Below are 56,482 nucleotides of genomic sequence, written 5' to 3' on the forward strand. Positions count from 1 at the left end.
GCCCTCACCATCGGCGTGGTCACGCGCCCGTTCACCTTCGAGGGACGGCGCCGCGCGAACCAGGCCGAGGACGGCATCGCCGAGCTCCGCGAAGAGGTCGACACCCTCATCGTCATCCCGAACGACCGGCTGCTGTCCATCTCGGACCGCCAGGTCTCGGTACTGGACGCCTTCAAGTCGGCCGACCAGGTCCTGCTCTCCGGTGTGCAGGGCATCACCGACCTCATCACCACCCCGGGCCTCATCAACCTCGACTTCGCCGACGTCAAGTCGGTCATGTCCGAGGCAGGCTCGGCACTGATGGGCATCGGCTCCGCCCGCGGCGACGACCGCGCGGTGGCCGCCGCCGAGATGGCGATCTCCTCGCCGCTGCTGGAGGCGTCCATCGACGGCGCCCGCGGTGTGCTGCTCTCCATCTCCGGTGGCTCGGACCTCGGTCTCTTCGAGATCAACGAGGCCGCCCAGCTGGTGAGCGAGGCCGCCCACCCCGAGGCCAACATCATCTTCGGCGCGGTGATCGACGACGCCCTCGGCGACGAGGTCCGGGTCACCGTGATCGCGGCCGGCTTCGACGGCGGCCAGCCCCCGGCCCGCCGGGAGAACGTGATCGGCTCGACCTCGGCCAAGCGCGAGGAGCCGGCCCCGGCACGGCAGACCGAGAGCCGCCCGTCCTTCGGTTCGCTCGGCAGCGTGACCCCGAAGGAGGACCCGGAGCCCGCTCCGGAACCGGTCAACGACATCCCGGTCGCCCCGCCGGTCCCGCCGGCGCCGCGGACCTACTCGGACAGCGCGGCCGAGGAACTGGACGTACCGGACTTCCTCAAGTGATCCTTCTGACGTGATAGGACAGCGCGAAAGCGTGAGCGGCGCCCACTTCGCCTTCACCGACCGGTGGGGCGGGGTGAGCGCCGCTCCGTATGAGGAGCTCAATCTCGGCGGAGCGGTCGGTGACGATCCGGACGCCGTACGCACCAACCGCGAGCTGGCCGCGAAGTCCCTGGGCGTCGAGCCGGACCGGGTGGTCTGGATGAACCAGGTGCACGGGGCCGACGTGGCGGTGGTGGACGGGCCGTGGGGATCTTCGCCCGAGATCCCGTCGGTCGACGCGATCGTCACGACGCGGCGGGGACTCGCCCTCGCCGTGCTCACCGCCGACTGCGTGCCGGTACTGCTCGCCGACCCCGTCGCCGGGATCGCCGCCGCGGCCCACGCGGGCCGGCCCGGCATGATCGCCGGAGTCGTCCCGGCCGCGCTACGCGCGATGACGGAGCTGGGCGCCGAGCCCTCCCGGATCGTCGCCCGCACCGGACCCACCGTCTGCGGCCGGTGTTACGAAGTGCCCGAGGCGATGCGCGCCGAGGTGTCCGCCATCGAGCCGGCGGCGTACGCCGAGACGAGTTGGGGCACTCCGGCGGTCGACGTGAGCGCCGGAGTGCACGCACAGCTGGAACGGCTCGGAGTGCGTGACCGGGCGCAATCGCCGGTGTGCACGCTGGAGTCGGACGATCACTTCTCGTACCGCCGCGACCGCACCACCGGTCGGCTCGCGGGCTATGTGTGGCTGGACTGATAAGGCATGACGGACCGTAAGGACGAACTCGCCGCGAATCTGGCGAAAGTGGAGCGGCGCATCGCCGACGCGTGCGCGGCCGCCGGTCGGGGGCGCGAAGAGGTGACCCTGATCGTGGTCACCAAGACCTACCCCGCGACCGATGTGCGGATCCTGGCGGAACTCGGCGTGCGGCACGTCGCCGAGAACCGTGATCAGGACGCGGCACCGAAGGCCGCCGCCTGTATGGATCTGCCCCTTACTTGGCATTTTGTCGGTCAACTCCAGACCAACAAAGTGCGATCCGTGGTCGGTTACGCGGACTTCGTGCAGTCCGTCGATCGTTCCAAGCTCGTCACAGCTCTGTCGAAGGAGGCTGTCCGCGCCGGACGGGAGCTGGGGTGTCTCATCCAGGTCGCACTCGACGCCGGTGAGAGCGAGCGGGGTGAGCGGGGAGGCGTCGCGCCCGCCGGAATCGAAGAGTTGGCCGACCTCGTCGCGCAGGCGCCGGGGCTGCGGCTCGGCGGACTGATGACCGTCGCGCCGCTGACCGGGGAGTACGCGGGACGCGAACAGGCGGCGTTCGGGCGGTTGATGGATTTGTCGACTGACCTGCGCCGGAGTCATCCGGCTGCCACCATGGTCTCGGCAGGGATGAGTGCGGACCTCGAACAGGCCGTGGCGGCCGGAGCGACACATGTGCGCGTCGGCAGCGCGGTACTCGGAGTCCGCCCCAGGCTCGGGTAACGTCGCCAGGAAGTCGGACCACAGCAGAAAATATGGTCATTGCCGCCGATAGGCGGATTCAAGGACCTCGTGGATCGCGGGCACTTGGCAGTCGTCAGCCGATCCACCACAGAGCGGAGGACTCAGAGCATGGCCGGCGCGATGCGCAAGATGGCGGTCTACCTCGGCCTCGTGGAGGACGATGGGTACGACGGCCGCGGATTCGACCCCGACGACGACTTCGAACCCGAACTGGACCCGGAGCCCGAGCGGGACCACCGACGGCACGAGCCGTCCCACCAGCCGCACGGCTCACATCAGCCCCAAAGGGACGAAGAGGTACGAGTCGTACAGCCGTCCGCACCTCGTGAACCGGCCGCCCGTTCCGCTTCGCTACCCGCGGAATCCGGCCGCCCGGCGCGCATCGCGCCCGTGGCATCCATCACACAAGAACGCGCAAGTCTGGAGAAGAACGCACCGGTGATCATGCCCAAGGTCGTGTCCGAACGAGAGCCTTACCGGATCACCACGCTCCACCCACGGACCTACAACGAGGCCCGTACCATCGGGGAACACTTCCGTGAAGGCACTCCGGTGATCATGAATCTGACTGAGATGGACGACACAGATGCGAAGCGACTTGTCGACTTTGCGGCCGGTTTGGTGTTTGGTCTTCACGGCAGTATCGAGCGGGTGACGCAGAAGGTGTTCCTGTTGTCGCCTGCTAACGTCGATGTCACGGCGGAGGACAAGGCCCGCATCGCAGAGGGCGGGTTCTTCAACCAGAGCTGAGACGTAACACCGGAAGCAGCAGTAACAGCAGGGCACAGGGGAGAGGGAAGCAACAGGTCATGAGCGTGGTTTTGGATGTCGTCTACATCGCGCTGATGTGCTTCCTCATCGTGCTCATCTTCCGGTTGGTCATGGACTACGTCTTCCAGTTCGCCCGCTCATGGCAACCAGGCAAGGCGATGGTGGTCGTTCTGGAGGCCACCTACACTGTCACGGATCCACCGCTCAAGCTTCTGCGGCGGTTCATTCCGCCGCTGCGTCTCGGGGGCGTGGCGCTCGACCTGTCCTTCTTCGTGCTGATGATCATCGTCTACATCCTGATCTCGATCGTGAGCCGGCTGTGAGCGATGTGAACTACGGTCTTGCCGAATGCCGACGACTACGTTGAGGTGAAGAGATGCCGTTGACCCCCGAGGACGTGCGGAACAAGCAGTTCACGACCGTCCGCCTCCGAGAAGGCTATGACGAGGACGAGGTCGATGCCTTCCTCGACGAGGTCGAAGCCGAACTGACCCGCCTGCTCCGCGAGAACGAGGACCTGCGCGCCAAACTGGCCGCGGCCACGCGCGCTGCTGCCCAGAACCAGCAGAACATGCGCAAGCCTCCGGAGCAGCAGGATCAGCAGCAACAGCAGCAGCAGGGCATGCGCGGTCCTGGTGGTCCCGTACCCGCCGGCATATCGGGCCCGCCGCAGCAGCAGATGGGTGGCCCCATGGGTGGTCCGCCCCAGCTGCCGAGCGGTGCCCCGCAGCTGCCCGCCGGTCCCGGCGGTCAGGGTGGTCCCCAGGGTCCTGGCGGTCCCGGCCCCATGGGCCAGGGTCCCGGTCCGATGGGTCAGCCCCCGATGCAGCAGCAGATGGGTGGTCCGATGGGCGGCCCCATGGGCGGTCCGATGGGCGGCCCCGGTCAAGGAGGCCCCGGTGGCGACAGCGCCGCCCGTGTCCTCTCGCTGGCCCAGCAGACCGCCGACCAGGCGATCGCCGAGGCCCGGTCCGAAGCCAACAAGATCGTCGGCGAGGCGCGTTCGCGTGCCGAGGGTCTGGAGCGTGACGCCCGTGCCAAGGCCGACGCCCTGGAGCGGGACGCGCAGGAGAAGCACCGCGTCGCGATGGGCTCCCTGGAGTCCGCCCGCGCGACGCTGGAGCGCAAGGTCGAGGACCTGCGCGGCTTCGAGCGCGAGTACCGCACGCGCCTGAAGTCGTACCTGGAGTCGCAGCTGCGTCAGCTGGAGACCCAGTCGGACGACTCGCTGGCCCCGCCGCGCACCCCGGCGACCGCGTCCCTCCCGCCGTCCCCGGCGCCTTCCATGGCACCGGCCGGCGCGAGCGCCCCGTCGTACGGCGGTGGCAACCAGACGATGGGCGGCGCTCCCTCGCCGTCCGGTCCGTCCTACGGCGGTCAGCAGCAGATGTCTCCGGCGATGACCCAGCCGATGGCGCCGGTGCGTCCGCAGGGCCCGTCGCCGATGGGTCAGGCGCCCTCGCCCATGCGGGGCTTCCTGATCGACGAGGATGACAACTGACGGCCTGATGGCCAGTAGTACGGCGTAGACGTCGGCAGCGTTCAGGGCGGGGCCCCGGGTTGAACCCGGGGCCCCGCCCTTTTGCCGCACGCGTCGGCCCTTTGCGACATCCGTTCGTGCGTACGCAACGCCGAAGGCCCGGACCCGCCAAGATCTTTGGCGGGTCCGGGCCTTCGGTCTGTGGCCTACGCCCTGTGGGTTACGCCTTGCGCAGGCGGAACGCCAGCGTCAGGGCCTCGTCCGTGAACGGGTTGCCGTAGCTGTCGTCCGCGTCGCCCTGCGCGAAGTCCGTCGCCAGGACCTCGTCGGCGATCAGGCCGGCGTGGTCGGTGAGGGCCGCGACCGTCGCCGGGTCCGTGGCGGTCCAGCGCAGTGCGATGCGGTCGGCCACGTCGAGGCCGCTGTTCTTGCGGGCCTCCTGGATCAGGCGGATCGCGTCACGGGCCAGCCCCGCACGGCGGAGCTCCTCCGTGATCTCCAGGTCCAGGGCGACCGTCGCGCCCGCGTCGGACGCCACCGACCAGCCCTCGCGCGGCGTCTCCGTGATGATCACCTCGTCGGGAGCCAGCGTGATGGTCTCGCCGTCGACCTCCACCGACGCCGTGCCCTCGCGCAGGGCCAGGGACAGCGCGGCCGCGTCCGCGTTCGCGACGGCCCTGGCCACGTCCTGGACCCGCTTGCCGAACCGCTTGCCGAGCGCGCGGAAGTTGGCCTTCGCGGTGGTGTCCACCAGGGAGCCGCCGACCTCGCTCAGCGTCGCGAGGGACTCGACGTTCAGCTCCTCGGTGATCTGCGCGCGCAGTTCCGAGTCCAGCGTGTCGAAGCCCGTCGCCGCGATCAGGGCGCGGGACAGCGGCTGACGGGTCTTGACGCCCGACTCCGCGCGCGTGGCACGGCCCAGCTCCACGAGCCGGCGCACCAGCACCATCTGCTTCGACAGCTCCGGGTCGATGGCGGTGAGGTCCGCCTCGGGCCAGGCCGACAGGTGGACCGACTCCGGGGCCCCCGGGGTGACCGGAACGATCAGGTCCTGCCACACCCGCTCGGTGATGAACGGGGTCAGCGGGGCCATCAGCTGTGTCACCGTCTGGACGACCTCGTGCAGCGTGCGCAGCGCCGCCTTGTCGCCCTGCCAGAAGCGGCGGCGGGAGCGGCGCACGTACCAGTTCGACAGGTCGTCGACGAACGCGGACAGCAGCTTGCCGGCGCGCTGGGTGTCGTAGGCGTCCAGCGCCTGGGTGACCTGGTCGGTGAGCGCGTGCAGTTCGGACAGCAGCCAGCGGTCCAGGACCGGGCGCTCGGCCGGCGCCGGGTCGGCCTCCGACGGGGCCCAGCCCGTCGTACGGGCGTACAGGGCCTGGAAGGCGACCGTGTTCCAGTACGTCAGCAGCGTCTTGCGGACGACCTCCTGGATCGTGCCGTGACCCACGCGGCGGGCCGCCCACGGGGAGCCGCCGGCCGCCATGAACCAGCGGACCGCGTCGGCGCCGTGCCGGTCCATGAGCGGGATCGGCTCCAGGGTGTTGCCCAGGTGCTTGGACATCTTGCGGCCGTCCTCGGCGAGGATGTGGCCGAGGCAGACCACGTTCTCGTACGACGACTTGTCGAAGACCAGCGTGCCGACCGCCATCAGCGTGTAGAACCAGCCGCGGGTCTGGTCGATGGCCTCGCAGATGAACTGCGCCGGGTAACGGGACTCGAAGATCTCCTTGTTCCTGTACGGGTAGCCCCACTGCGCGAACGGCATCGAACCCGAGTCGTACCAGGCGTCGATGACCTCGGGCACGCGCGTGGCCGTCTCGCCGCAGCCGTCCTGCGGGCAGGCGAAGGTGACCTCGTCGATGAACGGGCGGTGCGGGTCCAGGCCCGACTGGTCGGTGCCGGTCAGCTCGGTCAGCTCCGTGAGGGAGCCGACGCAGGTGAGGTGGTCGTCCTCGCAGCGCCAGATCGGCAGCGGGGTGCCCCAGTAGCGGTTGCGGGACAGCGCCCAGTCGATGTTGTTGTTCAGCCAGTCGCCGTACCGGCCGTTCTTGACCGTGTCCGGGAACCAGTTGGTGTTCTCGTTCTCCGCGAGGAGGCGGTCCTTGACCGCGGTGGTGCGGATGTACCAGGAGGGCTGCGCGTAGTAGAGAAGCGCGGTGTGGCAGCGCCAGCAGTGCGGGTAGCTGTGCTCGTACGGGATGTGCTTGAAGAGCAGGCCGCGCTGCTGGAGGTCCTCGGTGAGCTTTTCGTCCGCCTTCTTGAAGAAGACGCCGCCGACGAGGGGGACGCCCTCCTCGAACGTGCCGTCCGCGCGGACCGGGTTCACGACCGGCAGGCCGTACGCGCGGCAGACCTTCAGGTCGTCCTCACCGAAGGCGGGGGACTGGTGGACCAGACCCGTACCGTCCTCGGTCGTGACGTACTCGGCGTTCACGACGTAGTGCGTGCCGCCCTCGGTCTCCGGGAACTCGACGAGCTCGAACGGGCGCTGGTACGCCCAGCGCTCCATCTCGGCGCCCGTGAAGGTCCGGCCGGTGGTCTCCCAGCCCTCGCCGAGGGCCTTGGCGACGAGCGGCTCGGCGACGACCAGCTTCTCCTCGCCGTTTGTCGCCACGACGTAGGTCACCTCGGGGTGCGCGGCGACCGCGGTGTTGGAGACCAGGGTCCAGGGCGTGGTCGTCCACACCAGGAGCGCGGCCTCGCCGGCCAGCGGGCCGGAGGTCAGCGGGAAGCGGACGAAGACCGACGGGTCGACGACCGTCTCGTAACCCTGCGCCAGCTCGTGGTCCGACAGGCCCGTGCCGCAGCGGGGGCACCAGGGGGCGACGCGGTGGTCCTGGACCAGCAGGCCCTTGTTGAAGATCTCCTTGAGCGACCACCAGACCGACTCGATGTAGTCGGGGTCCATGGTGCGGTAGGGGGCGTTGAGGTCGGTCCAGAACCCCATGCGCCTCGTGAGTTCTTCGAAGGCGTCCGTGTGCCGGGTCACCGACTCGCGGCACTTCGCGTTGAACTCCGCGATGCCGTACGCCTCGATGTCCTGCTTGCCGGAGAAGCCGAGCTCCTTCTCCACGGTCAGCTCCACCGGGAGGCCGTGGCAGTCCCAGCCGGCCTTGCGGGCCACGTGGTAGCCGCGCATGGTGCGGAAGCGGGGGAAGACGTCCTTGAAGACGCGGGCCTCGATGTGGTGGGCACCGGGCATGCCGTTGGCGGTGGGCGGACCCTCGTAGTACACCCACTCCGGGCGGCCCTCGGACTGTTCCAGGCTCTTGGCGAAGATCTTCTGCTCGCGCCAGAAGTCGAGCACGGCGTGCTCGAGGGCGGGCAGGTCGACCTGGGCGGGCACCTGGCGGTACGTCGGCGATGTCATCAGCGGGCTTCCTCCGGCGGACTTGCTGCCTTCCGTCCGGAGGGACGAGAGCTACGTCTGTGCCTGCGCCGCCTTCGGCGCGCTCCCGCGGTACCACCCTCCTTGGCCCTCCGGCGCGGGGTGTGCGTCGGTGAGCCCCCTCATTGGGGTCGCGATGCCGGTTCTACTGGCCACTGCGCTCGGCGGCGGTTTTCTTCCGGCGGCTCCGGGGTGATCTTCACGTCGCGCTCGCCCCCGGGCTCCCACCGTCCCCGGGTCGCTCTGGGCTGCGTACGCCGCTACTCGTCCCCATCCACGCTTTTCGCTCCGCCCAGTGTACGGCGCCGCGCGGACAGCGGCCGACCGCTTTTCCGGGGCGGTCGGGGTCAGAGGGGCCTACGGGACGTCGGCAGAGGTGACGTATGGGTTTGATGACCCGAATGGCGAGGTATGGGTGTTCGGATCCTGGGACGTCCGGCTCGGCGGATTACCGGGCGGGGAGCTGGGCACAACGGATGCAGGTTCGCCGCGCGGGTGCGCGAGGCGGGCGAATCGGGCGGTGTGCCCCGTTGCCGCGGGACTCAAGTCGATTTATCGTCCCAGCACGATTCGCGAGCAAGATCACAATATGTGAAGGGGCCGCGGCCATGGTGGCGAAGAAGACCGCCGTACAGCAGCCGGCGTCCGGCAGGTCCGCGGAGGCCTCCGGCGGTGCGGCCAAGGACGTGGGCGGGAAGAAGACCACGCAGGGGGGCTCGGCGGGGCGGGCGGCGAAGGGGGCGGCCGGGAAGGCGACGGAGGGGACGAAGGCGGCTGTCAAGAAGACGAAGGCGGCCGTCGAGAAGGTGGCGGCCAAGACGGCTGTGGCCGAGGAAGCGGTGGCCAAGGCCGGGAAGGCTGTGACCAGGAAGGCCGCGCCGAAGAAGGCCGCGGCCAGGGCTCCGGCGGAGGGGGCGGCGGCCAGGGCTCCTGCGGAGGCGGCGGCCAAGAGCCCGGCGGCGAGGAAGACGGCAGCCGGGAAGGCGACGGCCGGGAAGACGACGGCCAGGACCGCGGCCGGGAATGCCCCGGCCAAGGAGGCGGTGGCAAAGGAGACGGCGGCCAAGGTCGCGGGCGAGAGGGCCCCGGCCAGGAAGGCGGCGGCCAAGGCCGCGGGTGAGAGGGCCCCGGCCAGGAAGGCCCCGACCACGAAGCCGTCGGCAAAGGAGGCGGCGGCCAAGAAGGCGGCGACCAGGAAAGCGGCGGCCGAGAAGGCGGCGGTCAAGAAGACGGCGGCCAAGGCCGCGGGGGAGAGGGCCCCGGCCAAGGAGGCGGCGGCCGAGAAGGCGGCGGTCAAGAAGACGGCGGCCAAGGCCGCGGGTGAAGGGGCCCCCGCCAAGGAGGCGGCGGCCAAGAAAGCGGCGGCCAAGGTCGCGGGCGAGAGGGCCTCGGCCGAGAGGGCCCCGGCCATGGAGACGGCGGCCAAGAAGGCGGCGACCAGGAAAGCGGCGGCAGAGAAGGCGGCGGTCAAGAAGGCGGCGGCCAAAGCCCCGGCCGAGAAGGCAGCGGCCCTGGAGACGGCGGCCGAGAAGACAGCGGCCATGGAGACGGCGGCCAAGGTCGCGGGCGAGAGGGCCTCGGCCGACGAGGCGGCGGCCAAGGAGACGGCGGCCAACAAGGCGGCGGCGAAGGAGACGGAAGCCAAGGTCGCGGGCGATAGGGCCCCGGCCACGGAAGCGGTGGCCAAAGAAGCTGCTGTCCAGGGGACGGCGGCAAAGAAGGCCGCGGTCAAGAGGGCGAAGGCCGCCAAGGCCGGGGCCGCTGGGAAGGCCGGCGTCGGGAAGAAGGGCGTCGAGGCCGAGGGCGTTCGCGCCGGAGGCGAGAGCACCACCACGAAGGGCGCTGTCGGGAAGGGCGCGGCCCGGACCGGCGCGGTCACACAGGACACGGCCGGGAGCAACACGGCCAAGAAGGCGGGTGCGGCCGAGGCCGCGCAGCAGACGGGAGCGACGACCGTGGGTGCGAAGAAGACTCCTGGTACGGCGACGGCGGCCAAGACCGCGGTTCCGAAGGCACGGGCGGCAGCGGCGGAGCCCGGTGAGCTCGCGGTTCGCCCGGGCGAGGACCCCTGGACGGAGGCGGAGGTCGAGGAGGCGCGTGCCGAGCTGACGTCCGAGGAGATCCGGCTGCGTGAGGAGATCACGTCGTCGGAGCGGTCGCTCGCCGGTCTGATGCGGGACTCCGGGGACGGCGCGGGCGACGACCAGGCGGACACCGGGACCAAGAACATCACCCGCGAGCACGAGCTGGCCCTGGCCGCCAACGCGCGCGAGATGCTCGTCCAGACCGAGCGCGCCCTGGAGCGCCTGCACGCGGGCACCTACGGCCTGTGCGAGAACTGCGGCAACCCCATCGGCAAGGCCCGCATGCAGGCCTTCCCGCGGGCCACCCTGTGCGTGGAGTGCAAGCAGAAGCAGGAACGCCGGTACTGACCGGCCGCCGAATGCCTCCTGAGCACGTGGGACGCCCGGGGTGTGCCGTACCCTCGTCCTCAGTCAGGCACCTAGGTTGAGGGACTCACGTGGCAGAGGCGGAGCGCATCATCGGTACGCCGGACACACCGGACGCGACCGGCAACGGCCGGGGGCGGCCCGGCGAGGACGCGGCGCCGGGCGGGCGCGCCGACTCCGAGGGCACCCAGGCCCCGGCCGGGCGGCCCCGGGGCAAGCGCCGGATCGCGGTCCTGTTCGCGGTCGCCACGTTCGCGTACGCCCTCGACCTGATCAGCAAGATGATCGTGGTGGCCAAGCTGGAGCACCACCCGCCCATCGAGATCATCGGGGACTGGCTGAAGTTCGAGGCGATCCGCAACGCGGGCGCCGCGTTCGGCTTCGGCGAGGCCTTCACGGTGATCTTCACCATGATCGCGGCGGCGGTGATCGTGGTGATCGCCCGGCTCGCCCGCAAGCTCTACAGCCTGCCCTGGGCGATCGCGCTCGGCCTGCTGCTCGGCGGTGCGCTGGGCAACCTCACCGACCGGATCTTCCGGGCGCCGGGCGTCTTCGAGGGCGCGGTCGTGGACTTCATCGCGCCCAAGCACTTCGCCGTGTTCAACCTGGCCGACTCGGCGATCGTGTGCGGCGGCATCCTGATCGTGCTGCTGTCGTTCAAGGGGCTCGACCCCGACGGGACCGTCCACAAGGACTGAGCCCGTCAAGGGCCCCGCGCGGAGTTGTCCACAGGCTCCGTACGGAGCTGTCGGACCCGTCCGGCATACTCGACGGGTGAGCACGATTCCCGAGATCCGTACCCTGCCCGTGCCCGACGGACTGGAGGGCGAGCGCGTCGACGCCGCCATCTCCCGCATGTTCGGCTTCTCCCGGACCAAGGCGGCCGAGCTCGCCGCCGCGGGGAAGGTCACGGTCGACGGATCGGTGGTCGGCAAGTCCGAGCGGGTGCACGGCGGCGCCTGGCTGGAGGTCGAGATGCCGCAGGCGCCCGCGCCGGTGCAGGTGGTGGCCGAGCCGGTCGAGGGCATGGAGATCGTGCATGACGACGATGACGTGGTCGTGATCGTCAAGCCGGTGGGCGTGGCCGCGCACCCGTCGCCGGGCTGGACCGGCCCGACCGTCATCGGGGGCCTGGCCGCCGCCGGGTACCGGATCTCGACCTCGGGGGCCGCGGAGCGCCAGGGCATCGTGCACCGGCTCGACGTCGGCACGTCCGGTCTGATGGTGGTCGCCAAGTCGGAGTACGCGTACACGTCCCTGAAGCGCCAGTTCAAGGAGCGCACGGTCGACAAGCGGTACCACACGCTCGTCCAGGGCCACCCCGACCCGACCAGCGGCACCATCGACGCGCCCATCGGCCGCCACCCGCAGCACGACTACAAGTGGGCCGTCACCGCCGAGGGCAAGCCGTCCGTCACGCACTACGACCTGATCGAGGCCTTCCGGGCGGCGTCCCTGCTGGACGTGAAGCTGGAGACCGGCCGCACGCACCAGATCCGCGTCCACATGGCCGCCCACCGGCACCCCTGCGTCGGCGACCTGACGTACGGCGCCGACCCGACGCTCGCCAAGCGGCTCGGTCTGACCCGCCAGTGGCTGCACGCGGTGCGGCTCGGCTTCGAGCACCCCGGGGACGGGCAGTGGGCGGAGTTCTCCTGCGAGTACCCGGAGGACCTCCAGAAGGCGCTGGACCAGGTCCGGGAGGAGACGTACGCATGAGCGGGACGCCGTCGCCGTCGCTGCCGTACGTGGTGCGGGTCGCCGAGGGCCCGGCCGACCGTGAGGCGTGCTTCGCGGTGCGCAAGGAGGTGTTCGTCGGCGAGCAGGGCGTGCCGGAGGACATCGAGTACGACGCGTACGACTCGGGGGCCGTCCATGTGCTGGCGGTCCGGGGGGACGGCGTGCCGCTCGGGACGGGGCGGCTGCTGCTCGGGGAGGCGGCCGTGGCACAGACGGGAGCCGACGCGTCCGTGGGCTCCCTCGGCCGGCTCGCCGTGGCCGCCCACGCGCGCGGACTCGGTGTCGGCGTCGCCCTGGTGCGGGCCATCGAGGACGCGGCACGCGCGCGTGGCCTCGCCGCCGTGGACCTGCACGCCCAGACCCACGCGCTGGGCTTCTACGAGCGGCTCGGCTACGAGGCCTACGGGCCGGAGTACTTGGAGGCGGGCATTCCGCACCAGGGGATGCGGCGTTCGCTTTAGCCCGTCATGAAGGGTGCCGAAACGGTTTGTCCCGGGAGTTGCGTGGCAGGCTTGAGGTCAGTCGTGTGAACGTCTGACCTACCGGAGCGCTGACCGTGGATCAGTTGGCCCTGCTTTTCGTGCTGCTGCTCGGGGCCGTGATCAGTGTCCCGGTCGGGGACCGGTTCAGCGTGCCCGCGCCGGTGCTGATGACGCTCCTGGGCATAGTGCTCGCGCTGCTCGACTTCGTACCGAACGTCGAGATCCCGCCGGACCTGATCCTGCCGCTGCTGTTGCCGCCGCTGCTGTACGCCGCCGTGCGCCGCACGTCCTGGCGGCAGTTCGCGGCGAACAAGAGACCGATCTTCCTGCTGGCCGTGGCGCTGGTGTTCGTCACCATGACCTGTGTGGCCGCCGCGGCCAACGCGATCGTGCCGGGGCTGCCGCTGGCCGCGGCGTTCGCACTCGGCGCGCTGGTCGCGCCGCCGGACCCGGTCGCGGCGACCGCCGTCGCCGGGCAACTGGGGCTGCCGCGCCGGCTGGTGTCGATCCTGGAGGGCGAGGGGCTGTTCAACGACGTGACGGCCATCGTCCTGTACCACGTGGCGATCGCCGCCGCCGTCAGCGGGACGTTCTCCCCCTGGAAGGCCGGGCTCGATCTGGTGCTGTCGGCCGTGGTGGCGGTGGCCGTGGGCCTCGCGCTGGGCTGGGGCGCGAACAAACTGATGGAACTGCTCGGGGACGCGACCCTCCAGATCGGGCTGACCCTGCTGGTGCCGTACGCCTCGTACGTCCTGGCCGAGGAGATGCACGGGTCCGGGGTGCTCGCCGTGCTCACCACCGCGCTGTTCCTCGCGGAGTACGGGTCCGATGCCGACGACGTCATGACGCGGCTGGCCGGGCACACGTTCTGGAACATCGTCGACACGCTCGTCACCGGCGTCGCGTTCGGGCTGGTCGGGCTGGAGCTGCACAACGCGATCCACACGGCGTCCGGCCGGTGGGGCGAGCTGCTCGGGTGGGCGGCGCTGGTCGTCTGCGTGGTCGTGTTCGTACGGCTGTTGTGGCTGCTGCCGGCGACCTGGCTGACGAAGCGGCTGCACGCGCGACGGGACTACGACGAGGACATCCCGGTGAGCTGGCGCGAGACCGTGGTGATGTGGTGGTCCGGGATGCGGGGAGTGGCCTCGGTGGCGCTGGTGCTGGCCATTCCGCTGGAGACCGACGCGGGCTCGCCGTTCCCCAGCCGGGACGAGATCATCTTCATCGCGTTCGGCGTGATCGTGGTGACGCTGGTGGTACAGGGGCTCACGTTGCCGTGGCTGGTGCGGTGGCTGGGGGTGCGCGCCGACACGGATGTCGAGAAGGAGTTCGCGAAGGCGCTGGCGATCCGGGCGGCGCAGGCGGCGAAGCGGAGGCTGCGGGAGATCGAGGAGAGCGAGGACATGCCGGAGGAACTGTCCGAGCAGATGCTGCGGCGGGCCTTCGACATCGGGGTGCGGATCAGTCCCGAACTGGCCGAGGACGAGCGGCGGGAGGCGTACCGGGAGCGCGCTCGGCGGGTGAAACGGGTGCGGCGGATCCAGCAGGAGATGCTGAGTGCGGCGCGGCACGAGGTGCTGGCGGCGCGGAGTGAACCCGGGGCGGATCCCGAGGTGGTGGACCGGGTGCTGCGGCATCTGGACGTGCGGAGCCTGCGCTGAGTTCGACCTCGGTGGCTGATGGGTCGTAGGGTCGCTCGTATGGCACGGAACGTAGTAATAAGTGGTGGAGGAACCGGAATTGGGCTCGCGGCGGCCCGGATGTTCGCCGCGGGTGGGGATCGGGTGCTGCTGCTCGGGCGACGGGCCGAGGTGCTGGAGAAGGCCGAGGTGCCCGGCGCGCTGACCTGTGCGGCCGATCTCGCCGAGCCGGAGGACGTACGGGGTGTCGCCGCCTTCGTGGAGCGGGAGTTCGGGTCCGTGGACGTGCTCGTGCACAGTGCCGGAGGCAGCGGACTGCTGGAACCGGACGCCCCGGGTGACGATCCGCTGGACGCCGTCGCGCACACCTGGACCGTGAACTTCCGGCTCAACACCCTGACGGCCGTCCTGCTCACGGAGGCTCTGAAGCCGCGGCTCGCCGAGCCAGGTGGGCGGGTGCTGTTCCTCAGCTCCATCGCCGCCTACCGGGGGTCCGGGAGCGGGGCGTACGCGGCGGCCAAGGCAGGGCTGCATCCGTACGCCCATGATCTGGCCCGGGAGCTGGGGCCGCGCGGCGTCACCGTGAACGTGGTCGCGCCCGGCTACATCGAGGACACCGAGTTCTTCGGGGACGCGATGGCCGAGGAGCGGCGGGCGCGGCTCATCGGCGAGACCTCGAACGGGCGGGCCGGGACTCCCGGGGACGTCGCCGAGACCCTGCACTGGCTGGCCTCGCCGGGCGCCGGGCACATCACCTCCCAGATCATCCAGGTCAACGGCGGCGCCGAGCGCGGTCACTGACCAGAGCGTCAGCAGGAGGGCTGCCCGCGACTGCGGACAGCCCTCCTGCTGTGCGGCCGCCGACCCGTGCCGTCAGCGCTCCGGCCGGCTCGAACCGTGGAAGCGGCGCTGGGGCGGGACGCCGTCCTGGGACGGGCGGTGGCCGTTGCGGGACGCGGCCGGGGGCGTGGCCGCGTCCGCCGTGTTGACGCGGGGCAGGGCGTACGGGTGCTCGTCGGTCAGCCAGCGGACCATCCGCTCGCGGACCGTGACCCGCACGGTCCAGATGTCGTCCGCGTCCTTGGCGGTCACCAGGGCCCGCACCTGCATGGTGTTCGGGGTGGTGTCCGTGACGGACAGGTCGTAGGCGCGGCCGTCCCAGGCCGGGCACTCGCGCAGGATGTCGCGGAGCTTCTCGCGCATGTCGTCCACGGGGGCCGTGTGGTCGACGTGCCAGAAGACGGTGCCGGTCATCTGGGGCGTGCCGCGCGACCAGTTCTCGAACGGCTTGGACGTGAAGTACGACACCGGCATGGTGATCCGCCGCTCGTCCCAGGTGCGCACGGTCAGGAACGTCAGCGTGATCTCCTCGACCGTGCCCCACTCGCCGTCCACGACGACGGTGTCCCCGATGCGCACCATGTCGCCGAAGGCGATCTGGAACCCCGCGAACATGTTGCTCAGCGTGGACTGCGCGGCGACACCGGCGACGATGCCGAGGATGCCGGCCGAGGCCAGCAGCGAGGCACCCGCCGCGCGGAACGCCGGGAACGTCAGCAGCATGCTCGCCGCGGCCACCACACCGACGATCGCCGACACCACCCGCATGATCAGCGTCACCTGGGTGCGCACCCGCCGGACCCTGGCCGGGTCGCGGTGGGCCCGGGCATGGGCGTACCGGCTGTACGACGTCTCGACGATCGCCGAGGCGATACGGATCACCAGCCACGCGGTCGACCCGATCAGCACGAGGGTCAGCGCCTGGCCGATGCCCTCGCGGCGGCTCTCCAGCAGCTGCGCCTCGTCGTACGACCCTCTCAGCAGGGCCGCGAAGAGCACGAGCTGGTACGGGATGCGGCCACGGCGCAGCAGCCCCCACAGCGGGGTGTCGTGGTGCCGTTCGTCGGCCTTGCGCAGCAGGAAGTCGGTGGCCCAGCCGATCACCAGCGTGAGCACGACCGAGCCACCGACCACGATCAGCGGTCGCAGGAGGTTCTCCATGCCCCCGAACCTAACCGGCTCCCGGGGGGCATGAACATGTGACTTCGGCGGCGTCCTGGGTAGTGCCGCGATCCCGGCCTGTCACACCCGGCTGGCACCATGGCCTCATGAACATCATGCTCTTTCACTCGACCCATGGGCTGCGGCCCGCGGTGCTCCAGGCCGCCGACCGGCTGCGCGCGGCCGGACACGAGGTGTGGACGCCCGACCTCTTCGAGGGACGCACGTTCGACACGGTCGAGGAGGGCATGGAGCACAAGGAGAAGATCGGCAAGGAGGAGCTGCTGAAGCGGGCCGTGCTGGCCGCCGCTCCGTACTCCGAGCGCGGGCTGGTGTACGCCGGGTTCTCGCTCGGCGCCTCCATCGCGCAGACCCTCGCCCTCGGCGACGACAAGGCGCGCGGGCTGCTGCTCCTGCACGGCACGTCGGACATCGCGCCGGGCGCCACGGCGGACGACCTGCCGGTCCAGTTGCACGTGGCGGAGCCCGACCCGTTCGAGACGGACGACTGGCTCAGCGCCTGGTACCTCCAGATGGGCCGCACCGGCGCCGACGTCGAGGTGTACCGGTACGCGGGGGCGGGTCACCTCTACACCGACCCAGACCTGCCGGACTACGACGAGGAGGCCGCCGAGGCCACCTGGCGGGTGGCGCTCGGCTTCCTCGACAGCTTGTAGCCGGTTGGCCGGCCGTTGTCCGGGGCTCAGACCGCGTCGTAGACGCGCTCCATCTTCTGCGTGCCGCTGCGGGTGCGGTACGAGCGGGACCACGTGGCGGTCGCGTCGCGCTTCGCGCGGTCCGAGATGACGTAGTAGTCCATCTGCGCGCGCTCGGCCGTGATGTCCAGGACGCCGAAGCCGTGGCGGTCGGTGTCGACCCAGTGGACGTGCCGGTTGGCGGCGCGGATCACGGGTGCGGCGACCGCGGAGACCGTGCCCTGCGGGACCTTGACCATGTCGTCGAGGTTGTCGGAGGTGACCGAGGTGACGACGAACTCCGTGGCGGCCGAGGGGGACAGCGGATACGTACCGGCGTCCACCGGCACGTCGTTGGCCCAGGCCATGTGGATGTCGCCGGTGAGGAAGACCGTGTTGCGGATCGCGTTCGCGCGCAGGTGGGCGAGGAGCTCGCGCCGGTCGTCGGTGTAGCCGTCCCACTGGTCGGTGTTGAGGGCGAGGCCCTCCTGCGGCAGGCCCAGCAGCTTGGCGAGGGGCTTCAGCAGATCGGCGGAGAGGGAGCCTATGGCGAACGGCGAGACCATCACCGAGTTGCCGACCAGCCGCCAGGTGGTGTCGGACGCCTTCAGGCCCGCCTTGAGCCAGTCCAGCTGGGCGCGGCCGGTGAGCGTGCGGTCCGGGTCGTCGACCCCGCCGTTGCCGACCTTGACCTGCTGCGAGCGGAAGGAGCGCAGGTCCAGCAGCGAGAGGTCGGCCAGCTTGCCGAAGCGCAGCCGGCGGTAGGTGGTGCCCGCGATCGCCGGGCGCACCGGCATCCACTCGAAGTAGGCCTGCTTGGCGGCGGCCTGGCGGACGGACCAGGTGCCCTCGGCGCCCTCCGTGTGGTTCTCGGCGCCGCCCGACCAGGCGTCGTTGGCGAACTCGTGGTCGTCCCAGATCGCCACGACCGGGGCCGCCGCGTGCAGCGCCTGGAGGTCCGGGTCGGTCTTGTAACGCCCGTGCCGGGTGCGGTAGTCGGCGAGGGTGACGATCTCGTGGGCCGGGGCGTGCGGGCGGACGACCGTGCCGCGGGTGCCGTACTCGCCGGTGCCGTACTCGTAGATGTAGTCGCCGAGGTGCAGCCAGGCGTCCAGGTCGCCGCGGGCCGCGAGATGGCGGTACGAGGAGAAGTAGCCGGCCTCCCAGTTGGCGCAGGAGACCACGCCGAAGCGGAGGCCGGTGACGGACGCGTCGGCCGCCGGGGCGGTGCGGGTGCGGGCGGCGGGGGAGTCGGTGCCGCCGGCGGAGAAGCGGAACCAGTAGTCGGTGGCCGGTTCCAGGCCGCGGATGTCGGCCTTCACGGTGTGGTCGGAGGCGGCCGTCGCGGTGGTGGAGCCCTTGGCGACGACGGTGGTGAACGCCCGGTCCTCGGCGACGACCCAGCTCACCTCGGTGTCCGGGCCGAGTCCGGAGCCGGGTACGGCCTCCGGGACGGGGGTCACGCGGGTCCACAGCAGGACGCCGTCCGGCAGGGGGTCACCGGAGGCGACGCCGTGCAGGAAGGCGGGAGCCTGGTCGACGGCGCGCGCGGGCAGGGTCGCTGCCAGCGGTCCGGCCAGGACAGCGGTCGCCGCCGCGGCCATGACGACCGTACGGCGGCGCGGGGTGAGGGAGTTGAGGTCCTCTGACGGCTTCGATGATCTGTATCGACTGGTCACGGACGATCAGGTTACTGATCGGTACACGCCAGAGCGGGCGAACTCCCGAAGTTCGCCCGCTCTTCACGTGGTGGCCGGTCCCGGACCCGCCGTCACTTCTTGAGGGCCTCGCCCACCACCCGGTTGAAGTCGGCCACCGTCATCAGCGGCGTGCCCTGGCTGTCGGCGGTGAGCTGCTTGCCGTCCATGACGAAGCCCGGGGTGCCCGTGACGCCGTCCTTGTTGTCGTCGAAGGTCTTCGACATGGCCATCGCCCAGGCGTCGTAGGTGCCCTTCTCGACCGCGTCCTGGAACTTCTTGTTGTTCTTCAGCTCCGGGACGGTGTTCGCGACCTTGATGAGGTAACTGTCGTTCTTGAACTCGTCGGTCGTCTCGTCCGGGTGCCACTTCTTGGAGTACAGCGCGGCCTTGTAGTCGAGGAACGCCTCGGGGCTGACGTTCAGCGCGGCGCCCAGGGCGCTCAGCGCGTTCTTGGAGCCCTCGCCGTTGTCCTTGTTGTCGATGAAGGTGGCGCCGATGAACTGCATCTTGAACTTGCCGTCGTCGATGTCCTTCTTCACGGTCGGACCGACGGTCTGCTCGAACTGGGCGCACACGGGGCAGCGCGGGTCCTCGTAGACCTTCAGGGTCTTCTTGGCCGAGTCCTTGCCGATGACGACCGTGGTGCCCTTGGTGCCCGTGGTGTTGGCCGGGGCGACGACCTCCGCGTCCTTCTGGGCCTCCCAGTGCGTGGGCTTGTTGGCCTGGACGACCGCGTAGCCGATGCCGCCGGCTATCGCCAGGACGCCGACGATGGAGGCGGCGACGATGATCTGCCGCTTGGCCTTCGCCCGCTTGGCCTCGCGCTCGCGTTCGGCGCGCAGCCGCTCACGGGCCGCCGTCTTCGCCGCCTGGGTGTTCCGCTTGCTCATGGTGATGTTCTCCGTCGGGGACGCGCACACGTCGTGTGCGGAATACGTAAGGGGGACTGCCGGTGCTCGAAAGGTGCCTCACGCGAAGGCGGGCGAGCACGGCGGTCCACGCCGTCCCAGACAGTGGGCGAGGATCCGCTCGCGGGCGGTGGGCGTGCGGTCGACGGCCCGCGACGGCAGGCGGCGCCCTGCCGGGGCCCGCGTCACCGTCACGGCGGCGACCGCCAGCAGCAGCGGCCGGAACGTGGTCGCCCCCACCGCCCGCAGCAACTGGGCCAGGGCCCGCTCGCCCCGGCGCAGCCAGACGGCGGCGGCCAGTCCCACGCCGACGTGCGCGCCGAGCAGCAGCCAGGCGGTGGCGGGGTCGGCGTGCGCGACCGCGGCCGAGAGCCGTTCGGTGCCGGTGGCCCCGGCCATCCGGGCCAGTGGTGTGCCGATCTCACCGCCCCCGCACAGCACGTCCAGGCCGACCGACCGCAGGGGGCCGGCGACCGGGCCGCCCGACCGGCCGTAACAGGCGTGCTGCCCCGTGGTGAACACCGTGTCGGCGGCCAGTTCCAGCGGGATCAGCAGGGCCGCGATCCGCCCGAAGGAGCGCTCGCGGCCCGCCAGGGCGTACGCGATCACGAACACGGTGGCGGCGACCGCGGCCACCGTGCCCATCGGGAGCGGGACCCGGGACAGCAGCACGTGCGACGCGGTGCTGAGCGTCACGACCACTGCCGTGAACAGCGCCGCGCGTACGGCTCTGAGCTGGATCCCGGATATGTCCATAGCGAAAGGAGAGTCTGTCACGGGGGCCTGTAAGGGACCCCTAAAGGATGCCTGTGAGTGAGCGGACGGCCAAAGCCCCGGCTCAGGGGCCCTTACAGACCCGGGATCCGGCCGTTGCGGAACAGGTCCACGAAGGTCTGGTGGTCGGCACGCGCCCGTGCGCCGTAGCTGTGCGCGAAGTCGATCAGCAGCGGCGCGAAGCCCTCCTCGTCGGCCGCGATCGCCGCGTCGATCGCCCGCTCCGTGGAGAACGGCACCAGGGACTCACCGGACTGGTCGTCCGCCGCCGAGTGCATCGTGGCCGTGGCCCGGCCGAGGTCGGCCACCACCTGGGCGATCTCCTCCGCGTCGTCGATGTCGCCCCAGTCGAGGTCCACCGCGTACGGCGAGACCTCGGCGACCAGCTGGCCCGCGCCGTCCAGCTCCGTCCAGCCCAGCCACGGGTCGGCGTGCGCCTGGAGGGCGCGCTGGGAGATGACGGTGCGGTGCCCCTCGTGCTGGAAGTAGCCGCGGATGGCCTGGTCCGTGACGTGCCGGGAGACGGCCGGGGTCTGGGCCTGCTTGATGTAGATCACCACATCGTTCTCCAGGGCGTCGCTGTGGCCCTCCAGCAGGATGTTGTACGACGGCAGCCCCGCGGAGCCGATGCCGATGCCGCGCCGGCCGACGACGTCCTTCACGCGGTAGGAGTCCGGGCGGGCCAGCGAGCTGTCCGGGAGCGTCTCCAGGTAGCCGTCGAAGGCGGCGAGGACCTTGTAGCGCGTGGCCGCGTCCAGCTCGACGGAGCCGCCCCCGGCCGCGAAACGGCGCTCGAAGTCGCGGATCTCCGTCATCGACTCCAGCAGCCCGAAGCGGGTCAGCGACCGGGCGTCCCGCAGCGCGTCGAGCAGCGGGCCCTGCGCGGTGTCCAGCGTGAACGGCGGCACCTCGTCGCTCTTGGCGCCGGTGGCCAGGGCGTGGATCCGCTCGCGGTACGCGACCGCGTAGACCGTCACCAGCTCGGAGATCTGCTCGTCGCTGAGCGCCTTCGCGTACCCGATGAGGGCGATGGAGGCGGCGAAGCGCTTCAGGTCCCAGGTGAACGGGCCGACGTAGGCCTCGTCGAAGTCGTTGACGTTGAAGATCAGGCGGCCGTTGGCGTCCATGTACGTGCCGAAGTTCTCCGCGTGCAGGTCGCCGTGGATCCACACGCGCGAGGTGCGCTCGTCCAGGAACGGCCCGCCCTGCTTCTCGTCGTCGAGATCGTGGTAAAAGAGGCACGCCGTGCCCCGGTAGAACGCGAAGGCCGAGGCCGCCATCTTCCGGAACTTCACGCGGAACGCGGCCGGGTCGGCGGCCAGGAGCTCGCCGAAGGCGGTGTCGAAGACGGTGAGGATCTCCTCGCCGCGGTGCTCGTCGTCGAGCTGCGGGAACGACATCGCTGGGTGCCTCCTGGTGCATAACGTCTCGGGGCGGCAGGTCCGCCCTCCGGCTAACGTGCGGCGGTCCGCGGGAGTGCCCGCGAGCCCCGCACGAAGGTACGCGGGTCAGGCCCCCGGGTGTCAGTGGCGAGGCATAGACTTCGACGCTGTCCCCCAGACTGTCCGCAGCCTGTCGGGCCCCATTCGACGTACGTTTTCCCTGGAGGCCGCAGCCGTGTCAAAGCCGCCGTTCACGCACCTGCACGTCCACACCCAGTACTCGCTGCTGGACGGTGCCGCGCGGCTGAAGGACATGTTCAACGCGTGCAACGAGATGGGCATGACGCACATCGCCATGTCCGACCACGGCAACCTCCACGGGGCCTACGACTTCTTCCACTCCGCGCAGAAGGCCGGGGTCACCCCGATCATCGGCATCGAGGCGTACGTCGCGCCCGAGTCGCGCCGCAACAAGCGCAAGATCCAGTGGGGCCAGCCGCACCAGAAGCGGGACGACGTCTCCGGTTCCGGTGGTTACACCCACAAGACGATGTGGGCGGTGGACAAGACCGGCCTGCACAACCTCTTCCGGCTCTCCTCGGACGCCTATGCCGAAGGTTGGCTGCAGAAGTGGCCCCGGATGGACAAGGAGACCATCGCCAAGTGGTCCGAGGGGATCGTCGCCTCCACCGGCTGCCCCTCCGGCGAGGTCCAGACCCGGCTGCGCCTCGGCCACTTCGACGAGGCCCTGAAGGCCGCCGCCGACTACCAGGACATCTTCGGCAAGGACCGCTACTTCCTGGAGCTGATGGACCACGGCATCGAGATCGAGCACCGGGTCCGCGACGGCCTGCTGGAGATCGGCAAGAAGCTCGGCATCCCCCCGCTGGTCACCAACGACTCGCACTACACGTACGCGCACGAGGCGAGCGCCCACGACGCCCTGCTGTGCATCCAGACCGGCAAGAACCTCTCCGACCCCGACCGCTTCAAGTTCGACGGCACCGGCTACTACCTGAAGTCCACGGACGAGATGTACGCCATCGACTCCTCGGACGCCTGGCAGGAGGGCTGCGCCAACACCCGGCTGATCGCCGAGATGGTCGACACCACGGGCATGTTCGAGAAGCGCGACCTGATGCCGAAGTTCGACATCCCCGAGGGGTACACGGAGGTCAGCTGGTTCCGCGAGGAGACCCTGCGCGGCATGCACCGCCGCTTCCCGGACGGCATCCCCGACGACCGCATGAAGCAGGTCGAGTACGAGATGGACACCATCATCTCGATGGGCTTCCCGGGCTACTTCCTCGTGGTCGCCGACTTCATCATGTGGGCCAAGAAGCAGGGCATCGCGGTCGGCCCCGGCCGAGGCTCCGCGGCCGGCTCGATCGTCGCCTACGCCCTCGGCATCACCGACCTCGACCCCATCCCGCACGGCCTGATCTTCGAGCGGTTCCTCAACCCCGAGCGCATCTCCATGCCCGATGTCGACATCGACTTCGACGAGCGCCGGCGCGTCGAGGTGATCCGGTACGTGACGGAGAAGTACGGCGCCGACAAGGTCGCCATGATCGGCACGTACGGCACCATCAAGGCCAAGAACGCGATCAAGGACTCCGCGCGCGTGCTGGGCTACCCGTACGCGATGGGCGACCGCCTCACCAAGGCCATGCCCGCCGACGTCCTCGGCAAGGGCATCAACCTCGACGGCATCACCAACCCCGAGCACCCCCGGTACTCGGAGGCGGGCGAGATCCGGGCGATGTACGAGAACGAGCCGGACGTGAAGAAGGTCATCGACACCGCCAAGGGCGTCGAGGGCCTGGTCCGGCAGATGGGCGTGCACGCCGCCGGCGTGATCATGTCCAGCGAGACCATCACCGACCACGTCCCGGTCTGGGTCAGGCACACCGACGGCGTGACCATCACGCAGTGGGACTACCCGAGCTGTGAGTCGCTCGGCCTGCTGAAGATGGACTTCCTGGGTCTGCGCAACCTCACGATCATGGACGACGCCGTCAAGATGGTGAAGTCCAACAAGGGGATCGACATCGATCTCCTGAGCCTCCCGCTCGACGACCCCACGACCTTCGAACTGCTCCAGCGCGGCGACACCCTCGGCGTCTTCCAGTTCGACGGCGGCCCGATGCGCTCCCTGCTCCGGCTGATGAAGCCGGACAACTTCGAAGACATCTCCGCCGTGTCGGCCCTGTACCGCCCGGGCCCCATGGGCATGAACTCCCACACGAACTACGCGCTGCGCAAGAACGGCCAGCAGGAGATCACACCGATCCACCCCGAGCTGGAGGAGCCGCTCAAGGAGGTCCTGGACGTCACCTACGGCCTGATCGTCTACCAGGAGCAGGTGCAGAAGGCCGCCCAGATCATCGCCGGCTACTCGCTCGGCGAGGCCGACATCCTCCGCCGCGTGATGGGCAAGAAGAAGCCCGAGGAACTGGCGAAGAACTTCGTGCTGTTCCAGGAGGGCGCCCGCAAGAAGGGCTACAGCGACGAAGCCATCCAGGCGCTCTGGGACGTGCTGGTCCCCTTCGCCGGCTACGCGTTCAACAAGGCGCACTCCGCCGCGTACGGACTCGTCTCGTACTGGACGGCGTACCTCAAGGCGAACCATCCCGCCGAGTACATGGCCGCGCTGCTCACGTCCGTGAAGGACGACAAGGACAAGTCGGCCGTCTACCTCAACGAGTGCCGCCGCATGGGCATCAAGGTGCTCCCGCCGGACGTCAACGAGTCGATGTCCAACTTCGCCGCCCAGGGCGACGACGTGATCCTCTTCGGCCTCTCCGCCGTCCGCAACGTCGGCACGAACGTCGTCGAGTCGATCATCAGGTGCCGCAAGGCCAAGGGGAAGTACACCTCGTTCCCGGACTACCTCGACAAGGTGGACGCGGTGGTCTGCAACAAGCGCACCACCGAGTCGCTGATCAAGGCCGGCGCCTTCGACGCCATGGGTCACACCCGCAAGGGCCTGACCGCGCAGTACGAGCCGATGATCGACAACGTGGTCGCGGTCAAGCGCAAGGAGGCCGAGGGGCAGTTCGACCTCTTCGGCGGCATGGGCGAGGACGACAGCAGCGAGCCGGGCTTCGGGCTCGACGTGGAGTTCACCACCGAGGAGTGGGACAAGACCTATCTGCTCGCCCAGGAGCGGGAGATGCTCGGTCTGTACGTCTCCGACCACCCGCTGTTCGGCCTGGAGCACATCCTGTCCGACAAGGCCGACGCGGGCATCTCCCAGTTGACCGGCGGTGACTACTCCGACGGCTCCGTGGTCACCATCGGCGGCATCATCTCGGGCCTGCAGCGCAAGATGACCAAGCAGGGCAACGCCTGGGCCATCGCCACCGTCGAGGACCTCGCCGGTTCGATCGAGTGCATGTTCTTCCCCGCGACGTACCAGCTCGTCTCGACCCAACTCGTCGAGGACGCCGTGGTGTTCGTCAAGGGCCGCCTCGACAAGCGCGAGGACGTGCCGCGGCTGGTCGCGATGGAGTTGCAGGTCCCCGACCTGTCGAATGCGGGCACCAACGCGCCCGTCGTGCTGACCATCCCGGCCACCCGGGTCACTCCGCCGCTGGTCAGCCGCCTCGGCGAGGTCCTCAGCCACCACAAGGGCGACAGCGAGGTCCGGATCAAGCTCCAGGGACCGACCAAGACGACCGTGCTGCGGCTGGACCGGCACCGGGTGAAGCCGGACCCGGCGCTCTTCGGTGACCTGAAGGTGCTGCTCGGGCCGTCCTGCCTGGCGGGATGACCGAGGCCGCGGACGGCTTTCGATGCGCGTGAGGGGCGTACCCGGTACCTGGTACGCCCCTCGCGCATGTGCGCGGGTCTCAACAACCCGTCACACAGATGTCAGTTGTGGCCGAAGCTGCGCTTCCGCTTGCGGGACGCCACGTCACCGGGGGTCAGCTCGGCCTCGGTCTGGGGCTCCGCCTCGGTCGCCGGGCTGCGGTCCGCACGCTGCCCGCGCTCGGTCGGACGCTGCTGCTTACGGTCACGGTTCTTGTTCTTGGCCATGGTGATGCCTCCTGTGGGGGATCTAGGGGCCAGGGCCGGGACCAGATTCACACAGGCCGACAACGATCGCATGTCGGACAATTACCCTGCGTGACAGGGGGAGTCGGAGCAGGCCGGAGCGAAACGCCACGCCGAAGATCGAGTTCCCGCCGTTAACCTCCGCGCCGTCGGGCAGACTCGAAGCAAGCCCGAAGCAAACCTCCCGGGAAGAGGGTGAGTCGTGTGGACCGCTGCATCGTCCTGGTGGACGCGGGGTATCTGCTGGGGGCAGCGGCGAGTCTCCTCGCCGGGGAGCCCTCACGATCCCGCATCACCGTCGATCACACCGCCCTCATCCAGGGGCTGCGCGAACGCGCCGAGTCGGACACACAGCAGCCGCTGCTGCGGATCTACTGGTTCGACGGCGCCCCCGACCGGGTCCCGCAGCCCGAGCACCGCAGGCTGCGCGTGATGCCCCGGGTCACCGTCCGGCTGGGCGCGCTGACCCGCAGCGACGGCCGCTGGGCGCAGAAGGGCGTGGACGCCGCCATGCATGCCGAGCTCACCGAGCTGGCCCGCAACCGCGCCTGCTCCGACGTCGTCCTCGTCACGGGCGACGGCGACCTGCTGCCCGGCATGATGGCCGCCAAGGAGCACGGCGTCGCCGTCCACCTGTGGGCCGTGCAGGCCGCCGACGGCGACTACAACCAGTCCGAGGACCTGGTCGCCGAGGCCGACGAGCGGCGCGTCCTGGACCGGACCTGGATCACCAAGGCCGTCCGCGCCAAGGAGCACACCGGCGTGTGCGCCCCGCAGCCCGCGCCCCGGCCCGAGATCGCCGCGATCCTCTCCGCCCCGCTGCCCGAGTCCGCGCTCGCCGCCGCGGCCGAGCGCCCCGCCCCGCAGCCCCAGCACCCCGCGGCCGGCCCCGGGCACAACGGCGCGGAGGAACGGGCGCCCGCCCCCAAAGGCGTCCCCACGCCCAAAGACCTGGCCGCCCTGCGCGCCCCAGGCCCCCAGTCCGCCCAGCACCCCGCCTCCGCCACCCTCCGGTGGTCCTCCGACAAGGGCTGGGTCGACCGGCCCACGGCCGAGCCCCCCGAGGCCGCCTCGATGCCGACGCTCGCCCAGCTGACCACGGCCGAACAGCGGTGGGCCGACCGTGAGGAGGACATCACCACGGTCGGCGGCGACCCCTACGAGGTGGGGCAGGTCTTCGCCCGGCGCTGGGTCGAGCGCCTCGGCGACCAGAGCCACCTCCAGAAACTGTCCGGGATGTACCCGCGCATCCCGCACCGCGTCGACGGCGAGCTGCTGCGCTACGCCGCCCGCTTCGGCCTGCTCGCCCACAAGGACGACCAGATCGACGAGCGGGACCGGTACGCCATCCGGGCCGGCTTCTGGAAGGAGATCGGCGTGCGCACGGGAGTGGAGCACGCGCCGGTCGGGGAATGAGGACTTTGCCGACGGATTTCCCGTTGTGGACCGACCCGAGAGCGGACCGGGGCGGTCGACCCCGTAGTCTCGTCCCTTGTGAGTAAGCGCGCGGCACAGGCATTTCGGCACGATGGTGACGTCGTGTGCGCGGTGCGCGGGCTGACCAAGACCTATCCGGCCGTACGCGGCCGGCGCGGCGCGCCCGGAACACCCGAGGTCCGCGCCACGGACGACGTGACGCTGGACATCCGGCGCGGCGAGATCTTCGGCCTGCTCGGGCCGAACGGTGCCGGCAAGTCCACCCTCGTGCGGCAGCTCACCGGGCTGATGCGCCCCGACCGCGGCAGCGTGGAGATCCTCGGGCACGACATCGTGCGCCACCCGGAGCGGGCCGCGCGGATCCTCGCCTACCTGGGGCAGGAATCCACCGCCCTCGACGAGCTGACCGTGTCGCTCGCCGCCGAGACCACCGGGCGGCTGCGCGGCCTGGACGTCCGGCGGGCGCGGGCCGAGCGGGACGACGTGCTCGACGAGCTGGGGCTCGCCCCGCTCGCCGGGCGGCCGCTGAAGAAGCTCTCCGGAGGCCAGCGGCGCCTGGCGTGCTTCGCCGCGGCGCTGGTGGGGGAGCGGCCGCTGCTCGTGCTCGACGAGCCGACCACCGGCATGGACCCGGTGGCGCGGCGGGCCGTGTGGTCCGCCGTCGACCGGCGGCGGGCCGAGCGCGGGACGACCGTGCTGCTCGTCACCCACAACGTCATCGAGGCCGAGACCGTGCTCGACCGGGTGGCCGTCCTCGACCGGGGGCGGGTGATCGCCTGCGACACCCCGGCCGGGCTCAAGGAACAGGTCGCCGGCGAGGTGCGGGTCGACCTGGTGTGGCGGGACGCGCCGCCGCTGCACGTCCCCGAGGTGGCCGCGCTGCGGGACCGCGCCGTGGAGTCGGGGCGCCTGTGGACGCTCCGGCTCGGACCCGAGGAGGCCCGGGCGGTCGTCGCCACCGTCACCGGAGGGGCCGCCTTCGCCGCCCTGGACGATTTCACGCTGGCCACGCCGAGCCTGGAGGACGTGTACCTGGCCCTGGGCGGTGCCGTGCAGCAGGGGCTGGTGAAGGCGTGAGGAGCACCGAAGCCTTGAGCGCGCGGGCCGCCGCGTACGTAGTGAACAGGGCGACTGCCGCAGTGGACCCGACGAAGGGGAGCAGCGCGACGTGAGTGTCGTACCCGCCGATGTCCTGCCGGGCGGTGCCGTGGCCGTGGACGAGCCCGCCGCGGGCGCGGCCGAGCTCGGGCCTCGGGCGCGGCTGTGGCCGTCGCTGGCGGCCGTGTACCGGGCGCAGCTGTCCCGGGCGCGGGTCGCGCGGATCCCGCTGCTGTTCGTGGCGACCTTCCAGTCGATCGGGATCATGATCCTGATGCGCGGGGTCGTGGACGACGGGGCGGAGGCGCAGGCCGTGGTCGCCGGGTCGTCCGTGCTGGTGGTGGCCTTCGTCGCACTCAACCTGCTCGCGCAGTACTTCGGGCAGCTGCGGGCCAGTGGCGGGCTCGACCACTACGCGACGCTGCCGGTACCGCCGGCGGCGGTGGTGCTGGGCGCGGCGGGCGCGTACGCGTCGTTCACCGTGCCGGGGACCGTCGTGACGGCGGTGTTCGGCTGTGTGCTGTTCGGGTTGCCGCTGGCCCATCTGTGGGTCCTGCTGGCCGTGATCCCGCTGGCGGGCGCCGCGCTCGCCGGGCTGGGGGCGGCGCTCGGGCTGCTCGCGCCCCGGCCGGAGCTGGCCACGCTGCTCGGGCAGCTGGGCATGTCGGCGGCGCTGCTGCTGGGCGTGCTGCCGGCCGAGCGGATGCCGGAGGCGGTGCGTTTCACGCGGGACCTGCTGCCGTCGACGTACGGCGTCGAGGCCTTCGCGCGGACGTTCGGGCCGCATCCCGACTGGGCCTTCGTGCTCGGTGACCTCGCCGTGTGCGGGTGCGTGGGTGTCGTCTCGCTGGGCGTGGCGACCTGGGCGTACCGCCGGGCGGCCGTCCGGTGAGCGGGGAGGGATCGTCCGGTGACGCGGGGTACAGGCGGGCCTGGCACGATGGCAGGGTGACCGCACCACTGAATCCACCACCACCGCCGCATGAACGTTCCGCACAGGATTCGTGGCAGCCGCCGGGCGCCGGGTCCGGGGCTCCGGCTCCCGGGTCCCAGCATGCCGAGTACGCCGGGCACGGCTGGTACGGACAGGACGGTCCCGGCATGAAGACGGAACTGCGGGAGGCCGGCGTCGTCGCCGTGGCGGTGGCGCTCGGCGGGGTGCTGCTGGGTGTGCTGTGGTGGTGGCTCGCGCCGCACGTGCCGCTGGTCGGTGACGTGGCCCAGGGGAACTGGGTCGTCTACCTCAAGGACACCGAGGGGGAGCAGGCCGTCGGGGTCGACGGCACGTTCGCGCTGCTCGGGCTGGCCTTCGGGTTCGTCAGCGCCCTGGTCGTGTTTCTGCTGCGGCGGCGCGGGGGTGTGCCGCTGGTGGTGGGGCTGGCCGTCGGGGGGCTGCTCGGGTCGTTGCTGGCCTGGCGGATCGGGGTGTGGCTCGGGCCTGCGGAGGACGTGGTCGCGCATGCGCGGGAAGTGGGGCGGGGGGTGACGTTCTCCGCGCCGCTGAAGTTGGGGGCGAAGGGGGCGTTGCTGGCCTGGCCGCTTGCGGCGTTGGTGGTGCATCTCGGGTTGACGGCGTTGTTCGGGCCTCGGGACCCGGAGCCGGAGCTCTCGGACGGGCCGTATCAGGCACCGCCGGTTGCGTAGTGCTCGGCGTCGGTGCTGAGGGCGGGTGGGCGCAGCTAAGCGCAGCTAAGCGGAGCTACGGGCGGCCGATCGGGGCCAGGACCGCGTCGGTCAGCTTCGCCAAGTCCTCCGGAGCGAGCTCCACCTCCAGGCCCCTCCGGCCGGCCGAGACGCAGATCGTCGGGTGGGCGGATGCCGATGCGTCGAGGACCGTCGGGAGCTTTTTGCGCTGGCCCAGGGGCGAGATGCCGCCCCTGACGTAGCCCGTCGTGCGTTCCGCCAGGGTCGGGTCGGCCATGGTCGCGCGTTTGCCGCCCACCGCCGCTGCCAGGGCCTTCAGGTCGAGTTGGCCCGCCACCGGGACCACCGCGACCGTCAGCGCGCCGTCGACGTCCGCCACCAGGGTCTTGAAGACGCGGTCGGGTGAGACGCCCATCGCCTCGGCCGCCTCCTCGCCGTAGGAGGGGTGGGCGGGGTCGTGGTCGTAGGAGTGCACCGTGAACTCCACGCCCGCCGCCGTCAGGGCGACCGTCGCCGGGGTGCCGCCCGCCTGCTGCTGCTTCTTCGACTTCTTCGCCATTGCCGTCCGCTTCAGTTGAGACTCGTCGGGCCGCGCGTCAGCTCCGACGCCGGCAACGACGGCAGATTACGGATGATGGCCGTCTCGGAGCGAAGGAGTTTCAGCTCGTCCCGCAGGCGGGAAGCCGTGTCGGGGGCCTGGAGCAGGCGTTGCTTGGTGGGGGTGTCCAGCATCATGGCCGCGGCCACCAGGTACGACACCACACCCGGCTCGTCGGGCAGGTCGGCGCCGGTGGTCAGGGACCGTTCCCGCGCGCCCGCCAGCCGCTTCTGGTACTGGCGGAAGGACCGCAGCACCCCTTCGGCCAACGGCGCCGCCTCGTCGCCGGGTTCCTCCGGCAGGGGCTCCAGCTCGGCCGTCAGGAACGGACCCGACTCCTCGACCGACAGCAGCCGCACCCGGGTCGTGCCGGTCGCCAGCACCTCGAAGGAGCCGTCGGTCCGCTCCCGGATCGTCGCCGCGTCCGCGATGCAGCCCACCTTGTGGAACGCCTTGGCCGGGTCCGTGCCGAAGCCCGCGGCGGGCCCCCGCTCGGGCAGCGACGTGGGGTCGGGCATGCCGGGCGCGCTGGGGGCCACTTCGTGGCCGTCGCGGATCGCCACGACGGCGAACCGGCGCGGCTCGTCCTCCGGCGTCTTCAGCAGTTCGCGCATCATGGCGCGATACCGCTCCTCGAAGACGTTGAGCGGGAGCACGAGCCCCGGGAACAGCACCGAGTTCAGGGGGAAGAGGGGGAGCCGGACGGTGGTCACGACGCAAAAGCCTAATGGTCGCCGGGGCGGACTCGTCCGCCCCGTTCACTCCGTGGATGCCCGGGCGGCCGGCCGGCTGCTGCGGACCGGATGTCGTCGCGTACCCGCAGGAAGTGGCCGAGCGGGTCGTCCGACACCTGGTCCCAGGGGAACGAGGTGGCGTACGGGCCGTTCAGGCGCAGCTGTTCCTGGGCGTCCGGCCAGCGTTCCAGGCACACCAGGACGAAGACGAGCAGGTTCCGCATCCGGGCCGGCCAGGGGTCGGCCGCCGGCAGGCGCGGGGACAGCGCGATCGCCCGGTCGGCGGCCGCGTCCAGCCGCTCGCGCGGCAGCTCGGGCCCGCAGCCGTCGGTGAGGTAGCCGAAGGCCGCCCGCAGCGGCAGTGCCTGGACGAGCGCGTCGGCGGGCGCGTCCTGCGCGGCCCGATCGGCGAAGTCGAAGCACTCCTGGTGCGAGCCGTGCCAGGACGCGGCCAGATAGCGCAGGGCCGACTCGTGGCAGCCGTAGTGGTGCGGCGCGCGGCGGACCGCCGCAGCCCACAGTTGCTCGAAGTAGGTGTGTCCGGCCTGGGCGCCGCGCGCGTGGTCCAGCGCGAGCCGCCAGGGCACCGGGTCGCCGTGGTCGCCCCGGGCGGCGGCCGTGATCAGCGGGCTCACCTCGCGCAGCATCTCGGCCCGGGCCGGCGACTGCCAGGCGCGGTCCACGGCCAGCTGGGCCCGGAGCAGCAGCGCGTCCGGGTCGTGGGGGGCGGTGGCGAGCCAGGCGTCCAGCCAGTCGGGGCGCGAGCGGGCGAAGGCGGCCAGCCGGGTGATGTACCGGTCGCGCCGCTCCCACTCGGCCGCCGCCCGGGTGGCCTGGAGCAGCCCGGAGGCCGGTCCGTGGTCGCCGCGGGCGGCCGCGACCAGCGCCGGACTGAGCCGTGCGTCGGGCGCGTCGAGCAGCACCTCGTCGTCGGGGCGCGGCCCGCCGACGGGGTGGGAGGCGGTCCTAGTCATCCGGCCCGGGCGGATGAACGGCAGCTGCATGGCCATGGTGCCGACCATTGAAAGTCCGCTGGTCACGGCGGCGCCAGATGGTTCGGTGAACTCGCGGAAAGTTGTACGCCCCAAGGTCAAGAGAAGGTAAAAGTGTGACAGTTCAACAACGGCGGTCACACCAGCATCATCAGTTGCGCCGCAGCAAGCGCGTCGCCCCCGCCGCCACCGTCGTCGCCAGGATCCAGCCCAGCAGGATCATCGCCGTCGCCAGCCACTGCCAGCCCCCGCGCAACTGCCAGAAGCCCACCTGGCCCAGGTCGATGACCGGCAGCAGCAGATCGAGTGTGAACAGCGTGGGGTTCCACTCCGGATGCTCACCGCGCTTCAGCGGCGGATGCCCGGCCTGTGCGAAGGCGAGCGAGCCCGCCGCCCACAGCACCGCCATCCACACCGCGGCCCGGCCCGGCCGGTACCCGTAGGCGACCGCCCAGTCCTGCGCGTAGCCCCACAGCTTGGCGGCCGGCGGCAGGCCCTCCCGGTGCCGGCGCTGTTTGGCGAGCAGCACCTCGCGGGCGTCCTCGTCCTCCCCGCCGGCCCGCAGCACGGCCGCGAGCCGCTCGTACGGCTCCGGGTTGTACTCGGCGGTCGCCGCCGCCACCCACTCCAGCCGCTCGGCCAGCGGGAACGGCCCGCGCGGCACGAGGTTCTCGTAGGTGAAGCCGCCCATGTGCAGCCGCCCCGGGCCGGGCCAGGCGTCCGCCCGGTCCATCAGGTTGACGATCTTCGCCCCCGAGAGCACGACCCGCCCGCGGGCGGGATGCTCGCCGAGGAACCGCAGCTCCGGCGTCTGCACCCGGCGCAGCGACAGCTCCTGGTCGTCGGTGAGGGTGAATCTGGCCCGCTCGAAGTCGACCGCGTCGCCGAACCGCCCGTCGTCCAGCCGGATCCCGCCCTCGCACGAGAACCGCTGGATCCGCGTCCCGCGCGCCGGGGTCATCCCGCTCATCGCCTGGGCGCCGACGCCCGCCGGGGTCAGATACAGGCTGCGCTCGACGGTCAGCTGCGGGGCGTTGAGGGCGAGCCGCTCGTACGGGTTGGCCAGGCGGGCGCCGCGCAGGCTCAGGGAGACGCCGACGGTGGCGGCGCGCAGGCTCAGCTCGCCGTGCGACTCCAGCAGCTCGGCCTGTAAGTCCTGGCCGACGGTCAGGCCGTCCGCGGCGATCGACCGGCCGCTGCGGTCCCGGTGCACGATCGCCTGGTTGAGCATCAGGTCCGTGCCGATCTGCGCGTCCGTGAGCCGGATGCCGCGGTGGAAGCGGCAGCGCGGCAGGTGCAGATCGCCCTCCGTCTGCACCCGGGCCGCCTCCAGCCGCGGCACCGAGCAGTCCACCATCCGTACGGTCGTGAAGCGGGCCTCCGGCAGCAGTACGTCCTGCTCGAACCGGCACTGGCGCATCTCGACGTACGGCACCACCGTGCCGCCCGCGAGGTCCAGCGAGCCGCTGATCAGCACGCCGGCCAGCTTCAGCGACGACACACGGCCGGCCAGGGCGGGCGGGCCGTCCAGGAGCAGCCAGCAGACGATCCGGGCCCGCACGGTCCGGTCCTCGTCCCACGGGTGGCCGCCGTGCGGATCGTCCACCACCGGGTCACCGCTGCTCAGGTCGTACACGCTGCCGTTGCGGAACGCCTGCCACATTCCGGCCTCGGCCGCGGTCAGGTCGTCGGGCAGTTCCCCGGCGCGCACGCCGGCCCCCTCGGTCACGTCTCTTCCTTCCTCCCCGGATACTCGCGGGTCAGATGCCTCGTACACCTGTTCATGCCCGCTGAGTGACGGCCCGAACGCGAAAAGTGAAGGGGATCTTCCGGGTGTGGTCGGCGGTCTGTATCAGCCATTGATACGAGCGAACGGCGCGTCATTCGGGTCTGAGAGAATTGAGCACGTGATCTCCCGAATCGATCTGCGCGGCGACGCCCTTCCCGAGGGCCCCGCCCTGCGTGACCTGCTGCCCCGAGCCGAGTTCGACGTGTCGGCCGCCCTGGAGAAGGTGCGTCCGATCTGCGAGGACGTGCATCATCGGGGCGACGCGGCGCTGATCGAGTTCGCCGAGCGGTTCGACGGGGTCAGGCTCGACCAGGTGCGGGTCCCGGCCGCCGCGCTCACGCGCGCGCTGGAGGAACTCGACCCGGCCGTGCGCGCGGCCCTGGAGGAGTCCATCCGGCGCGCCCGGACCGTCCACCGCGAGCAGCGCCGCAGCACGCACACCACGCAGGTGGTGCCCGGCGGCACGGTGACCGAGAAGTGGGTTCCGGTCGAGCGGGTCGGGCTGTACGCGCCCGGCGGCCGGTCCGTGTATCCGTCCTCCGTGGTCATGAACGTCGTGCCCGCGCAGGAGGCCGGCGTCGAGTCCATCGCGCTCGCCTCCCCGGCCCAGGCCGAGTTCCACGGGCTGCCGCACCCGACCATCCTCGCCGCCTGCGCCCTGCTCGGCGTCGAAGAGGTCTACGCCGCCGGGGGCGCCACCGCCGTCGCGATGTTCGCGTACGGCACGGAATCCTGCCCGCCCGCCGACATGGTCACCGGCCCCGGCAACATCTGGGTCGCCGCCGCCAAGCGCTACTTCACGGGCCGGATCGGCATCGACGCCGAGGCCGGCCCGACCGAGATCGCGGTCCTGGCCGACGAGACGGCCGACCCGGTGCACGTGGCCTCCGACCTGATCAGTCAGGCCGAGCACGACCCGCTGGCCGCCGCCGTCCTCGTCACGGACTCCGCCGACCTCGCGGACGCCGTGGAGAAGGAGCTGGAGCCGCAGGTCGCGGCCACCAAGCACGTCGACGACCGGATCGTCCCGGCGCTGTCCGGAAAGCAGTCCGCGATCGTCCTGGTCGACGGCATCGACGAGGGCCTGAAGGTGGTCGACGCGTACGGCGCCGAGCACCTGGAGATCCAGACGGCCGACGCCGCCGCCGTGGCCGACCGCGTCAAGAACGCCGGCGCGATCTTCATCGGCCCCTGGGCCCCGGTCTCCCTCGGCGACTACGCGGCCGGCTCCAACCACGTCCTGCCCACCGGCGGCTGCGCCTGCCACTCCTCCGGCCTGTCCGTCCAGTCCTTCCTGCGCGGCATCCACATCGTCGACTACACGCAGGACGCGCTGGCCGAGGTGGCGCACCACGTGGTCACGCTGGCGGAGGCGGAAGACCTGCCCGCACACGGCGCGGCGATCAAGGCCAGGTTCGGCTGGAAGGTACCCGAGAGCAAGTGAGCGACGTACGCATCGACGATCTGCCCGTACGGGACGAACTGCGCGGCAAGTCCCCCTACGGCGCGCCCCAGCTGGACGTCCCCGTACGGCTGAACACCAACGAGAACCCCTACCCGCTGCCCGAGCCGCTGGTCGAGCGCATCGCCGAGCGGGTCCGAGAGGCGGCCCGCAACCTCAACCGCTACCCCGACCGGGACGCGGTCGAACTGCGCACGAAGCTCGCCGAGTACCTGACGGACACCTCCGGACACGAGGTCGGCCTCGCCAACGTCTGGGCCGCCAACGGCTCCAACGAGGTCATCCAGCAGCTGCTCCAGACCTTCGGCGGGCCCGGCCGCAGCGCGATCGGCTTCGAGCCGTCGTACTCGATGCACGGGCTCATCGCGCGCGGCACCGGCACGGGCTGGATCTCCGGCCCCCGCAACGAGGACTTCACGATCGATGTCCCGGCCGCCGAGAAGGCGATCGCCGAGCACCGGCCCGACGTCGTCTTCGTCACCACTCCCAACAACCCCACGGGCAACGCGGTCCCGCCCGAGACGGTCCTCGCGCTCTACGAGGCCGCGCAGGCGGCGAAACCGTCGATGGTGGTCGTGGACGAGGCGTACATCGAGTTCAGCCACGGCGACTCGCTGCTGCCGCTGCTCGACGGGCGCCCGAACCTCGTCATCTCCCGCACGATGTCCAAGGCGTTCGGCGCGGCGGGCCTGCGCCTCGGCTACCTCGCCGCGCACCCGGCCGTCGTCGACGCCGTCCAGCTCGTTCGGCTGCCCTACCACCTGTCGGCCGTCACCCAGGCGACGGCCCTGGCCGCCCTGGAGCACACCGGCACGCTGCTGGGCTACGTCGAGCAGCTCAAGGCCGAGCGGGACCGCCTGGTGCGCGAACTGCGCGCCACCGGCTACGACGTCGTCGAGTCCGACGCCAACTTCGTGCAGTTCGGCAGGTTCGAGGACGCGCACACGGCCTGGCAGAAGATCCTCGACCGGGGCGTCCTGGTCCGGGACAACGGCATCCCCGGGTGGCTGCGGGTGTCGGCCGGCACCCCCGAAGAGAACGACGCGTTCCTCGACGCGGTCCGTGAACTGAAGAAGGAGCAGAGCACATGAGCCGCGTGGGACGCGTGGAGCGAGTCACCAAGGAGACGTCGGTGCTCGTCGAGATCGGCCTCGACGGGTCCGGAAAGGTCGATGTGTCGACAGGCGTCGGCTTCTACGACCACATGCTCGACCAGCTCGGCCGGCACGGTCTGTTCGACCTGACCGTGAAGACCGAGGGCGATCTGCACATCGACTCGCACCACACCATCGAGGACACCGCCCTCGCCCTCGGCGCCGCCTTCAAGCAGGCCCTCGGCGACAAGGTCGGCATCTACCGCTTCGGCAACTGCACGGTCCCGCTGGACGAGTCCCTCGCCCAGGTCACCGTCGACCTGTCCGGCCGCCCCTACCTCGTGCACACCGAGCCCGAGAAGATGGCGCCGATGATCGGCGAGTACGACACCACCATGACCCGGCACATCCTGGAGTCCTTCGTGGCCCAGGCCCAGATCGCGCTGCACGTGCACGTGCCCTACGGGCGCAACGCGCACCACATCGTCGAGTGCCAGTTCAAGGCGCTGGCCCGGGCCCTGCGCTACGCCTCCGAACGCGACCCGCGCGCGGCCGGCATCCTCCCCTCCACGAAGGGCGCCCTGTGAACGGCATCTCGACCCTGCTGATCGTCGTCGGCCTGTTCCTCGTCGGCGGGATCTACTCCTTCGTCAAGCAGAAGATGCCCAAGGGCCTGATCGTGCTGCTCTCCATCGGCGCCGCGATGTGCCTGGCGGCCGGTGTCGTGAGGCTGGAGGTGTGGAATTGAGCGCCCCATCGAGCGCCCCCTCGAAGAAGCAGAAGAAGGTAGTCGTCTTCGACTACGGCTTCGGCAACGTCCGCTCCGCCGAGCGAGCCCTCGCGCGCGCGGGAGCCGACGTCGAGATAACGCGTGACTACGACAAGGCCCTGAACGCCGACGGGCTGCTCGTGCCCGGCGTCGGCGCCTTCGCCTCCTGCATGAAGGGCCTGCGCGAGGCACGCGGCGACTGGATCGTCGACCGCCGGCTGTCCGGCGGGCGCCCGGTCATGGGCATCTGCGTCGGCATGCAGATCCTCTTCGCCCGCGGCATCGAACACGGCGTGGAGACCGAGGGCCTAGACGAGTGGCCCGGCTCGGTCGAGCCGCTCCAGGCCGAGATCGTGCCCCACATGGGCTGGAACACCGTGGACGCGGCGCCCGGCTCGCAGCTGTTCGCCGGCCTGGACGCGGACGCGCGCTTCTACTTCGTGCACTCCTACGCCGTCCACGACTGGTCGCTGGAGACCCACAACCCGGCGATGGAGGCCCCCAAGGTCACCTGGTCCACGCACGGCAAGCCGTTCGTCGCGGCCGTCGAGAACGGCGCCCTGTGGGCCACGCAGTTCCACCCCGAGAAGTCCGGCGACGCCGGAGCCCAGCTCCTCACCAACTGGATCGGAACACTGTGAGCAAGCTCGAACTCCTCCCCGCCGTCGACGTCCGCGACGGCCAGGCGGTGCGCCTGGTGCACGGCGAGTCCGGAACGGAGACCTCCTACGGCTCGCCCCTGGAGGCCGCCCTCGCCTGGCAGCGGTCCGGCGCCGAGTGGCTGCACCTGGTCGACCTGGACGCCGCGTTCGGCACCGGCGACAACCGCGAGCTGATCGCCGAGGTCGCCAAGGCGATGGACATCAAGGTGGAGCTGTCCGGCGGCATCCGCGACGACGACACCCTCGCCGCCGCCCTGGCCACCGGCTGCACCCGCGTGAACCTGGGCACGGCCGCCCTGGAGACCCCCGAGTGGGTCGCCAAGGTCATCGCCGAGCACGGCGACAAGATCGCGGTCGGACTGGACGTCCGCGGCACCACCCTGCGCGGCCGCGGCTGGACCCGCGACGGCGGCGACCTCTACGAGACGCTGGAGCGCCTCAACAAGGAGGGCTGCGCGCGGTACGTCGTCACGGACATCGCGAAGGACGGCACGCTCCAGGGCCCGAACCTGGAACTGCTGCGCAATGTGTGCGCCGCGACGGACCGCCCTGTCGTGGCCTCCGGCGGCGTGTCCTCGCTGGACGACCTCCGGGCCATCGCCGGCCTCGTGCCGCTCGGTGTCGAGGGCGCGATCGTAGGGAAGGCGCTGTACGCGAAGGCGTTCACCCTGGAAGAGGCATTGGAGACTGTGTCGTCATGAGCGATGCCGTACGGCGCGTGCAGAGCGGAAGTCCCTGGGAAGAGAGTTTCGGTTTCGCGCGCGCCGTGGCGGCGGGCGATCGGGTGCTGGTGGCGGGCACGACACCCTTCAAGGGCGATGTGCTGTACGGGGAGGGCGATCCGTACGAGCAGGCCAAGGCGGCCTTCACCAGCGCCCTCGAGGCGATCGGCGAGTTCGGGCTCGGCATCGGGTCCGTGGTCCGTACGCGGATGTACCTGGCCCACTCGCGCGACCTCGACGAGGTGGGCCGGGCCCACAAGGAGCTGTTCGACTCCGTGCGCCCGGTCGCGACCTTCCTCGTCGTGGAGGGCTTCGTCGACCCGCGCGTCCTGGTGTCGGTGGAACTAGAGGCATTCAGAGGAACGGTGGATTCATGACCCTGGCGGTCCGAGTCATCCCCTGCCTGGACGTGGACAACGGCCGGGTCGTCAAGGGCGTCAACTTCCAGAACCTGCGCGACGCGGGCGACCCCGTCGAGATGGCCAAGGTGTACGACGCCGAGGGCGCCGACGAGCTGACGTTCCTGGACATCACCGCCTCGTCGGGCAACCGCGAGACGACGTACGACGTGGTGCGCCGCACGGCCGAGCAGGTGTTCATCCCGCTCACGGTCGGCGGCGGGGTGCGCACCGCCGAGGACGTGGACAAGCTGCTGCGGGCCGGCGCGGACAAGGTCGGCGTCAACACGGCCGCGATCGCCCGCCCGGAGCTGATCCGGGAGATCGCGGAACGCTTCGGCCGCCAGGTCCTGGTCCTGTCGGTGGACGCGCGCCGCACCGAGTCCGGCTCCTTCGAGGTGACCACCCACGGCGGCCGTCGCGGCACCGGCATCGACGCCGTCGAGTGGGCGCACCAGGCCGCGGAGCTGGGCGCCGGCGAGATCCTGCTCAACTCCATGGACGCGGACGGCACCAAGGACGGCTACGACCTGGAGATGATCCAGGCAGTGCGGGGGCACGTGACCGTCCCGGTCATCGCCTCGGGCGGCGCGGGCAAGCTGGCCGACTTCCCGCCGGCCATCGCGGCGGGCGCGGACGCCGTGCTGGCCGCGTCGGTGTTCCACTTCGGGGACCTGCGCATCGGCCAGGTCAAGGAGACGCTGCGGGAGGCGGGTCACCCGGTGCGGTGACCCGCGTGTCGGGAGCCCCGGCCGCGTGCTGCGGCCGGGGCCTCCTCATGCCCGGGGTTTCCTCACGGCCCCTCAGATCCCGAGCTGCTTCGTCTCGTGCAGCTTCGCGATCGCGTCCTCGTCGCCGTCCAGCTCGACCTTGGCCTCGCTCTGCCGGCCGTAGGAGAACAGCACCAGCTCGGAGGGCTCACCCGTCACCGTGACCACCGGCGCGCCCCGGTGGGCGACGACCGTCTGGCCGTCCGGACGGCGCAGCACCAGGCCCGTCGGGACGCCCCGCCCCATCAGCCGGGCGGTGCGCTCCAGCCGGGACCACAGGGCGTCCTGGAAGACCGGGTCGAGCTCGCGCGGCGACCAGTCGGGCTGGGCGCGCCGGACGTCCTCCGTGTGGACGTAGAACTCGATGATGTTCGACATCTCGTCGACCTGCTTGAGCGAGAAGGGCGAGAAACGCGGCGGCCCCGTACGGATCAGCTGGATCAGCTCCTCGTACGGCTTGTCGGTGTACTCCGCCATCACCCGGTCCAGGCGCGGCGCGAGCTGCTTGATCAGTATCCCGCCGGCGGCGTCCGGGCGGCGCTCCCGCACGACCACGTGCGCCGCGAGGTCCCGGGTCGTCCAGCCCTCGCACAGGGTGGGCGCGTCCGGGCCCGCGGTCTCCAACAGATCGGCGAGGAGAAGTCGTTCGCGCTTGGCATGGGTCGACATGCCGCCCAGCCTACGACCGGCCGTCGGGTCCGCCCAGTGGACACTCCACCTGCTCCGTCAGTGGCGCCCGGCACAATGGACGGCATGACCAGCACGCCCAGCCGTCTCGACCCGGAGATCGCCGCCCGCCTCAAGCGCAGCGCCGACGGCCTCCTGCCCGCCATCGCCCAGCAGTACGACACCGGAGAGGTGCTGATGCTCGGCTGGATGGACGACGAGGCGCTGCACCGCACCCTGACCACCGGCCGGTGCACGTACTGGTCCCGCAGCCGCCAGGAGTACTGGGTCAAGGGCGACACCTCCGGCCACTTCCAGTGGGTGAAGTCCGTCGCCCTCGACTGCGACGCCGACACCGTCCTGGTGAAGGTCGACCAGGTCGGCGCCGCCTGCCACACCGGCGCGCGCACCTGCTTCGACCAGGACGTGCTCCTCAAGGACGGCGGCTCCGACGCCCCCGCCTCGGATCAGTAAGGTCAGCGGCCATGGACCTCGAGACGTTCCGCAAGCTCGCCACCGACCGGCGGGTCATCCCGGTCACCCGCAAACTCCTCGCCGACGGCGACACCCCGGTGGCGCTCTACCGCAAGCTGGCCGCCGAGCGCCCGGGCACCTTCCTGCTGGAGTCCGCGGAGAACGGCCGCTCGTGGTCCCGGTACTCCTTCGTGGGCGTGCGGTCGGCGGCCACGCTGACCGAGCGCGACGGGCAGGCCCACTGGCTCGGCGCCCCGCCCGTCGGCGTCCCCGTCGACGGCGACCCCCTCGCCGCCCTGCGCGCCACCATCGAGGCCCTGCACACGCCCCACCAGGACGGCCTGCCGCCGTTCACCGGCGGCATGGTCGGCTACCTCGGCTACGACATCGTCCGCCGCCTGGAGAAGATCGGCCCGGGCGAGCGCGACGACCTGAAGCTGCCCGAGCTGACCATGCTGCTCACCAGCGACCTGGCCGTCATGGACCACTGGGAGGGCTCGGTCCTGCTGATCGCCAACGCGATCAACCACAACGACCTGGAGACCGGCGTCGACGAGGCCTACGCGGACGCCGTGGCCCGGCTCGACGCCATGGAGGCCGACCTCTCCCGCGCGGTCGCGCAGCCCCCGGCCGCGCTCCCGCCCTCCGAGCTCCCCGAGTACACGGCGCTGTGGGGCGGCCCCGACTTCCAGGAGGCCGTCGAGGACATCAAGGAACGCATCCGGGCCGGCGAGGCCTTCCAGGTGGTCCCCTCCCAGCGCTTCGAGACGCCGTGCACGGCGAGCGCGCTGGACGTCTACCGGGTCCTGCGGGCCACCAACCCGTCCCCGTACATGTACCTGTTCCGCTTCGACGGGTTCGACGTCGTCGGCTCGTCCCCCGAGGCCCTGGTCAAGGTCGAGGACGGACGCGCCATGGTCCACCCCATCGCCGGCACCCGCTGGCGCGGCGCCACCCCGCAGGAGGACCAGGCCCTCGCCGACGAACTGCTCGCCGACCCCAAGGAGCGCGCCGAGCACCTCATGCTCGTCGACCTGGGCCGCAACGACCTGGGGCGGGTCTGTGAGCCCGGCTCGGTCGAGGTCGTCGACTTCATGTCCGTCGAGCGGTACTCGCACGTGATGCACATCGTCTCGACCGTGACAGGCCGCGTGGCGGCCGGGCGCACGGCCTTCGACGTCCTCACCGCCTGCTTCCCGGCCGGCACCCTCTCGGGCGCCCCGAAGCCCCGCGCCATGCAGATCATCGACGAACTCGAACCCTCCCGGCGCGGGCTCTACGGCGGCTGCGTCGGCTACCTCGACTTCGCCGGCGACTCCGACACCGCCATCGCCATCCGCACCGCCCTCCTGCGCGACGGAACCGCGTACGTGCAGGCCGGCGCGGGCATCGTCGCCGACTCCGACCCGGTCGCCGAGGACACCGAGTGCCGCAACAAGGCGGCGGCGGTCCTCAGGGCCGTACACACGGCGAACCGGCTGGGAAAGGCCTGAGATGAACCCCCGGGTGACGGTTCGCCCGGGGTTCAGGCGATAGTGGGGTACGTGACTGCTGCACCTCACCCCCGTTCCGAAGCCGCCGGATCCGCCCGGGCCGGCCGTCTGAGCCTCGCCGTGGCGCTGCTGGGCGGTGCGCTCGGCGCGGCCGTGGCGCTGCTCGCCACCCGGCAGCGCTGGGCGGAGGGCACCGCGACGGTGGCCGGCGGCGCCTTCCCCCTGACCGCCAAGGGCAGCGACGTCACGGGCGTACCCGCGGCGCTCGCCATAGTGGGCCTCGCCGCGCTCGTCGCCGTCTTCGCCGTCCGCCGGGCCGGCCGCTTCATCGTGGCCGGGCTGCTGGCGCTGTCCGGCGCGGGCATCGTCGCCGCCGCCCTGCTCGGCGCCTCCGACGGCTCCGCGCTCGACGAGCAGGCCGCCCAGGCCTCCGGGGACACCTCCGCCTCCGTGGACACCCTCAGCCACACCGCCTGGCCGTACGTCGCGGCCGTCGGCGGCGTTCTGATCCTCCTGGCCGGGCTGCTCGCCCTGCGCTACGGCCGGCTGTGGCCCGCGATGTCCGGCCGCTACGAGCGCGACGGCGCGCCCCAGCCGCGCCGAAAGGCCCCCGCCGTCGACCCCGACCGGCCCGAGGACCTGTGGAAGGCGCTCGACCGGGGCGAGGACCCCACCGGGGCCTGAGCCACCCGGAGCAGCGGGGAGCATCCCAGGAGCACCCCCGCTCACCGGTTACGCGCGCGTGCGGGACAATGGGCCCGAGCGTCCTGCTCAGACACGCACACAGCAACGAGGAGCAAGCAATGGCGGGCAGCAGCCACGGTCACACCCCGGCCGCCTGGACCGGTGTCACGATCGCCTTCATCGGTTTCTGCGTCGCGGGCGCGTTCATGGTGATGGACCAGCCCGTGGGCTTCTGGGCGGGCATGGTCGTCGTGCTCCTCGGCGGTGTGGTCGGCGGCATCATGCGGATGATGGGCCTCGGCCAGCCCAAGGACCTGCACCAGCCGCACAAGATGACGGGCGACCGCGAGCCGGCCCGCGCCGAGGGCTGATCACGAACAACCCCGTTGTCACGCGAGGGGCGGCCGGCACTCGGGTGCCGGGACCGCCCCTCACGCGCGTGCCGGGCACAATGCGTACCGTGAACGCCGACAGCCGAAGGGTGACGCACAGCGTCGCGGGCCGACTGGCCGTCCCCGCCGGGGTGCTCGCGGCCGTCGCCGCCGCCTTCGCCTACGTGGGCGCGGTCGACCCCAACGAACCCGGCCACTACCCCGTCTGCCCGCTGCTGCACTACACCGGCCTGTACTGCCCCGGCTGCGGCGGACTGCGCAGCGCGCACGCCTTCGTCCACGGCGACTTCCCGGCGGCACTGCACGCCAACGCGCTCGCCGTCCTCGGCTATCTGGCGTTCGCCGTGCTGTGGACCGTATGGGTGGTCCACGCGGTGCGCGGGCGCCCGATGCGGATCGACCCCCGCCCGGGGCTGGTGTGGAGCCTCGGCGCGTTGCTGCTGGTCTTCACCGTTGTCCGGAACCTGCCCTTCGGTGGCTGGCTCCATCCTTGATCAACTGGCGGATGTCCAGGTAGTGGGACCGGCGTCAACCGGATGCGAAGCCTGCGCACCGCTGCGGATACCATCGCAGTGACCATCGGTTTTCGATCGGTCGATGGAACTGTCAAGAGTCTGGAAGGGGGCCGCTCGCGTGAGTGTGCTCGACGAGATCATCGACGGAGTCCGTGCCGACCTCGCGGAGCGGCAGGCGCGCGTCAGCCTCGACGAGCTCAAGGAGCGCGCGGCGAAGACTCCCGCGGCCAAGGACGGCGCGGCCGCACTGCGCGGGGACGGCGTCAAGGTGATCTGCGAGGTCAAGCGCTCCAGCCCCTCCAAGGGCGCGCTCGCCGCGATCGCCGACCCGGCCGGACTCGCCGCGGACTACGAGGCGGGCGGCGCGGCCGTCATCTCCGTCCTCACCGAACAGCGCCGCTTCGGCGGCTCCCTCGCCGACCTCGAAGCGGTCCGCGCCCGCGTGGACATCCCGGTCCTGCGCAAGGACTTCATCGTCACGTCGTACCAGCTGTGGGAGGCCCGCGCCTACGGCGCCGACGTCGTCCTGCTGATCGTCGCCGCCCTCGACCAGCCCGCCCTGGAGTCCCTCATCGAGCGCGCCGAGTCCATCGGGCTCACGCCGCTCGTCGAGGTGCACGACGAGGACGAGGTCGAGCGCGCGGTCGACGCCGGCGCCCGCGTGATCGGCGTCAACGCGCGCAACCTCAAGACCCTCGAGGTCGACCGGGGCACCTTCGAGCGCGTGGCACCGGAGATCCCCGACCACATCATCAAGATCGCCGAGTCCGGCGTCCGCGGCCCGCACGACCTCATCGCCTACGCCAACGCCGGCGCCGACGCGGTCCTGGTGGGCGAGTCCCTCGTCACCGGCAAGGACCCCAAGACGGCGGTCTCCGACCTGGTGGCGGCAGGCGAACATCCGGCCCTCCGGCACGGCCGGGGCTGATCTCCCGCTAGGCTTGGCCCCGATGACTCTCACCATGACGACCGTGGACCGGTACGCCCGCCTCGCGCGCGGCTGCCGCCCCCGCGGCTGCCGTGCGCCCGCGCGCCGCGTACACGGCCGCCGCGTCCGGTACGTCATCGGTGACGAGCCGGGCCAGGTGAACGGCATGCGATGGCAGCGGCGCCCCGTCAGGGGCGCGGGACTCTGTTCAATGTGCGGCTACCGCCGCGCGGGCGCGACCAGCCACTGACGGCCCGCGGCCGACAGCCGATCCCCGCCCCCACGGCGACCAGTGCACCCAACACACTCACCGTGAGGTTTCCGCATGCCCAGTCAGTTCTTCATCCCCGACCCCGAGGGTCGAACCCCCAACCCCGAAGGCTACTTCGGCGCGTTCGGCGGCAAGTTCATCCCCGAGGCCCTCGTCGCCGCCGTCGACGAGGTCGCCGTCGAGTACGACAAGGCCAAGCACGACCCGGAGTTCGCCAGGGAACTCGACGACCTCCTGGTCAACTACACCGGCCGCCCGTCGGCGCTCACGGAGGTGCCCCGGTTCGCCGAGCACGCCGGTGGCGCCCGGGTCTTCCTCAAGCGCGAGGACCTCAACCACACCGGCTCCCACAAGATCAACAACGTCCTCGGCCAGGCCCTGCTCACCAAGCGCATGGGCAAGACCCGGGTCATCGCCGAGACGGGCGCCGGCCAGCACGGCGTGGCCACGGCCACGGCCTGCGCGCTCTTCGGCCTCGAGTGCACGATCTACATGGGTGAGATCGACACCCGGCGCCAGGCCCTCAACGTCGCCCGCATGCGCATGCTCGGCGCCGAGGTCATCGCCGTGAAGTCCGGCAGCCGCACGCTGAAGGACGCGATCAACGAGGCGTTCCGCGACTGGGTCGCCAACGTCGACCACACGCACTACCTCTTCGGCACGGTCGCCGGCCCCCACCCCTTCCCGGCCATGGTCCGCGACTTCCACCGGGTCATCGGCGTGGAGACCCGCCGCCAGCTCCTGGAGCGCGCGGGCCGGCTCCCCGACGCGGCCGTCGCCTGCGTCGGCGGCGGTTCCAACGCCATCGGCCTCTTCCACGCCTTCATCCCGGACGAGTCCGTCCGCCTCATCGGCTGCGAGCCGGCCGGCCACGGCGTCGACACCGGCGAGCACGCGGCGACCCTGACCGCGGGCGAGCCCGGCATCCTGCACGGCTCCCGCAGTTACGTCCTCCAGGACGACGAGGGGCAGATCACCGAGCCGTACTCGATCTCGGCCGGTCTGGACTACCCGGGCATCGGGCCCGAGCACTCCTACCTCAAGGACTCCGGCCGCGGTGAGTACCGCGCGGTCACCGACGACGCGGCCATGCAGGCCCTGCGCCTGCTGTCCCGCACCGAGGGCATCATCCCGGCCATCGAGAGCGCCCACGCGCTGGCCGGCGCCCTGGAGGTCGGCAAGGAGCTGGGCAAGGACGGGCTGATCGTGGTCAACCTGTCCGGCCGCGGCGACAAGGACATGGACACCGCCGCGCGCTACTTCGGCCTCTACGACACCGACGCCGAGGTCGCCGCCGACGCGGACACCGACACCGCCGAGATCGAGGGGGACGCCAAGTGAGCGGCAAGATCCAGCTGTTGACCGACACCCTCGCCGCGGCGAAGTCCGAGGGCCGGTCCGCCCTCATCGCCTACCTCCCGGCCGGGTTCCCGACCGTGGACGGCGGCATCGAGGCGATCAAGGCCGCCCTGGACGGCGGTGCCGACGTCGTCGAGGTCGGTCTGCCGCACAGCGACCCCGTCCTCGACGGGCCCGTCATCCAGACCGCCGACGACATCGCCCTGCGCGGCGGCGTGAGGATCGCCGACGTGATGCGCACGGTCCGCGAGACCCACGCGGCCACCGGCAAGCCGATCCTCGTCATGACGTACTGGAACCCCATCGACCGCTACGGCGTCGAGCGGTTCACCGCCGAGCTCGCCGAGGCGGGCGGCGCCGGGTGCATCCTGCCCGACCTGCCCGTGCAGGAGTCGGCGCTGTGGAGGGAGCACGCCGAGAAGCACGGTCTCGCCACCGTCTTCGTCGTCGCGCCCAGCAGCAAGGACGAGCGGCTCGCGCAGATCACCGCGGCGGGCAGCGGCTTCGTCTACGCCGCCTCCCTCATGGGCGTCACCGGCACCCGTGAGTCGGTCAGCTCGCAGGCCGAGGACCTGGTGGAACGCACCCGGGCCACCGGCACGGACCTGCCGGTCTGCGTCGGGCTCGGCGTCTCCAACGCCACCCAGGCCGCCGAGGTCGCCGGCTTCGCCGACGGCGTGATCGTCGGCTCGGCCTTCGTCAAGGCCATGCTCGACGCCCCGGACGACGCGGCCGGTGTCGAGGCCGTCCGCACCCTGGCGGCCGGCCTGGCGAAGGGCGTGCGCGGACAGGCGTAAGAAGCCGGGTAGTCATACGGGTCCCTCGTACGGGTGGACCTGGGGCCGGGGAGGCGCGGTGCGCCTCCCCGGTTCGTTTCCGGGGTGTGAGCGAGAAGAACCGTGAGGGAAAGCGCACCGCCCGGGAGAAGCTGGCGGTGGAGCGCGAGAAGCAGAAGGCCTCGGACAAGCGCAGGCGCGCGCTGATCGTGGGCGGTGCCGTCGTGGCCGTCCTGGGGCTCGCGGCGGTGATCGGCGTCGTCGCGGCCAACGCCGGGAAGGACGACGACAGCGAGGCGGCGGGCCCGGTCGTGGCGCCGTCGGGAGCACAGGGCAAGGACGGCCTGGCCATCCCGGTCGGCAAGGACAGCGCCAAGTCCACGCTCACGGTGTGGGAGGACTTCCGCTGCCCCGCCTGCAAGGCCTTCGAGACGGCGTACCGGCCGGTGATCCACGAGTTGACGAACGCCGGCCAGCTGAAGACCGAGTACCACCTCGTGACCCTCATCGACGGCAACATGAGCGGCACCGGCTCCCGCAACGCGGCCAACGCCGCGGCCTGCGCCCAGGACGCCGGGAAGTTCCCCGAGTACCACGACGTGCTCTTCGACAACCAGCCCCCGGAGGTCGACGACGCCTACGCCAGGAACGCCAAGCTGATCGAGCTGGCCGGCAAGGTCGACGGCCTGGACACCCCCGCCTTCCGCAAGTGCGTCGAGGACGGCACGCACAACGCGTGGGTCGCCAAGTCCCACCAGGCGTTCAACAAGGGCGGCTTCTCGGGTACGCCGACCGTCCTGTTCGACGGCAAGAACATCTACCAGGACCGGACGATGACCCCGGCGAAGCTGAAGCAGATGGTGCAGGAGCAGAACAAGGGGTAAGGGCCTTTCTCACGCGCCCGTTATGGACCCGTAGCCGGGCTGCCTGCCGCGGCCCCGGTCCGGCACGGTAGCGTCGACCTTGCCATGGAACTTGCCTTCATTCCCAGCCCGTCACGCGGGGTGCTGTACCTCGGCCCCATTCCGCTGCGCGGCTACGCGTTCTGCATCATCATCGGCGTCTTCGTTGCCGTCTGGCTCGGCAACAAGCGCTGGATCGCCCGGGGCGGGCGGGCCGGCACGGTGGCCGACATCGCGGTCTGGGCCGTGCCGTTCGGCCTCGTGGGCGGCCGGCTCTACCACGTGATCACGGACTACGAGCTGTACTTCAGCGAGGGCCGTGACTGGGTGGACGCCTTCAAGATCTGGGAGGGCGGCCTCGGCATCTGGGGCGCGATCGCGCTGGGCGCGCTGGGCGCCTGGATCGGCTGCCGGCGCCGGGGCATCCCGATGCCGGCGTACGCCGACGCCGTCGCGCCCGGCATCGCCCTCGCCCAGGCGATCGGCCGCTGGGGCAACTGGTTCAACCAGGAGCTGTACGGCAAGCCCACCGACCTGCCGTGGGCCCTGGAGATCACGTCCTCAGCGGACGGCCGGGTGCCGGGCACGTACCACCCGACGTTCCTGTACGAGTCCTTGTGGTGCATCGGCGTCGCGCTCCTGGTCATCTGGGCGGACCGCCGCTTCCGGCTGGGACACGGCCGGGCGTTCGCGCTGTACGTCGCGGCGTACTGCACGGGCCGGGCGTGGATCGAGTACATGCGGGTCGACGACGCCCACCACATCCTGGGCCTCCGGCTGAACGTGTGGACCGCGATGCTCGTGTTCCTGCTCGCGGTCACGTACCTCGTGGTGTCGTCGAAGAAGCGGCCCGGCCGGGAAGAGGTCGTGGAGCCCGCGGCCGCCGACGGTGCCGCCGAGGCGGACGGCGAGGCCGGCGACGAGGGCGAGGACGGCGAAGCCGAGGGCAAGGACGGCGACGCCGAAGACGAGGCCAAGAACGAGGCCGGGTCGGCGAAGAAGACCTGACGACCGTCCGTACACCGCCGAGGGCGCCCGGAACGTTCCGGGCGCCCTCGGAGCGTGCCGGGCGCGTCAGCGGCGGCGGGCCAGGGACAGGGTGCGCTGGGCCGCCGTCACCACCGCCGCGTCGATGAAGCGGCCGTTCGGGAGGGCCTGGGCGCCCCGGTCCGCGGCGGCGGCCTTGAGGACCGTCTCCGCCTGCTCGACGTCCGCCTCGGTGGGCAGATAGGCCCGTTCGATCACCGGGAGCTGGCGGGGGTGGATCGCGGCCCGGCCCAGGAAACCCAGGGCACGGCCGTGGCCGCAGGAGGCGGCGAGGCCCTCCAGGTCGCGGGTGTCCGGGTGCACCGACTGGGCCGGCGGGGGCAGGCCGGCGGCCCGGGCCGCGACGATCACCCGGGAGCGGGGCCAGTCGAGGCCGGTGTCGTCGCGTACGCCCAGATCGGCCCGCAGGTCGGCCTCGCCGAGGGCGATGCCGCGCAGGTGCGGGTGGGCGCCGGCGATGGCGTACGCCTGTTCCACCGCCAGGGCGCTCTCCAGGAGGGCGTACAGGTCGGTCCGAGCGGCTCGGCGTGCGACGTGGGTGACCTCGGCGGACGAGCTGATCTTGGGGAGGCGGAGGCCGGAGAGCCCGGGAGCCGGGGCCAGGGCCGCGATGTCCTGCTCGCCCCAGGGGCTGTCCAGGGCGTTGACGCGGACGTGGACCGGGACCGGCGGCAGGTCGGCGAGCAGCTCGGCGGTCGCGGCACGGGCGTACGCCTTCCGGTCGGGGGCGACGGCGTCCTCCAGGTCGACGACGACGATGTCGGCCCCGGAGGTGAGGGCCTTGGCGACCACGTCGGGGCGGTCGCCCGGGGCGTAGAGCCAGGTGAGCGGGAACGCCGTCACAGGGCGCCCTCCGCGCGCAGCGCCGTGAGGTCGGCCGGGGACAGGCCCAGTTCGGTGAGGACCTCGTCGGTGTCCGCGCCGTGGGGGCGGCCGGCCCAGCGGATCGCGCCGGGTGTGGCGGAGAGCCGGAAGAGGACGTTCTGCATGCGCAGGGGGCCGAGCTCCGGGTCGTCGACGGTGGTGATGGTGTTCAGGGCCTGGTACTGCGGGTCCGCCATCACGTCCCGGACGTCCTGGACCGGGGCCACGGCCGCCTCGGCCTTCTCGAAGGCGGCCAGGACGTCCGGGCGGGTGCGTGCGGCGATCCAGGAGCCGACCGCCTCGTCCAGGACGTCGGCGTGGCGGGCGCGGTCGGCACCCGTGGCGAACCACGGCTCGTCGATCAGTTCCGGGCGGCCCACCAGGCGCATCACGCGTTCCGCGACCGACTGGGCCGATGTCGAGACGGCGACCCAGGTGCCGTCCGCGGTGCGGTAGACGCCGCGCGGGGCGTTGTTGGGGGAGCGGTTGCCGGTGCGGGGCTGGACGTGGCCGAGCTGGTCGTACCAGAGGGGCTGGGGGCCGAGGGCGGCCAGGATGGGCTCGATCAGGGCCATGTCGACGACCTGGCCCTCCCCGGTCCTGTCCCGGGCGGCGAGGGCCGTCATCACGGCGTACGCCGTCGTCAGGCCCGCGATGGAGTCGGCCAGGCCGAACGGCGGGAGCGTCGGGGGCGCGTCCGGTTCGCCGGTGATCGCGGCGAAGCCGCTCATCGCCTCGGCGAGGGTGCCGAAGCCGGGGCGGTGCGCGTAGGGGCCGAACTGGCCGAAGCCGGTGACGCGGGCCAGGACCAGGCGGGGGTTGGCGGCCGACAGCTCCGGCCAGCCCAGGTCCCACTTCTCCAGGCTGCCGGGGCGGAAGTTCTCGATGATCACGTCGGCGCCGGCGGCGAGGCGCAGGAGGGTGGTGCGGCCGCCGGGCTTGGACAGGTCGAGGGTGATGGTGCGCTTGTTGCGGCCGAGCATTTTCCACCACAGGCCCACGCCGTCCTTCGACGGGCCGTGGCCGCGGGACGGGTCCGGTTTCGACGGGTGCTCGACCTTGACGACCTCCGCGCCGAAGTCGCCGAGCAGGGTGGCGGCGAGCGGGCCGGCGAAGAGGGTGGCGAGGTCCAGGACGCGGAGGCCGGTGAGGGGCGCGGTCATGAGCGGTGGGTCTCCCGGTGTGTGAGGTGGGCGAGGGTGTCGAAGCCGATGCCGTTGAAGTCGCCGATGGAGGTGGCCAGGCGGTTCTTCAGGGGGGCCGTCCAGCGGTCGGGGAGCACAGCGGGGTCTTCGGCCAGCAGGCCAGCGATGCTGCCGGCGGTCGCGCCGTTGGAGTCGGTGTCCCAGCCGCCGCTCACCGCGCGGCAGACGGAGCCCGAGAAGTCGCCGTCGGCGTGGGTGAGGGCGGCGGCGATGAGGGCCGTGTTGGGGACGGCGTGCACCCAGTGGTGGGTGGCGGCGTGGGTGGCGTGCAGGTGGTCGACGACCGTGTCGAAGTCGTCGTGTTCGCAGGCCAGTCGGACGGCGTGGTGGACGGCTCGGGCGAGGCGGGAGCGTGGCGGGACGACGGCGAGACCGGTGCGCAGGCAGGTGTGGACGTCGTGTTCGCCTGTCGCGGCCTGCGCGATGGTGGCCGCTGTGAACATCGCCGCGTAGACGCCGTTGGCGGTGTGGGTGAGGGTGGCGTCGCGGTGGGCCTGTTCCGCGGCGGTGGCCGGGTCGCCGGGGTTGGTCCAGCCGTGCACGTCGGCGCGGATCAGGGCGCCGATCCATTCGCGGAACGGGTTGCGGTGGCGGGCGGTGTGCGGGGGTTCCAGGCCGGTGAGGAGGTTGCGGTAGGCGATGCGTTCGGCGGTGAAGGTGCGGCCGGCGGGGAGTTCGTCGAGCCAGGTGCGGGCCACGTCCGTGGTGGTGAAGGTCTTGCCGTGGCGTTGCAGGAGGATCAGGTTGAGGAGGGGGTAGTTGAGGTCGTCGTCCTCGGGCATGCCGTCGATGTTCTCGGCGAGGGAGGATTGTGCCGAGCGGCGGTTCCAGGGGTGTGCGGCGAGGAGTTCCCGGGGGACGCCCCGGGCCGTGAAGTAGGTGGTGAGGGGCCAGTTGCCGGTGGACCTGGCCAGGTGGCGGATGGCGTCCAGGGGGAGTTTTTCGACCGGTTTGCCCAGGAGGCAGCCGACGGCTCGGCCGAGCCAGGCGGATTCCAGGTGTTGCGGCGTGATGGCTGGGGTGGGGGGCGGGTCGCTCGCCCGCGCTGGCGGGGTGCCGCCTGCGCCCACCCTCCCACGGAATGGCCAAGCCGGGCACAGGGACTTGATCGCTGTCAGGTCCGTTGGTTCGTCGTCCGCCAAGGCGCTTGGCAGGTCCGCCAGTTCGTCCAGGAGGTCTTCTGCCAGTTGGCGGAGGTAACGGGACACCGGAGTCGGGGACGCGCCTGCGGTTCGGGGGGCCTCCGGGCCGCCTGCCGCTCGCCAGCGGGACGCGATCCTCGACGGTTCTCGGCCGTCCTGCGTCGCCTGGCGCAGCTCGTGGCCGATCAGGTCCTCCGGCTGGACCCAGGTCAGGCGGAGCATTCCGGGCCTCCGAGGGATGCGAAGGCCTGTTCGTGGGAGCGGCGGCGGGAGGTGTCCCGGGTGAAGATCTCGCGGGTGACGGCCGTGAGGGTCGTGGCCGGTTCCCACAGGTCCAGGCGGCTGGCCTCCGCGACCGTCTTGGCCCAGTCCTGGGGGACGGGCGAGCCCAGGGCGCCGGCCAGGGCGCCGGCCATCGTGGCGATGGAGTCGCAGTCGCGGCCGTAGTTGACGGCGCCCAGGACCGCGTGGTGGTAATCGCCCCGAGCCACGAGCACCATGCCCAGGGCTACCGGCAGTTCCTCGATCGCGTGGAGGCGGGAGGGGCGGCGGGCGGCGAGGGAAGGCGTGCGGTAGTCGGGGCCGACCGTGTCGTAGGGGGCGACCGCTTCGCGCAGGGGGCCCAGTGCCGACTCGAAGTCCGTGTGGCGGGAGGCCTCCTCGCAGACCCGCTCGATGGCGGTGCGCGTACCGTCCTTCGCCAGGGACAGGCAGGTCGAGACGACCGAGTCCGGGGTGGCTCCCGGCGTGCACGCCGCCGCGACCGCCGCCGCCAGGACGCCCGCCGCCTCACGGCCGTACGACGACTGGTGCGCGCCGGCGATGTCGAGGGCCTCGGTGTAGGCCGCCCGCGGGTTGGCCGCGTTGACCAGGCCGACCGGGGCCATGTACATCGCCGCACCGCAGTTGACGATGTTGCCGGTGCCGGCCTCGCGCGGGTCGGCATGGCCGTAGTGGATCCTGGTCACCAGCCATTTCTCCGCCAGGAAGACGCGGTGCAGCGGGAGGGCCTCGGTCTCCAGCTCCGGGATCCAGCGTGCCTCGGTCATCAGGTCGGGCACGAGGTGGTCGGCGATCGCGTAGGCGTCGAGGTGGTCGCGGACCCGGGCGTAGACGCGGACCAGGGCGTGCGTCATCAAGGTGTCGTCGGTGACGTGGCCGTCGCCCTTGTGGTACGGGGCGAGGGGGCGGGCCGTGCGCCAGTCGTCGCCGTGCCAGGGGCCGACGATGCCGTGGACGCGGCCGCCGTGGCGTTCCAGGATCTGCTGTGGCGAGTAGCCCTCGACGGGGCCGCCGAGGGCGTCGCCGACGGCGGCGCCGACCAGGGCTCCGGTGATCCGCTCGTCGAGTGTGGCGTTTTGGTGTGGTTTGGGCTGCATGGCCGCATCATCCACCGGGGCGGGCCGGTTGTGCGGCTTCCAGAAGTCCGGCGAGTTCCACTAGGTCCGTGCCGGTGAGACGGGGCAGGACGCAGCCGGAGAGCGTGCGGCAGGTCTCCCGCCAGGAGGCCGGGATCGACGCGCCGCCGCCCAGCGCGCCGGTGAGGGCGCCCGCCAGGGCCGGGGCGGAGTCCGCGACGCGGGACAGGCAGGCCGCGGCGGGGACCGCCTCCGCGATGCGGCCGCGGGCCGCTGTGGCCAGGGCCAGGGCGACCGGGACCGTTTCGGCGGCGGCGATGCCGTAGCTGTAGACGTGGTCGACGATCTGGTGTTCCAGGGGCGGGACCAGGGCGAAGGCGCTGTCCGCCTCGGCCGCGAGGTGCAGCGCGTGCCGGGCGTTGCGGCCGATCTCCGTCTCCTCGGGCAGCTCGGCGAGCGCGGCGGTGACGCAGGCGTCGACGTCCGCGCCGGCCAGGGCGAGGGCGAGGGCCGCCGCCATCGCGCGGGCGCCGTGCACGCCGTCGCCGTCCTGGGTGTAACGGGCGTCGAACTCGGCGAGGTCGGCGGCGCGTCGGGCGTCGCCCGGGTGGGCCACGGCCAGGACGCACGCCCGTACGCAGGCGGCGTCGTCGAAGTAGTGGGGGTTGTCGTGGCCGGTGGCGGGCGGGCGCAGGCCGGTGGCGAGGTTGCCGAGGCCGGCGCGGACGGAGATGCGGGCCCGGAGGGGGAGGACGGCGGACTCGATCTCCGGCGCGCGGTCCGCCGCGGCGGCAACTTCGCAGGCGATGGCGTTCCAGGTGAGGTCGATCGCGGCGCGGATGCGGCGTTCTCGGCTGAGGTCGTTCAGGACGGTGTCGTCGCCCGCGCGAAGGAGGGCTTCCGCGGCGAAGGCCGCCCATTCGGCGTCGTCCGAGGGGCCCAGGCGGAGGGGCTCGGGGGGCTGGTTCAGGGCGATGGGGACGGGGAGGGTGGTGGTGGCGTTGTGTTCGGCGAAGGTGTCCAGTTCGCGGGTGAGGCGGCGGGTCCAGTCGGGCATGCGGGCGGCTCGGTGGCGGGCGGCGGGCCAGCCGGCGGCGTCGCCGGCGGCCATGCCGAGCAGGAGGCCTTCGGCCTTTTTGTCTCCCACCCGCGCACCGCTCGTGACTGTCACCCGTGGGGCCCTGGTCTCCCGTGGGGCCGTGGTCTCCCGTGGGGCCGTGGTCTCCGGTGGGGCGTCCCCGCCGTCGGCGGCCGCCGGTTCGCGTGCCGTCATGAAGGGGCCTGTGTTCCGTCGGCCGCCAGGACGAAGTCCCTGGGCACCGGCTCCGGGCCGCTGACCGCCGGTGTCAGCAGGTCCGCCACGTCCAGTACGTGGTAACCCGCCATCGCCGGGAGGCACCGGCCGCGGACCGGGCCGATGGGGGTCCTCCAGGCCTCTGGGATCGCCGAGACGCCCCGCGTGGCCCCCGCCAGGGCGCCCGCCACCGCCGCCGTCGTGTCCGCGTCGCGGCCCATGTTCACCGCCGTCAGGACGGACTGCTCGAAGTCGCCGTCGGCCGCCGCGTACGCGCCGAAGGCGAGGGCGACCGCCTCGGGGGCCAGGTCGGTCCAGGGGTAGCCGCCGATGACGACCGCGGAGCGGACCGCGCGTTCGCCGAGGTGGGCCACCGCCACCGCGCGGCGCAGGCAGCGGGCCGTCCAGGAGTCGTCGGGCACGACCGCGAGGGCGGCGGCCACGACCGCGACCGGCTGCGCGCCCGCCATCGCCGCCGCCACGCCCGCCGCCACCGCCTGCCCGCCGTAGATGCCCTCGCCGTCATGGCTCACCGAGCCGTCGATCGCCACCAGCCGGGCCGCCTCCGCCGGGCTGCCCGCCGCGAACACCCCGAAGGGTGCCGCGCGCATGGCCAGGCCGTCGCTCCAGGCGTGCCGGTGCTGGGCGGAGATGGGGGCGGCCAGGCCCCGGCGCAGGTTCTCCAGCGTGCCGCGCTCGCTGAAGCCGGCGCCTCGGAACGGGCCCTCGTCGCGGTCGGCGATCCACTCGTGCCAGGCCGCCTCCACGTGCGCCGGGGTGAGTGCCGAGCCGTGCCGGGCCAGGAGGAGGCCGGAGAAGATCGCGTACTCGGTGTCGTCCGTGCCGGCCGGGTTCTCGGCGACGTAGCCGGTGATACGGCCCCACCGCGCGCGGATCTCGGAGGGCTTCAGGTTCTCGGCCGGGGCCCCGAGCGCGTCACCGACGGCCAGGCCGAGCAGGGCGCCGCGTGCCCGTTCGCGGAGTTCTGCGGCGTCCCCGGGCGCCGGAACGGAGGGGATGCAGGCGATCGATGCCATACGGGATGTGTCCCACTGCGGCGACCGCCCCGAGCCTCGGGAGCCACAGCATCACCCGGTCGACATCTGTGCAAGATCGTCATCAGGTGAGCACTGAAGGGTAAAACCGCAGGTTA

55 protein-coding genes (1 of these 55 cut by a window edge) are annotated in these 56,482 nt (G+C 71.6%); 37 read left to right on the plus strand and 18 right to left on the minus strand.

Annotation, left to right across the window (positions count from 1 at the left end):
- The 6 genes from ftsZ to GTY47_RS00325 all read left to right on the plus strand — a co-directional run.
- Window positions 1–828, plus strand: partial view of a cell division protein FtsZ gene (gene ftsZ / locus GTY47_RS00300; protein WP_010039359.1) — the 3' portion only. Its footprint begins 366 nt before the window's first position; the window shows 828 of its 1,194 coding nt (coding positions 367–1,194); the start codon falls outside the window, past its left edge; its stop codon occupies window positions 826–828.
- Window positions 829–838: 10 nt separating this feature from the next.
- The gene (gene pgeF / locus GTY47_RS00305) at window positions 839–1,570 is read left to right on the plus strand and encodes a peptidoglycan editing factor PgeF (protein ID WP_029181131.1); all 732 of its coding nucleotides are present in this window, start codon (window positions 839–841) and stop codon (window positions 1,568–1,570) included.
- A gap of 6 nt (window positions 1,571–1,576) precedes the next feature.
- The gene (locus tag GTY47_RS00310; protein WP_010039363.1) at window positions 1,577–2,296 is read left to right on the plus strand and encodes a YggS family pyridoxal phosphate-dependent enzyme; all 720 of its coding nucleotides are present in this window, start codon (window positions 1,577–1,579) and stop codon (window positions 2,294–2,296) included.
- Window positions 2,297–2,425: 129 nt separating this feature from the next.
- Complete coding sequence (sepF, locus tag GTY47_RS00315; protein ID WP_010039366.1) at window positions 2,426–3,067, plus strand: cell division protein SepF; 642 nt, start codon at window positions 2,426–2,428, stop codon at window positions 3,065–3,067.
- Window positions 3,068–3,126: 59 nt separating this feature from the next.
- Window positions 3,127–3,411, plus strand: a complete 285-nt coding sequence (locus GTY47_RS00320; protein ID WP_007448661.1) for a YggT family protein — start codon at window positions 3,127–3,129, stop codon at window positions 3,409–3,411.
- 53 nt (window positions 3,412–3,464) lie between these two features.
- Window positions 3,465–4,589, plus strand: coding sequence for a DivIVA domain-containing protein (locus GTY47_RS00325; protein WP_029181132.1), 1,125 nt, complete (start codon window positions 3,465–3,467; stop codon window positions 4,587–4,589).
- Window positions 4,590–4,788: 199 nt separating this feature from the next.
- Here the strand turns inward: GTY47_RS00325 and ileS are convergent, their stop codons facing one another.
- Window positions 4,789–7,941 (minus strand): isoleucine--tRNA ligase, encoded by a 3,153-nt coding sequence (gene ileS / locus GTY47_RS00330; protein ID WP_010039381.1) that lies wholly within the window; start codon window positions 7,939–7,941, stop codon window positions 4,789–4,791.
- A 626-nt stretch (window positions 7,942–8,567) separates the two neighbouring features.
- Between ileS and GTY47_RS41550 the strand changes: the two genes are divergently transcribed.
- The 6 genes from GTY47_RS41550 to GTY47_RS00365 all read left to right on the plus strand — a co-directional run bounded on the left by GTY47_RS41550 (window position 8,568) and on the right by GTY47_RS00365 (window position 15,072).
- On the plus strand, window positions 8,568–10,391 hold the full coding sequence (locus tag GTY47_RS41550; RefSeq protein WP_267880840.1) for a TraR/DksA family transcriptional regulator: 1,824 nt from the start codon (window positions 8,568–8,570) through the stop codon (window positions 10,389–10,391).
- Window positions 10,392–10,480: 89 nt separating this feature from the next.
- Entirely contained in the window at window positions 10,481–11,107 is a 627-nt protein-coding gene (gene lspA, locus GTY47_RS00345) for a signal peptidase II (protein ID WP_010039385.1), read from the plus strand.
- 76 nt (window positions 11,108–11,183) lie between these two features.
- Window positions 11,184–12,128: an RluA family pseudouridine synthase gene (locus GTY47_RS00350; RefSeq protein ID WP_010039386.1), complete on the plus strand. Its 945-nt coding sequence runs from the start codon at window positions 11,184–11,186 to the stop codon at window positions 12,126–12,128.
- On the plus strand, window positions 12,125–12,610 hold the full coding sequence (locus GTY47_RS00355) for a GNAT family N-acetyltransferase (protein WP_010039388.1): 486 nt from the start codon (window positions 12,125–12,127) through the stop codon (window positions 12,608–12,610). Before GTY47_RS00350 ends, GTY47_RS00355 begins: the two co-directional genes overlap by 4 nt.
- Before the next feature lie 95 nt (window positions 12,611–12,705).
- Window positions 12,706–14,292, plus strand: coding sequence for a Na+/H+ antiporter (locus GTY47_RS00360; RefSeq protein WP_029181133.1), 1,587 nt, complete (start codon window positions 12,706–12,708; stop codon window positions 14,290–14,292).
- A gap of 39 nt (window positions 14,293–14,331) precedes the next feature.
- A complete protein-coding gene (locus GTY47_RS00365; RefSeq protein ID WP_029181134.1) occupies window positions 14,332–15,072 on the plus strand; it encodes an SDR family oxidoreductase in 741 nt (246 codons plus the stop codon).
- Window positions 15,073–15,144: 72 nt separating this feature from the next.
- Here the strand turns inward: GTY47_RS00365 and GTY47_RS00370 are convergent, their stop codons facing one another.
- Entirely contained in the window at window positions 15,145–16,272 is a 1,128-nt protein-coding gene (locus GTY47_RS00370; RefSeq protein ID WP_010039391.1) for a mechanosensitive ion channel domain-containing protein, read from the minus strand.
- Between the two features lie 107 nt (window positions 16,273–16,379).
- On the opposite strand from GTY47_RS00370, the gene GTY47_RS00375 reads away from it, so the two are divergent.
- Complete coding sequence (locus GTY47_RS00375; protein ID WP_010039392.1) at window positions 16,380–16,949, plus strand: dienelactone hydrolase family protein; 570 nt, start codon at window positions 16,380–16,382, stop codon at window positions 16,947–16,949.
- Window positions 16,950–16,975: 26 nt separating this feature from the next.
- On the opposite strand, the gene GTY47_RS00380 is transcribed toward GTY47_RS00375, so the two are convergent.
- The 4 genes from GTY47_RS00380 to GTY47_RS00395 all read right to left on the minus strand — a co-directional run bounded on the left by GTY47_RS00380 (window position 16,976) and on the right by GTY47_RS00395 (window position 21,749).
- The gene (locus tag GTY47_RS00380; RefSeq protein ID WP_029181135.1) at window positions 16,976–18,646 is read right to left on the minus strand and encodes an alkaline phosphatase D family protein; all 1,671 of its coding nucleotides are present in this window, start codon (window positions 18,644–18,646) and stop codon (window positions 16,976–16,978) included.
- 92 nt (window positions 18,647–18,738) lie between these two features.
- Window positions 18,739–19,557: a thioredoxin domain-containing protein gene (locus GTY47_RS00385; RefSeq protein ID WP_010039394.1), complete on the minus strand. Its 819-nt coding sequence runs from the start codon at window positions 19,555–19,557 to the stop codon at window positions 18,739–18,741.
- A gap of 78 nt (window positions 19,558–19,635) precedes the next feature.
- Entirely contained in the window at window positions 19,636–20,331 is a 696-nt protein-coding gene (locus GTY47_RS00390; protein ID WP_010039395.1) for a hypothetical protein, read from the minus strand.
- A 92-nt stretch (window positions 20,332–20,423) separates the two neighbouring features.
- Window positions 20,424–21,749: a DUF2252 domain-containing protein gene (locus tag GTY47_RS00395; protein WP_010039396.1), complete on the minus strand. Its 1,326-nt coding sequence runs from the start codon at window positions 21,747–21,749 to the stop codon at window positions 20,424–20,426.
- A gap of 217 nt (window positions 21,750–21,966) precedes the next feature.
- Between GTY47_RS00395 and dnaE the strand changes: the two genes are divergently transcribed.
- Window positions 21,967–25,506 carry a DNA polymerase III subunit alpha gene (gene dnaE / locus GTY47_RS00400; protein ID WP_010039397.1) on the plus strand — a complete coding sequence of 1,180 codons (3,540 nt, stop codon included), beginning with the start codon at window positions 21,967–21,969 and terminating at the stop codon, window positions 25,504–25,506.
- A gap of 101 nt (window positions 25,507–25,607) precedes the next feature.
- On the opposite strand, the gene GTY47_RS00405 is transcribed toward dnaE, so the two are convergent.
- Window positions 25,608–25,772: a hypothetical protein gene (locus GTY47_RS00405; RefSeq protein ID WP_231911184.1), complete on the minus strand. Its 165-nt coding sequence runs from the start codon at window positions 25,770–25,772 to the stop codon at window positions 25,608–25,610.
- A gap of 222 nt (window positions 25,773–25,994) precedes the next feature.
- On the opposite strand from GTY47_RS00405, the gene GTY47_RS00410 reads away from it, so the two are divergent.
- The 4 genes from GTY47_RS00410 (at window position 25,995) to GTY47_RS00425 (ending at window position 29,969) form a co-directional block, all read left to right on the plus strand.
- Complete coding sequence (locus tag GTY47_RS00410) at window positions 25,995–27,206, plus strand: NYN domain-containing protein (RefSeq protein ID WP_010039398.1); 1,212 nt, start codon at window positions 25,995–25,997, stop codon at window positions 27,204–27,206.
- Window positions 27,207–27,329: 123 nt separating this feature from the next.
- A complete protein-coding gene (locus GTY47_RS00415) occupies window positions 27,330–28,304 on the plus strand; it encodes an ABC transporter ATP-binding protein (protein WP_010039399.1) in 975 nt (324 codons plus the stop codon).
- 91 nt (window positions 28,305–28,395) lie between these two features.
- On the plus strand, window positions 28,396–29,217 hold the full coding sequence (locus tag GTY47_RS00420; protein WP_010039401.1) for an ABC transporter permease: 822 nt from the start codon (window positions 28,396–28,398) through the stop codon (window positions 29,215–29,217).
- A 56-nt stretch (window positions 29,218–29,273) separates the two neighbouring features.
- Window positions 29,274–29,969 (plus strand): hypothetical protein, encoded by a 696-nt coding sequence (locus GTY47_RS00425; RefSeq protein ID WP_029181136.1) that lies wholly within the window; start codon window positions 29,274–29,276, stop codon window positions 29,967–29,969.
- Between the two features lie 55 nt (window positions 29,970–30,024).
- Here the strand turns inward: GTY47_RS00425 and ybaK are convergent, their stop codons facing one another.
- The 4 genes from ybaK to GTY47_RS00445 form a co-directional block, all read right to left on the minus strand.
- A complete protein-coding gene (gene ybaK, locus GTY47_RS00430) occupies window positions 30,025–30,528 on the minus strand; it encodes a Cys-tRNA(Pro) deacylase (protein ID WP_010039404.1) in 504 nt (167 codons plus the stop codon).
- 11 nt (window positions 30,529–30,539) lie between these two features.
- Window positions 30,540–31,280: an LON peptidase substrate-binding domain-containing protein gene (locus tag GTY47_RS00435; protein WP_010039405.1), complete on the minus strand. Its 741-nt coding sequence runs from the start codon at window positions 31,278–31,280 to the stop codon at window positions 30,540–30,542.
- Window positions 31,281–31,291: 11 nt separating this feature from the next.
- Window positions 31,292–32,323: a hypothetical protein gene (locus GTY47_RS00440; protein WP_010039407.1), complete on the minus strand. Its 1,032-nt coding sequence runs from the start codon at window positions 32,321–32,323 to the stop codon at window positions 31,292–31,294.
- Window positions 32,324–32,444: 121 nt separating this feature from the next.
- Window positions 32,445–34,022 (minus strand): hypothetical protein, encoded by a 1,578-nt coding sequence (locus GTY47_RS00445; RefSeq protein ID WP_010039409.1) that lies wholly within the window; start codon window positions 34,020–34,022, stop codon window positions 32,445–32,447.
- 178 nt (window positions 34,023–34,200) lie between these two features.
- Between GTY47_RS00445 and hisD the strand changes: the two genes are divergently transcribed.
- Genes hisD through hisF form a run of 8 tightly spaced genes read left to right on the plus strand, consistent with a single transcriptional unit; the run spans window position 34,201 to window position 39,920 of the window.
- The gene (gene hisD / locus GTY47_RS00450) at window positions 34,201–35,526 is read left to right on the plus strand and encodes a histidinol dehydrogenase (protein WP_010039411.1); all 1,326 of its coding nucleotides are present in this window, start codon (window positions 34,201–34,203) and stop codon (window positions 35,524–35,526) included.
- Entirely contained in the window at window positions 35,523–36,635 is a 1,113-nt protein-coding gene (locus GTY47_RS00455; RefSeq protein ID WP_010039413.1) for a histidinol-phosphate transaminase, read from the plus strand. Before hisD ends, GTY47_RS00455 begins: the two co-directional genes overlap by 4 nt.
- Window positions 36,632–37,225 carry an imidazoleglycerol-phosphate dehydratase HisB gene (gene hisB, locus GTY47_RS00460; RefSeq protein WP_010039415.1) on the plus strand — a complete coding sequence of 198 codons (594 nt, stop codon included), beginning with the start codon at window positions 36,632–36,634 and terminating at the stop codon, window positions 37,223–37,225. The genes GTY47_RS00455 and hisB overlap by 4 nt, the downstream gene beginning before the upstream one ends.
- Complete coding sequence (locus GTY47_RS40055; protein ID WP_010039417.1) at window positions 37,222–37,386, plus strand: hypothetical protein; 165 nt, start codon at window positions 37,222–37,224, stop codon at window positions 37,384–37,386. The genes hisB and GTY47_RS40055 overlap by 4 nt, the downstream gene beginning before the upstream one ends.
- Entirely contained in the window at window positions 37,383–38,048 is a 666-nt protein-coding gene (gene hisH, locus GTY47_RS00465) for an imidazole glycerol phosphate synthase subunit HisH (RefSeq protein WP_010039419.1), read from the plus strand. Before GTY47_RS40055 ends, hisH begins: the two co-directional genes overlap by 4 nt.
- Complete coding sequence (gene priA, locus GTY47_RS00470; RefSeq protein ID WP_010039422.1) at window positions 38,045–38,770, plus strand: bifunctional 1-(5-phosphoribosyl)-5-((5-phosphoribosylamino)methylideneamino)imidazole-4-carboxamide isomerase/phosphoribosylanthranilate isomerase PriA; 726 nt, start codon at window positions 38,045–38,047, stop codon at window positions 38,768–38,770. The genes hisH and priA overlap by 4 nt, the downstream gene beginning before the upstream one ends.
- On the plus strand, window positions 38,767–39,168 hold the full coding sequence (locus GTY47_RS00475; protein ID WP_010039424.1) for a RidA family protein: 402 nt from the start codon (window positions 38,767–38,769) through the stop codon (window positions 39,166–39,168). Before priA ends, GTY47_RS00475 begins: the two co-directional genes overlap by 4 nt.
- Window positions 39,165–39,920, plus strand: coding sequence for an imidazole glycerol phosphate synthase subunit HisF (gene hisF, locus GTY47_RS00480; RefSeq protein ID WP_010039426.1), 756 nt, complete (start codon window positions 39,165–39,167; stop codon window positions 39,918–39,920). Before GTY47_RS00475 ends, hisF begins: the two co-directional genes overlap by 4 nt.
- 72 nt (window positions 39,921–39,992) lie before the next feature.
- Here the strand turns inward: hisF and GTY47_RS00485 are convergent, their stop codons facing one another.
- Window positions 39,993–40,628, minus strand: a complete 636-nt coding sequence (locus tag GTY47_RS00485; RefSeq protein ID WP_010039427.1) for a TIGR03085 family metal-binding protein — start codon at window positions 40,626–40,628, stop codon at window positions 39,993–39,995.
- Window positions 40,629–40,712: 84 nt separating this feature from the next.
- On the opposite strand from GTY47_RS00485, the gene hisI reads away from it, so the two are divergent.
- From hisI to lgt, 11 genes are all read left to right on the plus strand, one after another.
- Entirely contained in the window at window positions 40,713–41,099 is a 387-nt protein-coding gene (hisI, locus tag GTY47_RS00490; RefSeq protein ID WP_010039428.1) for a phosphoribosyl-AMP cyclohydrolase, read from the plus strand.
- Window positions 41,100–41,110: 11 nt separating this feature from the next.
- A complete protein-coding gene (locus GTY47_RS00495; protein WP_010039429.1) occupies window positions 41,111–42,592 on the plus strand; it encodes an anthranilate synthase component I in 1,482 nt (493 codons plus the stop codon).
- A 42-nt stretch (window positions 42,593–42,634) separates the two neighbouring features.
- A complete protein-coding gene (locus GTY47_RS00500) occupies window positions 42,635–43,276 on the plus strand; it encodes a TIGR02234 family membrane protein (protein ID WP_029181137.1) in 642 nt (213 codons plus the stop codon).
- A gap of 119 nt (window positions 43,277–43,395) precedes the next feature.
- Window positions 43,396–43,647, plus strand: a complete 252-nt coding sequence (locus tag GTY47_RS00505; RefSeq protein WP_010039431.1) for an HGxxPAAW family protein — start codon at window positions 43,396–43,398, stop codon at window positions 43,645–43,647.
- 80 nt (window positions 43,648–43,727) lie between these two features.
- Window positions 43,728–44,162 carry a DUF2752 domain-containing protein gene (locus GTY47_RS00510; RefSeq protein ID WP_050810227.1) on the plus strand — a complete coding sequence of 145 codons (435 nt, stop codon included), beginning with the start codon at window positions 43,728–43,730 and terminating at the stop codon, window positions 44,160–44,162.
- A 139-nt stretch (window positions 44,163–44,301) separates the two neighbouring features.
- Window positions 44,302–45,111 carry an indole-3-glycerol phosphate synthase TrpC gene (gene trpC, locus GTY47_RS00515; protein WP_010039437.1) on the plus strand — a complete coding sequence of 270 codons (810 nt, stop codon included), beginning with the start codon at window positions 44,302–44,304 and terminating at the stop codon, window positions 45,109–45,111.
- 22 nt (window positions 45,112–45,133) lie between these two features.
- A complete protein-coding gene (locus tag GTY47_RS00520) occupies window positions 45,134–45,361 on the plus strand; it encodes a tryptophan synthase subunit(beta) (protein WP_078602820.1) in 228 nt (75 codons plus the stop codon).
- A gap of 75 nt (window positions 45,362–45,436) precedes the next feature.
- Window positions 45,437–46,723 (plus strand): tryptophan synthase subunit beta, encoded by a 1,287-nt coding sequence (trpB, locus tag GTY47_RS00525; protein WP_010039439.1) that lies wholly within the window; start codon window positions 45,437–45,439, stop codon window positions 46,721–46,723.
- Window positions 46,720–47,538 carry a tryptophan synthase subunit alpha gene (trpA, locus tag GTY47_RS00530; protein ID WP_010039441.1) on the plus strand — a complete coding sequence of 273 codons (819 nt, stop codon included), beginning with the start codon at window positions 46,720–46,722 and terminating at the stop codon, window positions 47,536–47,538. Before trpB ends, trpA begins: the two co-directional genes overlap by 4 nt.
- A gap of 86 nt (window positions 47,539–47,624) precedes the next feature.
- Entirely contained in the window at window positions 47,625–48,401 is a 777-nt protein-coding gene (locus tag GTY47_RS00535) for a thioredoxin domain-containing protein (protein ID WP_010039444.1), read from the plus strand.
- Window positions 48,402–48,485: 84 nt separating this feature from the next.
- Window positions 48,486–49,427, plus strand: coding sequence for a prolipoprotein diacylglyceryl transferase (lgt, locus tag GTY47_RS00540; RefSeq protein ID WP_050810228.1), 942 nt, complete (start codon window positions 48,486–48,488; stop codon window positions 49,425–49,427).
- Between the two features lie 66 nt (window positions 49,428–49,493).
- On the opposite strand, the gene GTY47_RS00545 is transcribed toward lgt, so the two are convergent.
- From GTY47_RS00545 to GTY47_RS00570, 6 genes are read right to left on the minus strand one after another with little or no spacing between them, the layout of a single operon-like run.
- Window positions 49,494–50,309, minus strand: coding sequence for a CoA ester lyase (locus tag GTY47_RS00545; protein WP_010039448.1), 816 nt, complete (start codon window positions 50,307–50,309; stop codon window positions 49,494–49,496).
- Complete coding sequence (locus GTY47_RS00550; protein WP_010039450.1) at window positions 50,306–51,493, minus strand: CoA transferase; 1,188 nt, start codon at window positions 51,491–51,493, stop codon at window positions 50,306–50,308. Before GTY47_RS00550 ends, GTY47_RS00545 begins: the two co-directional genes overlap by 4 nt.
- A complete protein-coding gene (locus GTY47_RS00555; RefSeq protein ID WP_010039451.1) occupies window positions 51,490–52,899 on the minus strand; it encodes an ADP-ribosylglycohydrolase family protein in 1,410 nt (469 codons plus the stop codon). Before GTY47_RS00555 ends, GTY47_RS00550 begins: the two co-directional genes overlap by 4 nt.
- Window positions 52,887–54,056, minus strand: a complete 1,170-nt coding sequence (locus GTY47_RS00560; RefSeq protein ID WP_010039453.1) for an ADP-ribosylglycohydrolase family protein — start codon at window positions 54,054–54,056, stop codon at window positions 52,887–52,889. The genes GTY47_RS00555 and GTY47_RS00560 overlap by 13 nt, the downstream gene beginning before the upstream one ends.
- A gap of 7 nt (window positions 54,057–54,063) precedes the next feature.
- Window positions 54,064–55,308, minus strand: coding sequence for an ADP-ribosylglycohydrolase family protein (locus GTY47_RS00565; protein ID WP_010039456.1), 1,245 nt, complete (start codon window positions 55,306–55,308; stop codon window positions 54,064–54,066).
- On the minus strand, window positions 55,305–56,366 hold the full coding sequence (locus GTY47_RS00570; RefSeq protein WP_010039458.1) for an ADP-ribosylglycohydrolase family protein: 1,062 nt from the start codon (window positions 56,364–56,366) through the stop codon (window positions 55,305–55,307). The genes GTY47_RS00565 and GTY47_RS00570 overlap by 4 nt, the downstream gene beginning before the upstream one ends.
- Window positions 56,367–56,482: the final 116 nt, after the last annotated feature.

It is taken from the genome of Streptomyces sp. SID5464 (genome assembly GCF_009862985.1).
GTDB classification, from domain to species: Bacteria; Actinomycetota; Actinomycetes; order Streptomycetales; family Streptomycetaceae; genus Streptomyces; species Streptomyces chartreusis_D.

What these genes read in the sequence shown, in the direction of transcription:
- GTY47_RS00555 (WP_010039451.1), bottom strand. Translation starts at nt 52,899, where the DNA reads ATGCTCCGCCTGACCTGGGTCCAGCCGGAGGACCTGATCGGCCACGAG.
- GTY47_RS00320 (WP_007448661.1), top strand. Translation starts at nt 3,127, where the DNA reads ATGAGCGTGGTTTTGGATGTCGTCTACATCGCGCTGATGTGCTTCCTC.
- trpB (WP_010039439.1), top strand. Translation starts at nt 45,437, where the DNA reads ATGCCCAGTCAGTTCTTCATCCCCGACCCCGAGGGTCGAACCCCCAAC.
- GTY47_RS00365 (WP_029181134.1), top strand. Translation starts at nt 14,332, where the DNA reads ATGGCACGGAACGTAGTAATAAGTGGTGGAGGAACCGGAATTGGGCTC.
- lgt (WP_050810228.1), top strand. Translation starts at nt 48,486, where the DNA reads ATGGAACTTGCCTTCATTCCCAGCCCGTCACGCGGGGTGCTGTACCTC.
- ileS (WP_010039381.1), bottom strand. Translation starts at nt 7,941, where the DNA reads ATGACATCGCCGACGTACCGCCAGGTGCCCGCCCAGGTCGACCTGCCC.
- hisF (WP_010039426.1), top strand. Translation starts at nt 39,165, where the DNA reads ATGACCCTGGCGGTCCGAGTCATCCCCTGCCTGGACGTGGACAACGGC.
- GTY47_RS41550 (WP_267880840.1), top strand. Translation starts at nt 8,568, where the DNA reads ATGGTGGCGAAGAAGACCGCCGTACAGCAGCCGGCGTCCGGCAGGTCC.
- GTY47_RS00520 (WP_078602820.1), top strand. Translation starts at nt 45,134, where the DNA reads ATGACTCTCACCATGACGACCGTGGACCGGTACGCCCGCCTCGCGCGC.
- GTY47_RS00560 (WP_010039453.1), bottom strand. Translation starts at nt 54,056, where the DNA reads ATGCAGCCCAAACCACACCAAAACGCCACACTCGACGAGCGGATCACC.
- GTY47_RS00355 (WP_010039388.1), top strand. Translation starts at nt 12,125, where the DNA reads ATGAGCGGGACGCCGTCGCCGTCGCTGCCGTACGTGGTGCGGGTCGCC.
- GTY47_RS00570 (WP_010039458.1), bottom strand. Translation starts at nt 56,366, where the DNA reads ATGGCATCGATCGCCTGCATCCCCTCCGTTCCGGCGCCCGGGGACGCC.
- GTY47_RS00405 (WP_231911184.1), bottom strand. Translation starts at nt 25,772, where the DNA reads ATGGCCAAGAACAAGAACCGTGACCGTAAGCAGCAGCGTCCGACCGAG.
- GTY47_RS00485 (WP_010039427.1), bottom strand. Translation starts at nt 40,628, where the DNA reads ATGTCGACCCATGCCAAGCGCGAACGACTTCTCCTCGCCGATCTGTTG.
- GTY47_RS00370 (WP_010039391.1), bottom strand. Translation starts at nt 16,272, where the DNA reads ATGGAGAACCTCCTGCGACCGCTGATCGTGGTCGGTGGCTCGGTCGTG.
- GTY47_RS00310 (WP_010039363.1), top strand. Translation starts at nt 1,577, where the DNA reads ATGACGGACCGTAAGGACGAACTCGCCGCGAATCTGGCGAAAGTGGAG.
- GTY47_RS00440 (WP_010039407.1), bottom strand. Translation starts at nt 32,323, where the DNA reads ATGGTCGGCACCATGGCCATGCAGCTGCCGTTCATCCGCCCGGGCCGG.
- sepF (WP_010039366.1), top strand. Translation starts at nt 2,426, where the DNA reads ATGGCCGGCGCGATGCGCAAGATGGCGGTCTACCTCGGCCTCGTGGAG.
- GTY47_RS00385 (WP_010039394.1), bottom strand. Translation starts at nt 19,557, where the DNA reads ATGAGCAAGCGGAACACCCAGGCGGCGAAGACGGCGGCCCGTGAGCGG.
- GTY47_RS00375 (WP_010039392.1), top strand. Translation starts at nt 16,380, where the DNA reads ATGAACATCATGCTCTTTCACTCGACCCATGGGCTGCGGCCCGCGGTG.
- GTY47_RS00495 (WP_010039429.1), top strand. Translation starts at nt 41,111, where the DNA reads ATGGACCTCGAGACGTTCCGCAAGCTCGCCACCGACCGGCGGGTCATC.
- GTY47_RS00505 (WP_010039431.1), top strand. Translation starts at nt 43,396, where the DNA reads ATGGCGGGCAGCAGCCACGGTCACACCCCGGCCGCCTGGACCGGTGTC.
- GTY47_RS00395 (WP_010039396.1), bottom strand. Translation starts at nt 21,749, where the DNA reads ATGTCGTTCCCGCAGCTCGACGACGAGCACCGCGGCGAGGAGATCCTC.
- hisI (WP_010039428.1), top strand. Translation starts at nt 40,713, where the DNA reads ATGACCAGCACGCCCAGCCGTCTCGACCCGGAGATCGCCGCCCGCCTC.
- GTY47_RS00390 (WP_010039395.1), bottom strand. Translation starts at nt 20,331, where the DNA reads ATGGACATATCCGGGATCCAGCTCAGAGCCGTACGCGCGGCGCTGTTC.
- GTY47_RS00550 (WP_010039450.1), bottom strand. Translation starts at nt 51,493, where the DNA reads ATGACCGCGCCCCTCACCGGCCTCCGCGTCCTGGACCTCGCCACCCTC.
- GTY47_RS00510 (WP_050810227.1), top strand. Translation starts at nt 43,728, where the DNA reads ATGCGTACCGTGAACGCCGACAGCCGAAGGGTGACGCACAGCGTCGCG.
- hisB (WP_010039415.1), top strand. Translation starts at nt 36,632, where the DNA reads ATGAGCCGCGTGGGACGCGTGGAGCGAGTCACCAAGGAGACGTCGGTG.
- GTY47_RS00325 (WP_029181132.1), top strand. Translation starts at nt 3,465, where the DNA reads ATGCCGTTGACCCCCGAGGACGTGCGGAACAAGCAGTTCACGACCGTC.
- GTY47_RS00565 (WP_010039456.1), bottom strand. Translation starts at nt 55,308, where the DNA reads ATGACGGCACGCGAACCGGCGGCCGCCGACGGCGGGGACGCCCCACCG.
- GTY47_RS00475 (WP_010039424.1), top strand. Translation starts at nt 38,767, where the DNA reads ATGAGCGATGCCGTACGGCGCGTGCAGAGCGGAAGTCCCTGGGAAGAG.
- ybaK (WP_010039404.1), bottom strand. Translation starts at nt 30,528, where the DNA reads ATGGCGAAGAAGTCGAAGAAGCAGCAGCAGGCGGGCGGCACCCCGGCG.